The organism is Mucilaginibacter sp. KACC 22773, assembly GCF_028736215.1.
In the GTDB taxonomy this organism is placed as follows: Bacteria; Bacteroidota; Bacteroidia; order Sphingobacteriales; family Sphingobacteriaceae; genus Mucilaginibacter.
This window is the reverse complement of the sequence record NZ_CP117883.1, coordinates 4,959,751-5,015,844: the sequence shown is the minus strand read 5'-3', so window position 1 is coordinate 5,015,844 and position 56,094 is coordinate 4,959,751. Positions and strand designations below refer to the sequence as shown.

At 42.5% G+C, this 56,094-nt stretch carries 61 protein-coding genes (2 of these 61 cut by a window edge); 28 read left to right on the top strand and 33 right to left on the bottom strand.

The window, feature by feature from the left end; translation table 11 throughout:
- On the bottom strand, positions 1 to 257 hold the 5' portion of the coding sequence (locus tag PQ469_RS20565) for a DUF4342 domain-containing protein (RefSeq protein WP_274209357.1). 19 nt of this gene lie to the left of the window's left edge; the window shows 257 of its 276 coding nt (coding positions 1-257); its start codon is at positions 255 to 257; its stop codon lies beyond the left edge, outside the window.
- A 166-nt stretch (positions 258 to 423) separates the two neighbouring features.
- Here PQ469_RS20565 and PQ469_RS20560 point away from each other — a divergent pair, with 166 nt between their 5' ends.
- Together PQ469_RS20560 and PQ469_RS20555 are read left to right on the top strand one after the other, a co-directional pair.
- A complete protein-coding gene (locus PQ469_RS20560; RefSeq protein ID WP_274209356.1) occupies positions 424 to 663 on the top strand; it encodes a hypothetical protein in 240 nt (79 codons plus the stop codon).
- A 33-nt stretch (positions 664 to 696) separates the two neighbouring features.
- Complete coding sequence (locus tag PQ469_RS20555) at positions 697 to 1,026, top strand: hypothetical protein (protein ID WP_274209355.1); 330 nt, start codon at positions 697 to 699, stop codon at positions 1,024 to 1,026.
- A 172-nt stretch (positions 1,027 to 1,198) separates the two neighbouring features.
- On the opposite strand, the gene PQ469_RS20550 is transcribed toward PQ469_RS20555, so the two are convergent.
- Complete coding sequence (locus PQ469_RS20550; RefSeq protein ID WP_274209354.1) at positions 1,199 to 2,509, bottom strand: phosphatidylserine decarboxylase; 1,311 nt, start codon at positions 2,507 to 2,509, stop codon at positions 1,199 to 1,201.
- A 514-nt stretch (positions 2,510 to 3,023) separates the two neighbouring features.
- Between PQ469_RS20550 and PQ469_RS20545 the strand changes: the two genes are divergently transcribed.
- Positions 3,024 to 3,791 (top strand): PLDc N-terminal domain-containing protein, encoded by a 768-nt coding sequence (locus tag PQ469_RS20545; protein ID WP_274209353.1) that lies wholly within the window; start codon positions 3,024 to 3,026, stop codon positions 3,789 to 3,791.
- 307 nt (positions 3,792 to 4,098) lie between these two features.
- On the top strand, positions 4,099 to 5,397 hold the full coding sequence (locus tag PQ469_RS20540; RefSeq protein WP_274209352.1) for an IS110 family RNA-guided transposase: 1,299 nt from the start codon (positions 4,099 to 4,101) through the stop codon (positions 5,395 to 5,397).
- 150 nt (positions 5,398 to 5,547) lie between these two features.
- On the opposite strand, the gene PQ469_RS20535 is transcribed toward PQ469_RS20540, so the two are convergent.
- The 8 genes from PQ469_RS20535 to PQ469_RS20500 all read right to left on the bottom strand — a co-directional run bounded on the left by PQ469_RS20535 (position 5,548) and on the right by PQ469_RS20500 (position 13,789).
- Entirely contained in the window at positions 5,548 to 6,414 is an 867-nt protein-coding gene (locus tag PQ469_RS20535; protein ID WP_274209351.1) for an aldose 1-epimerase family protein, read from the bottom strand.
- A 220-nt stretch (positions 6,415 to 6,634) separates the two neighbouring features.
- On the bottom strand, positions 6,635 to 9,082 hold the full coding sequence (locus PQ469_RS20530; protein ID WP_274209350.1) for a bifunctional YncE family protein/alkaline phosphatase family protein: 2,448 nt from the start codon (positions 9,080 to 9,082) through the stop codon (positions 6,635 to 6,637).
- A gap of 320 nt (positions 9,083 to 9,402) precedes the next feature.
- On the bottom strand, positions 9,403 to 10,368 hold the full coding sequence (locus tag PQ469_RS20525) for an EamA family transporter (protein ID WP_274209349.1): 966 nt from the start codon (positions 10,366 to 10,368) through the stop codon (positions 9,403 to 9,405).
- 7 nt (positions 10,369 to 10,375) lie between these two features.
- Positions 10,376 to 10,855 (bottom strand): Lrp/AsnC family transcriptional regulator, encoded by a 480-nt coding sequence (locus PQ469_RS20520; RefSeq protein ID WP_274209348.1) that lies wholly within the window; start codon positions 10,853 to 10,855, stop codon positions 10,376 to 10,378.
- 310 nt (positions 10,856 to 11,165) lie between these two features.
- The gene (locus PQ469_RS20515) at positions 11,166 to 11,450 is read right to left on the bottom strand and encodes a DUF3892 domain-containing protein (protein ID WP_274209347.1); all 285 of its coding nucleotides are present in this window, start codon (positions 11,448 to 11,450) and stop codon (positions 11,166 to 11,168) included.
- Positions 11,451 to 11,598: 148 nt separating this feature from the next.
- The gene (locus tag PQ469_RS20510; RefSeq protein WP_274209346.1) at positions 11,599 to 11,811 is read right to left on the bottom strand and encodes a hypothetical protein; all 213 of its coding nucleotides are present in this window, start codon (positions 11,809 to 11,811) and stop codon (positions 11,599 to 11,601) included.
- 54 nt (positions 11,812 to 11,865) lie between these two features.
- A complete protein-coding gene (locus PQ469_RS20505; RefSeq protein WP_274209345.1) occupies positions 11,866 to 12,519 on the bottom strand; it encodes a hypothetical protein in 654 nt (217 codons plus the stop codon).
- A 10-nt stretch (positions 12,520 to 12,529) separates the two neighbouring features.
- The gene (locus PQ469_RS20500; protein WP_274209344.1) at positions 12,530 to 13,789 is read right to left on the bottom strand and encodes a metallophosphoesterase; all 1,260 of its coding nucleotides are present in this window, start codon (positions 13,787 to 13,789) and stop codon (positions 12,530 to 12,532) included.
- Positions 13,790 to 14,031: 242 nt separating this feature from the next.
- Between PQ469_RS20500 and PQ469_RS20495 the strand changes: the two genes are divergently transcribed.
- The gene (locus PQ469_RS20495; protein WP_143065553.1) at positions 14,032 to 14,232 is read left to right on the top strand and encodes a hypothetical protein; all 201 of its coding nucleotides are present in this window, start codon (positions 14,032 to 14,034) and stop codon (positions 14,230 to 14,232) included.
- A 194-nt stretch (positions 14,233 to 14,426) separates the two neighbouring features.
- Here PQ469_RS20495 and PQ469_RS20490 read toward each other — a convergent pair whose 3' ends face one another.
- Positions 14,427 to 15,077 carry a Pr6Pr family membrane protein gene (locus tag PQ469_RS20490; protein WP_274209343.1) on the bottom strand — a complete coding sequence of 217 codons (651 nt, stop codon included), beginning with the start codon at positions 15,075 to 15,077 and terminating at the stop codon, positions 14,427 to 14,429.
- Between the two features lie 16 nt (positions 15,078 to 15,093).
- Positions 15,094 to 15,693, bottom strand: a complete 600-nt coding sequence (locus PQ469_RS20485; protein ID WP_274209342.1) for a hypothetical protein — start codon at positions 15,691 to 15,693, stop codon at positions 15,094 to 15,096.
- A gap of 165 nt (positions 15,694 to 15,858) precedes the next feature.
- Between PQ469_RS20485 and PQ469_RS20480 the strand changes: the two genes are divergently transcribed.
- Together PQ469_RS20480 and PQ469_RS20475 are read left to right on the top strand one after the other, a co-directional pair.
- Positions 15,859 to 16,092, top strand: coding sequence for a hypothetical protein (locus tag PQ469_RS20480; RefSeq protein ID WP_143065552.1), 234 nt, complete (start codon positions 15,859 to 15,861; stop codon positions 16,090 to 16,092).
- Between the two features lie 69 nt (positions 16,093 to 16,161).
- Positions 16,162 to 16,659, top strand: a complete 498-nt coding sequence (locus PQ469_RS20475) for a VOC family protein (RefSeq protein WP_274209341.1) — start codon at positions 16,162 to 16,164, stop codon at positions 16,657 to 16,659.
- Between the two features lie 166 nt (positions 16,660 to 16,825).
- Here the strand turns inward: PQ469_RS20475 and PQ469_RS20470 are convergent, their stop codons facing one another.
- The 3 genes from PQ469_RS20470 to PQ469_RS20460 form a co-directional block, all read right to left on the bottom strand.
- A complete protein-coding gene (locus tag PQ469_RS20470) occupies positions 16,826 to 17,041 on the bottom strand; it encodes a hypothetical protein (RefSeq protein ID WP_274209340.1) in 216 nt (71 codons plus the stop codon).
- Positions 17,042 to 17,178: 137 nt separating this feature from the next.
- The gene (locus PQ469_RS20465; RefSeq protein ID WP_274209339.1) at positions 17,179 to 17,580 is read right to left on the bottom strand and encodes a hypothetical protein; all 402 of its coding nucleotides are present in this window, start codon (positions 17,578 to 17,580) and stop codon (positions 17,179 to 17,181) included.
- A 25-nt stretch (positions 17,581 to 17,605) separates the two neighbouring features.
- On the bottom strand, positions 17,606 to 18,178 hold the full coding sequence (locus tag PQ469_RS20460; protein ID WP_274209338.1) for an RNA polymerase sigma factor: 573 nt from the start codon (positions 18,176 to 18,178) through the stop codon (positions 17,606 to 17,608).
- Between the two features lie 553 nt (positions 18,179 to 18,731).
- Here PQ469_RS20460 and PQ469_RS20455 point away from each other — a divergent pair.
- Positions 18,732 to 21,581: a hypothetical protein gene (locus tag PQ469_RS20455; RefSeq protein WP_274209337.1), complete on the top strand. Its 2,850-nt coding sequence runs from the start codon at positions 18,732 to 18,734 to the stop codon at positions 21,579 to 21,581.
- Between the two features lie 374 nt (positions 21,582 to 21,955).
- Here PQ469_RS20455 and PQ469_RS20450 read toward each other — a convergent pair whose 3' ends face one another.
- From PQ469_RS20450 to PQ469_RS20440, 3 genes are all read right to left on the bottom strand, one after another.
- On the bottom strand, positions 21,956 to 22,309 hold the full coding sequence (locus PQ469_RS20450) for a hypothetical protein (RefSeq protein WP_274209336.1): 354 nt from the start codon (positions 22,307 to 22,309) through the stop codon (positions 21,956 to 21,958).
- Between the two features lie 201 nt (positions 22,310 to 22,510).
- Positions 22,511 to 24,004 carry an NHL repeat-containing protein gene (locus PQ469_RS20445; protein WP_274209335.1) on the bottom strand — a complete coding sequence of 498 codons (1,494 nt, stop codon included), beginning with the start codon at positions 24,002 to 24,004 and terminating at the stop codon, positions 22,511 to 22,513.
- Between the two features lie 56 nt (positions 24,005 to 24,060).
- Positions 24,061 to 25,149, bottom strand: a complete 1,089-nt coding sequence (locus tag PQ469_RS20440) for an AAA family ATPase (RefSeq protein WP_274209334.1) — start codon at positions 25,147 to 25,149, stop codon at positions 24,061 to 24,063.
- A 426-nt stretch (positions 25,150 to 25,575) separates the two neighbouring features.
- Between PQ469_RS20440 and PQ469_RS20435 the strand changes: the two genes are divergently transcribed.
- Positions 25,576 to 26,763, top strand: a complete 1,188-nt coding sequence (locus PQ469_RS20435) for a carboxypeptidase-like regulatory domain-containing protein (protein WP_274209333.1) — start codon at positions 25,576 to 25,578, stop codon at positions 26,761 to 26,763.
- Between the two features lie 183 nt (positions 26,764 to 26,946).
- Here the strand turns inward: PQ469_RS20435 and PQ469_RS20430 are convergent, their stop codons facing one another.
- The gene (locus tag PQ469_RS20430) at positions 26,947 to 28,449 is read right to left on the bottom strand and encodes an ATP-binding cassette domain-containing protein (RefSeq protein ID WP_274209332.1); all 1,503 of its coding nucleotides are present in this window, start codon (positions 28,447 to 28,449) and stop codon (positions 26,947 to 26,949) included.
- A 90-nt stretch (positions 28,450 to 28,539) separates the two neighbouring features.
- Positions 28,540 to 28,761 (bottom strand): hypothetical protein, encoded by a 222-nt coding sequence (locus tag PQ469_RS20425; protein WP_274209331.1) that lies wholly within the window; start codon positions 28,759 to 28,761, stop codon positions 28,540 to 28,542.
- Between the two features lie 529 nt (positions 28,762 to 29,290).
- Between PQ469_RS20425 and PQ469_RS20420 the strand changes: the two genes are divergently transcribed.
- Both PQ469_RS20420 and PQ469_RS20415 read left to right on the top strand, forming a co-directional pair.
- Positions 29,291 to 29,452, top strand: coding sequence for a phosphatidate cytidylyltransferase (locus tag PQ469_RS20420; protein WP_143065551.1), 162 nt, complete (start codon positions 29,291 to 29,293; stop codon positions 29,450 to 29,452).
- Positions 29,453 to 29,542: 90 nt separating this feature from the next.
- On the top strand, positions 29,543 to 29,998 hold the full coding sequence (locus PQ469_RS20415) for a PA2169 family four-helix-bundle protein (RefSeq protein ID WP_090653037.1): 456 nt from the start codon (positions 29,543 to 29,545) through the stop codon (positions 29,996 to 29,998).
- Positions 29,999 to 30,187: 189 nt separating this feature from the next.
- On the opposite strand, the gene PQ469_RS20410 is transcribed toward PQ469_RS20415, so the two are convergent.
- From PQ469_RS20410 to PQ469_RS20400, 3 genes are all read right to left on the bottom strand, one after another.
- Complete coding sequence (locus PQ469_RS20410) at positions 30,188 to 30,388, bottom strand: hypothetical protein (RefSeq protein WP_090653078.1); 201 nt, start codon at positions 30,386 to 30,388, stop codon at positions 30,188 to 30,190.
- A 174-nt stretch (positions 30,389 to 30,562) separates the two neighbouring features.
- A complete protein-coding gene (locus PQ469_RS20405) occupies positions 30,563 to 30,781 on the bottom strand; it encodes a hypothetical protein (RefSeq protein WP_090653038.1) in 219 nt (72 codons plus the stop codon).
- Positions 30,782 to 30,965: 184 nt separating this feature from the next.
- Positions 30,966 to 31,157, bottom strand: a complete 192-nt coding sequence (locus tag PQ469_RS20400; protein WP_274209330.1) for a hypothetical protein — start codon at positions 31,155 to 31,157, stop codon at positions 30,966 to 30,968.
- A 417-nt stretch (positions 31,158 to 31,574) separates the two neighbouring features.
- Here PQ469_RS20400 and PQ469_RS20395 point away from each other — a divergent pair, with 417 nt between their 5' ends.
- Both PQ469_RS20395 and PQ469_RS20390 read left to right on the top strand, forming a co-directional pair.
- On the top strand, positions 31,575 to 32,144 hold the full coding sequence (locus PQ469_RS20395) for an RNA polymerase sigma factor (RefSeq protein ID WP_274209329.1): 570 nt from the start codon (positions 31,575 to 31,577) through the stop codon (positions 32,142 to 32,144).
- A 15-nt stretch (positions 32,145 to 32,159) separates the two neighbouring features.
- A complete protein-coding gene (locus PQ469_RS20390; protein WP_274209328.1) occupies positions 32,160 to 33,260 on the top strand; it encodes a S1C family serine protease in 1,101 nt (366 codons plus the stop codon).
- A gap of 355 nt (positions 33,261 to 33,615) precedes the next feature.
- Here the strand turns inward: PQ469_RS20390 and PQ469_RS20385 are convergent, their stop codons facing one another.
- Positions 33,616 to 34,812, bottom strand: a complete 1,197-nt coding sequence (locus PQ469_RS20385) for an NADH-quinone oxidoreductase subunit D (RefSeq protein ID WP_274213836.1) — start codon at positions 34,810 to 34,812, stop codon at positions 33,616 to 33,618.
- A 258-nt stretch (positions 34,813 to 35,070) separates the two neighbouring features.
- Between PQ469_RS20385 and PQ469_RS20380 the strand changes: the two genes are divergently transcribed.
- Both PQ469_RS20380 and PQ469_RS20375 read left to right on the top strand, forming a co-directional pair.
- A complete protein-coding gene (locus tag PQ469_RS20380) occupies positions 35,071 to 35,880 on the top strand; it encodes an SDR family oxidoreductase (protein ID WP_274209327.1) in 810 nt (269 codons plus the stop codon).
- Positions 35,881 to 36,022: 142 nt separating this feature from the next.
- Entirely contained in the window at positions 36,023 to 37,336 is a 1,314-nt protein-coding gene (locus PQ469_RS20375) for an MFS transporter (RefSeq protein ID WP_274209326.1), read from the top strand.
- An 8-nt stretch (positions 37,337 to 37,344) separates the two neighbouring features.
- Here the strand turns inward: PQ469_RS20375 and PQ469_RS20370 are convergent, their stop codons facing one another.
- The 6 genes from PQ469_RS20370 to PQ469_RS20345 form a co-directional block, all read right to left on the bottom strand.
- Positions 37,345 to 37,635: a GyrI-like domain-containing protein gene (locus PQ469_RS20370; RefSeq protein WP_274209325.1), complete on the bottom strand. Its 291-nt coding sequence runs from the start codon at positions 37,633 to 37,635 to the stop codon at positions 37,345 to 37,347.
- Between the two features lie 27 nt (positions 37,636 to 37,662).
- Positions 37,663 to 37,812 carry a hypothetical protein gene (locus PQ469_RS20365; protein WP_274209324.1) on the bottom strand — a complete coding sequence of 50 codons (150 nt, stop codon included), beginning with the start codon at positions 37,810 to 37,812 and terminating at the stop codon, positions 37,663 to 37,665.
- Between the two features lie 169 nt (positions 37,813 to 37,981).
- The gene (locus PQ469_RS20360) at positions 37,982 to 38,404 is read right to left on the bottom strand and encodes an SRPBCC family protein (protein WP_274209323.1); all 423 of its coding nucleotides are present in this window, start codon (positions 38,402 to 38,404) and stop codon (positions 37,982 to 37,984) included.
- Between the two features lie 11 nt (positions 38,405 to 38,415).
- Entirely contained in the window at positions 38,416 to 38,856 is a 441-nt protein-coding gene (locus PQ469_RS20355; protein WP_274209322.1) for an EVE domain-containing protein, read from the bottom strand.
- Positions 38,857 to 38,860: 4 nt separating this feature from the next.
- Positions 38,861 to 39,211 carry a DoxX family protein gene (locus PQ469_RS20350; RefSeq protein WP_274209321.1) on the bottom strand — a complete coding sequence of 117 codons (351 nt, stop codon included), beginning with the start codon at positions 39,209 to 39,211 and terminating at the stop codon, positions 38,861 to 38,863.
- A 56-nt stretch (positions 39,212 to 39,267) separates the two neighbouring features.
- A complete protein-coding gene (locus PQ469_RS20345; RefSeq protein ID WP_274209319.1) occupies positions 39,268 to 40,236 on the bottom strand; it encodes a helix-turn-helix transcriptional regulator in 969 nt (322 codons plus the stop codon).
- A gap of 58 nt (positions 40,237 to 40,294) precedes the next feature.
- On the opposite strand from PQ469_RS20345, the gene PQ469_RS20340 reads away from it, so the two are divergent.
- The 3 genes from PQ469_RS20340 (at position 40,295) to PQ469_RS20330 (ending at position 42,805) form a co-directional block, all read left to right on the top strand.
- Positions 40,295 to 40,735, top strand: coding sequence for a putative signal transducing protein (locus PQ469_RS20340; protein ID WP_274209317.1), 441 nt, complete (start codon positions 40,295 to 40,297; stop codon positions 40,733 to 40,735).
- A gap of 197 nt (positions 40,736 to 40,932) precedes the next feature.
- Positions 40,933 to 41,946, top strand: a complete 1,014-nt coding sequence (locus PQ469_RS20335) for a glycosylasparaginase (RefSeq protein WP_090653049.1) — start codon at positions 40,933 to 40,935, stop codon at positions 41,944 to 41,946.
- A gap of 64 nt (positions 41,947 to 42,010) precedes the next feature.
- On the top strand, positions 42,011 to 42,805 hold the full coding sequence (locus tag PQ469_RS20330; protein ID WP_274209315.1) for a copper homeostasis protein CutC: 795 nt from the start codon (positions 42,011 to 42,013) through the stop codon (positions 42,803 to 42,805).
- Between the two features lie 330 nt (positions 42,806 to 43,135).
- On the opposite strand, the gene PQ469_RS20325 is transcribed toward PQ469_RS20330, so the two are convergent.
- A complete protein-coding gene (locus tag PQ469_RS20325) occupies positions 43,136 to 43,777 on the bottom strand; it encodes a hypothetical protein (protein WP_274209314.1) in 642 nt (213 codons plus the stop codon).
- 196 nt (positions 43,778 to 43,973) lie between these two features.
- Between PQ469_RS20325 and PQ469_RS20320 the strand changes: the two genes are divergently transcribed.
- From PQ469_RS20320 to PQ469_RS20285, 8 genes are all read left to right on the top strand, one after another.
- Entirely contained in the window at positions 43,974 to 45,329 is a 1,356-nt protein-coding gene (locus tag PQ469_RS20320; RefSeq protein ID WP_274213835.1) for a DEAD/DEAH box helicase, read from the top strand.
- Between the two features lie 35 nt (positions 45,330 to 45,364).
- Positions 45,365 to 45,631 (top strand): hypothetical protein, encoded by a 267-nt coding sequence (locus PQ469_RS20315; RefSeq protein WP_090653032.1) that lies wholly within the window; start codon positions 45,365 to 45,367, stop codon positions 45,629 to 45,631.
- 123 nt (positions 45,632 to 45,754) lie between these two features.
- Positions 45,755 to 46,084 carry a gliding motility protein GldC gene (gene gldC, locus PQ469_RS20310; protein ID WP_090653031.1) on the top strand — a complete coding sequence of 110 codons (330 nt, stop codon included), beginning with the start codon at positions 45,755 to 45,757 and terminating at the stop codon, positions 46,082 to 46,084.
- A gap of 163 nt (positions 46,085 to 46,247) precedes the next feature.
- Positions 46,248 to 46,673, top strand: a complete 426-nt coding sequence (locus PQ469_RS20305) for a hypothetical protein (RefSeq protein WP_090653030.1) — start codon at positions 46,248 to 46,250, stop codon at positions 46,671 to 46,673.
- A 97-nt stretch (positions 46,674 to 46,770) separates the two neighbouring features.
- A complete protein-coding gene (locus tag PQ469_RS20300; protein ID WP_274209313.1) occupies positions 46,771 to 50,214 on the top strand; it encodes a response regulator in 3,444 nt (1,147 codons plus the stop codon).
- A gap of 3 nt (positions 50,215 to 50,217) precedes the next feature.
- Entirely contained in the window at positions 50,218 to 51,048 is an 831-nt protein-coding gene (locus tag PQ469_RS20295; RefSeq protein ID WP_090653028.1) for a CheR family methyltransferase, read from the top strand.
- Positions 51,038 to 51,625 (top strand): chemotaxis protein CheB, encoded by a 588-nt coding sequence (locus PQ469_RS20290; protein WP_177183949.1) that lies wholly within the window; start codon positions 51,038 to 51,040, stop codon positions 51,623 to 51,625. The genes PQ469_RS20295 and PQ469_RS20290 overlap by 11 nt, the downstream gene beginning before the upstream one ends.
- 28 nt (positions 51,626 to 51,653) lie before the next feature.
- Positions 51,654 to 53,597 (top strand): hybrid sensor histidine kinase/response regulator, encoded by a 1,944-nt coding sequence (locus tag PQ469_RS20285; protein WP_274209311.1) that lies wholly within the window; start codon positions 51,654 to 51,656, stop codon positions 53,595 to 53,597.
- Here PQ469_RS20285 and PQ469_RS20280 read toward each other — a convergent pair.
- On the bottom strand, positions 53,586 to 54,071 hold the full coding sequence (locus PQ469_RS20280) for a methylated-DNA--[protein]-cysteine S-methyltransferase (RefSeq protein ID WP_090653025.1): 486 nt from the start codon (positions 54,069 to 54,071) through the stop codon (positions 53,586 to 53,588). The two genes, PQ469_RS20285 and PQ469_RS20280, sit on opposite strands and share 12 nt — an antisense overlap.
- A gap of 90 nt (positions 54,072 to 54,161) precedes the next feature.
- Here PQ469_RS20280 and PQ469_RS20275 point away from each other — a divergent pair, with 90 nt between their 5' ends.
- Complete coding sequence (locus tag PQ469_RS20275; protein ID WP_274209310.1) at positions 54,162 to 54,845, top strand: heme exporter protein CcmB; 684 nt, start codon at positions 54,162 to 54,164, stop codon at positions 54,843 to 54,845.
- Positions 54,846 to 55,015: 170 nt separating this feature from the next.
- On the opposite strand, the gene PQ469_RS20270 is transcribed toward PQ469_RS20275, so the two are convergent.
- Complete coding sequence (locus PQ469_RS20270) at positions 55,016 to 55,900, bottom strand: NmrA family NAD(P)-binding protein (RefSeq protein WP_274209309.1); 885 nt, start codon at positions 55,898 to 55,900, stop codon at positions 55,016 to 55,018.
- An 82-nt stretch (positions 55,901 to 55,982) separates the two neighbouring features.
- Here PQ469_RS20270 and PQ469_RS20265 point away from each other — a divergent pair, with 82 nt between their 5' ends.
- Positions 55,983 to 56,094, top strand: the 5' end (the start) of a protein-coding gene (locus tag PQ469_RS20265) for a winged helix-turn-helix transcriptional regulator (RefSeq protein WP_274209308.1). It continues 305 nt past the right edge of the window; 112 of the gene's 417 nt are visible here — the first part of the coding sequence; it begins with the start codon at positions 55,983 to 55,985; its stop codon lies off the right edge, out of view.

Sequence of the window (56,094 nt, the reverse complement as noted above, 5' to 3'; positions counted from 1 at the left end):
TCCGCTTCTGGTTGTTTAGGCTCTTCCCGCTCAACAGTGATGGTACACTCGCCAACTAAAGCGGCTACTGCGCCAACTGCCGCCAATACAGGCGCCAGGAAAATGCCCACAAGGCCTACCGCCAAAGGGAAAGTCATCAGTTCTTTGCCTGAATGATCGGTTATTGTTATTTTTCTGATGTTGCCTTCGGCAATAAGGTCTTTTACTTTTTTAAGCAGGATGTCTCCGTTTATAGAGAATGATTCTTTTGTGGCCATGATAGGTGTTATTAATGGGGTAATTTTTAATAATAATTCAGCAAAACTTGCAGGTTATGGTAATCTGTATTAATGTGCTTTTGACTGTTACTTGTTTGTATTGTTACTAATAAAATTTATTAATGTTTAAGCAGAGGGAAAGCCCAAAATAAACTGGAGATTTCGATTGCAAACAGGGGCATGGCAATCCCGACCCAGCGGGGTAGAAGTTGGCCCGGGCCAGGCTATCCGTTTATACGCCCGCAAGGCCTTAGGCGCGGCCGGCACTTATGCCGCTATTGGCCGGTATTCATTGCTATCCTTATTGCAAAAGAACAGGTTTGGCTACAACCACTTGTACTTGTTCCTTGCTTTATCATTCCTACATGGCCGGTTACATTATGTTTTGCAAAAGTACTTTCATTAAACTACCTTAGGCCATATAAATCCACAAAACCTTATGGAACCGATAAAAACCCCAAGGCCGACAGTAGGTTGGAAAGCGCAATTAGATGACGGCAGCGAATTTTTTACCGAAGAGGCAATTGTAACAGCCGATGTATTGCTGGATAATTATATTGCCGCCTTACAGGGTGCCACCAATGAACGAACTATCTGGAAAGCTATTGAAGCCGTTGTAAAAGGCTTCGATCAGCTGAATATTGATCATGACTACTTTATTGAAACCATGGAGCGCGAAGACCTGGCCGAATTTATCCAAAAGGCAGCCGAAGCAGCCGGATTGTTCTATGATGGTGACGTAACCGAAGAGTGGCGCGAGGAATGGTAGGTGTGATATGAAACATCGTCAAAAATAGTATCCGGCTATAGTCTTGGGTTGTTGTTAGCCCAAGTATTGATCTTAACAACAGTATCGCAGACACGTTATAAAGGCGATCAGGTGAAAATACTGATCGCCTTTTTTAATTATTGATTCCGCCGAAAATCTCCCTGTTAATTTATCATACAATAATAACAGAAGGCTGTCCATATCTGAAGTGAAATGCATTAGCATCCTGATAGCTTGATGGTTCCTGGGCGTTTGCTACATCTGTGATAAACTTAAGGTCGTCAAGAGGTGGTTCAAAAAGCATAATAATATCTGATCCTCCAAAGGCAAAATAGCCAAACTCTTGTCCTTTATCTACTTGTTGCCCCTGCAGGGTATCTGTGTACATATTAACTGACGATACCTGCGCCATCCCGATAGGTATGGTAGCAACCAGGCCAACGTCAGATCCGCTTGTGCTGGTGTCAATTACCAATACGCCCCTGGCTTGGGTAAACTCATATCCATCTTCGGCTGCGTCGGGGGCATCAAACTGGTTATCGGTTATATTAACAGCAAGGTATACATTACCGGGTACTGCTACCAGGTCAAGAACGGTGCCACTCACCGGTGTATGAAAGCGGTGATAGTCAAACGGGCTTAAAAAATAATGAACAAAAGTGCCGTTATAAAAATTGGCGGCATACTGGCTCCCCGCTTCGCCAAGTAAATCGTTGATATTGCCTATGGTATGTGTTTGCTTTAAGGTAACTGTTGTGAAATTCCCATCGCTATCAATCACATTCCCGTCCTGGTCAATCTGGTAATATGCTTTGAAAGTACAATCGGCCGGTGAGCAAATAATGGTATTGTCATAGGGGTTGGCAACCGGGCGCATAGGCGAGCCATCGGGCTGTGTTGAATTAAGTTGCCTGTAAAAAAAGGTGTTGAATGAAACCCAGTTAGGCGAGTCGTTAGCATAGTCGGGCAGGTTATATTCCGGATCGTTCCAGTACGATTGAAGTGCTTCTGGTGTAAGCGAAGCAGGTGTATCTAAAAAGCTGCCCCAGGCTGTAGCATACTCGTCAAGCCAGCCTGCAAACGTAAACTCATTAATGGGGCTCTGGTAGTTCTGCAAGGTAACACCGGATGCACCCTGGTCTACCAGCCAGTAAAATTGGCACAGGCGGTCGTATATCTCCTGGCTATAGCCGTTTTGCCCGGGTGTATTTTCCCAGGGATCATAAATGCCGGTGTTTTCGCTGGGTATTACTTCTGAAAAAAGCGTCAGGTAGGTAATATAATCGCCGGGGATAGTAGGCCACCCAAAGCCCGAGTATAAATCATTGAGTGCATTGTACAAATCAGGATCGAGGTTGGCAATAGCCAAATTATTTGCCGACACTAACGAAATGGTTAGCGCGTTTGCAAAGTCGCTGTCATCATTGATCTGGGTTTGGAGTTCCTGAATTACGTCGTACGAGGTTGTGGTTAATGTGCTCATAATACTGTTTTTGATAGTAGGTTTATGTAAATTGGTGATACTAATGTATGAACTATTTTTAAATAATAATAAACAAAAAAATATTATTTTACTATGCTAATAAACTCTATTTACCAGATTATCAACATGTGTTAAAAAAGATTATTGACATAAATAAATCGTATTGTTTGTGAATTTAATATTAAAAAAGCAGGCAAAGGATTTAACAAATTTGGTTATATCACCTGCTGCTGTCCCATATTCAGCAGGCGGGGCATCAAACTGAAATAGGGTTTTTGTTTCCGCTTTTGAATATCTCAGCAATCCACGGCTACAGCATTGCCGCGAACGTTGTTCAAATTAGTTTCGCATCGGCACTATAATGGCGAGCCGCCTGATAATCAACTGCAATAGGCATTATTTGTAAACATGTGGGCTGAAACCCCAAAAGCATTATTTTAACTTAAAATGATGCCATTAAATGCTGCAATTTTTTATTTTTGAGGATAACTACAACTCTAATACCTTTTGCAATATGAATATGCTTTTTGGCGGCGGCAGCTATTATTATTTGGTACTTATTTTAGAAGCCTTTTGTATTATTCATTGCCTGCGCAGGGGTACTCAACAACAATGGCTTTGGATACTTATTGTTATCCCTGTTTTGGGTTGCCTTATTTATATTTATAAGGAAATTTTAACCAACCGCCATTCCATCCGTATACCTAAAGTGGATGTGGGCGCTGTACTTAACCCCGGTGTAAAACTAAAACGGCTGGAAGATGAGTTGCGCTTTACCGATACCTTTGCAAACAAAGTAAAACTGGCCGATGCCTACCTGGAAGCCGGCTTTACCGATAAAGCAGTTGAAATATACCAGGCCAGCCTAACCGGTGCCTTCGCCGAGAATGAACATGTACTTGCCCAATTAATTATTGCCTACTACGAGCAGGAGCGTTACCAGGAGATTATCCCGATAGCGCAGAAAATTTATAAGCTACCCCAGTTTGCCCGCTCAAAAGCGCATATGAAGTACGCTGAAGCCCTGGAAAACACGGGCCAGGTTGATTTAGCCGAAAAGGAATTTAAGGCGATGAAGGGCCGCTACTCGTACTTTGAGCCCCGCTATCAGTACGGGTTGTTCCTTATAAGGCAAAATCGCCCCGACGATGCCTACCAGGTTTTTGCCGATATCCTGAACGAAGAACGCCAGCTAAGCGCCATGGAACGCAAAACCAATAAAGTTTGGTTTGCCAAAACCAAGGATGAGTTGAAGAAACTGGCAACGCAGAAGGCGGTGTGACAGTAAAACTGTGATCTTGAGTTGTAAGATTTCGCGAAACTTTAAAGGGGAAATGATATTCAAAGATAAAAGACTGTCATCCTGAGTGTTAAAATTTCGCGAAATTCTGAAGGTGAAATGACATACTTTTGTTAACGCTGTGCAGTGTGGCCGGTCGAGTTATAGTGCTTCGTGCCTGTGTCTGAGTATGGTTCCGAAGATAGAGTCTGAAGGTATGGTACGATCCTGTTTACAGTGATTTGTCCGATGGGTAGCCTGTTTTTTCCTTATACTCCTTCGGGCACAGCTTATTTAAAACAAGCTTGATATGGAAAAAATGCGTACACATGCAGCCGGTATAGATATTGGCTCCCGTCATGTTTTCGTTGGCCTGGAAAGCGGCCCTGTCCGTAGCTTTGAAACCTTTACCGGCGATCTGGTAGCACTTAGTAAATATTTACTGGAGAACCGGGTAACTACAGTGGCGATGGAAGCTACAGGTGTTTACTGGTATGTACTTCATGATATCCTGTCAGATGCAGGGTTAGATGTGTGGCTGGTCGACGGCCGCCAAACCAAACAGTTGCCTGGAAGAAAGACAGATGTGAAAGACTGCCAGTGGATCCAGCAGTTACATAGTTATGGTTTACTGAACCGTTGCTACGTTTCTGAGGGGCTGCTCAAGGAGCTACGTAGTTACCAGCGATTACGTGAAGACCACCTCCGGAGTGCCTCGATGCATATTCAGCATATGCAAAAGGCCCTGATCGAAATGAATATCCGTTTACCGGAAGTATTAAGTCAGATACATGGGGCCAGTGGAAAAGCCCTTATAACAGCAATCCTTTCCGGTGAAAGAGACCGTTATAAGCTGCTTGCTCTCTGCCACAAAAAAATCAAAGATAAAAAGAGCGAAGAAGTATTAAAGGCTTTGGAGGGCCATTACACGCCACATGGGCTTTTTGCCCTGGAGCAGGCTTATAAGGCATATCTTTTTTATCAAGGCCAGATCTTGGAGTGTGACCGGAAAATAGATAGCACCTTGCAACAGATTAATAAAGACAAACAACTACCGCCCGGTACAAATACCGGAAATAGAAAACCGATCAGGCACAATAAGCCCCAGGTTAAAGACCTTGGCGGGCATTTGCTGAAAATATTTGGTGGCCGGGATGCCACCAGACTTCCCGGCTTTACAGATTATAACTGGTTACAGTTATATACAGAAATTGGAGCCGATTTAAGCCAGTGGTCGACGGAAAAACGGTTTGCCAATTGGCTTGGGGTATCTCCCGGTCAGAACCGTTCGGGCAAGAAAAACAAAAGTAAAAGCAAAGGAAAACCTACCGCCGGCCAGATATTCAAGGAGATGGCGTGCGGCTTGCTAAACAGCAAATACATTGGATGGGGAGCATTCGCCAGGCGGTTAAGAGGAAGAAAAGGTCCGGCGATAGCCATCAAAGCAACTGCCAGAAAATTGGCTATTCAATATTGGCGTTTAATGGTTAAAGGGAGCGATTTTGTAGAAAAAGGCATAGAGGTATATGATAACATGCTTAAAGAGCAGAAGCAAAGGTATTTACAAAAGCTCGCTATCGAATTTAATGTGGACTTAGTACCTATATAATTCGATATGTCATGGGTAGGTACGAAGGATCTATTCGCGAACTTTTCTATCGGTCATGCATAGCTGACAGATCCTTCGTTCCTCAGGATGACAGGAAAATTGAATATGTCATGGGTACGAACGATGCAATGATGATTTATACTTCCCCCCTTAAAAACTCACAAAAAACGGAGCCTCAAAAACATGGCCTGGGCTTAGTTTCTGGATAGCTTCTTTGTGTTTAATGTCTTTTTGCTCGCCTGCGGTATCGGCGCAGCCTAACCAGGGTTCGATGCACACAAAATCGGCACCGGGTTTGGCCCAGATGCCCAGGTAGCTAAAGTGAGGGAACTCAACCGATAGTGTTTGGCCGTGCTTGTCGCTTTTTATGGTTACCATTCTCGATTTTAACTCTTTAAACACCAGGGCATCGGCATTAAATAAATCGCGGGTTAATTGCAGCCTGTTTTTGGGTGTGGGCACCGGGTGACTTTCGCCATTAAAAAAACCATCGGCAGATAACAGTTCTGTTTCCAGGTGCTCATCGGTTTCAAATTCAATGTAATAGTCCTCGTATTTTTCGCCTTTGTTAAAGGGGACGTTAAAAGCAGGATGAGCCCCTACCGAAAAGTAGATGGTTTTTTTATCCAGGTTAATTACTTTATAGGTTATCCTGAGGGCGTTATCTATCAGTGTATACAGTACCTGGTAATCAAATTTAAAGGGGTATGTCTTTAAGGTGTTATCACAATAAGGCAACGAAAAACTTGCCGAAACATCGCCTGCATCTAATGTTATAAACTCCGATTGCCTGGCAAAGCCATGCCGCCCCATAGGGTACTTGCTGCCATCAACCACCAGTTCGTTGTTAATTAAGCCACCTACTACCGGGAATAAGTTGGGTGCATGCCATGGCCAAACGGCGGCATCGGCCTGCCAAAGGTGTTCAATGCCGGTTGCCTTATCAATTAATGAACTTAACTGCGCACCTTTGGTATCGATGCTTGCCTTCAGGTATTCGTTTTCGATGGTGATCATAACAATTAGAATTTGACAGAACCCGAAGTTAGGGATTTGTTTGAATTTCAGGAATTACTTCAAAGTTAGATTTTCTAATTTCTATTAATTCATATATTCTTCATTAAACAACCGCGGTAGTTTTTAGTCTAAAGCCTAAAGTTCTAAGTCAAAAGAGATTTTAATTAATACTTTGTGGCTCTTGACTTAGAGCTCAAGACTTTGTACTTAAGACTCAACACTAATCATCGTCTTCTTCCTTCTTCGGCTCCAAAATTACAAAGGCGCTCCGTTTTGGCGCGGGCATAACCGCGGTTTCGCCCTTAACAAATTTCCAGATCACTTCGTTCAGATCAATGTCTGGTGCCGCATCCTCTTTGGCCAGGTTAAACAATTCCGACCGGCGGCTGCTTTCATTTACAGCAACGTTGCGTTGCTCCAGGTCAACCTGTGCGGCTTTGGCCACGTACGGTGTGAAATCTGCTTTGCTGGTAAAGCAATCATATAAGGGCATGGCGGCAGCATCGTACTGGCTCATGGGTGGCAGGCCTAATATCAGTTCGATAGTGCGTAATACGCCCGAAGTGGAGTACATACCATGCACCACCGTGTTACGTTTTACATACGGCCCTGCAACAAACACCGGCGAACGGTGTGCATCCACATGGTCGGGCCCGTTTTGGGCGTCATCCTCTAAAATAAATACTACCGACTCTTTCCAGATAGGGCTTTTTGAAAGATATTCAATAAACTGGCCTATTGCCTGGTCATTATCCCCAACAGCCGCTATGGGCGATAGGGCACCTTTACGCTGCCCGCTGGTATGGTCGTTCCCAATCCTTACGCTGTTAAAACGCGGCACAGCGTTAATAGCCAGTAACGAGTCGAAATCGTGTTTCCAGATCTCTACGCGTTTAATATCCTTCACACCCAGGTCAAAGCCCGGCGACTTCGTGCAGTAATGCCCCTCTAACGATTTAAGGCTGGCCTTGCCCGGGTTGCCATCGGTAACAAATTCGCCATAGGTTCGGTAGCTTACACCGGCCCGTTTGCAGTAATCCCATATAAAGCCATCCCTGGGGTAGGCTGTTTTGCGGGTGCCCTCGTAGTCGTAATTACCACCACGGCTACCATAGCTGGTTGGCCATGTTTTCTCCACAAAATCGGTGGCGTAGGCGGCGTTGCTCCAGTTGTGTCCGTCCGCACTTACTTCCGCGTCTACATAAAAGTTATCAAGCAGTACAAACTCGCTGGCAATGGCGTGGTGGTTGGGCGTTACTTTTTTATCAAAAATACACAGCGAAGTATCGCCGTTGCCCTGTGGCATATCGCCCAAAACCTGGTCGTAAGTGCGGTTTTCTTTAATAATGTAAAACACGTGCTTAATAGGCGATTTTTCGCCCATCCGGCGGGGGATAGGGTTCCCCTCTTCGCCCGGTGCTGTTTTGGCTATTTTGTTGTTAAAAGGCGTGTTGGCATAAACCTGTTTGGTATAGACCTTAAGCTCACTTACCGATGGTGTATTTATAAACGACAGTGCGCCTTTAAATAAGCCGCCAATGTATTGCTCCCTGCTATTGATAGCCCCCTTTTGATAGCCGCTGTTATCGGCCTTTTTTACAGGCTGCGGTCCTTGCGGGTTGGCCATTGATGTAAAACCTTTGCCGTTGGCAACCAGTATTTTTTTGCCCAGTATTTTAACGTTGGTAGGGTACCAGCCCACAGGTATAAAACCCATACTGCGGCTGCTGCCGGGTTTGCTTACATCAAACACGGCCAGGCAATTGTTATCGGCATTGGCTATGTACAGCGTTTTTTCATCGGCCGATAAGGCAAGGCCGTTGGTAGTTGAGCCGGTAAGATGGGTAGGGTATAAGGCTGTAGAAATAGTTTCGAGCGCCCTGTGCGTTGCCGTGTTTATTACCGATACCGAATTATCATTGGCGTTGGCTACATAAAGCAGGCTGCCTTTTTTATTCAGCAGCAATTCGTTGGGGTTGCTGCCTGTTTTTATAGTTTTAAGTGTTTGGGTAGCCACATCGTAAATGCCAAGCTGGCCAAATCCCCATAAAGAAATATAAAGCGTTTTTTCATTTGGCGATAAGATGCAGCTATAACCCTCTGATGGCAGCTTGAGCCGTTGTAATGTTTTACCATCATTAGGGTTAACCGTATAAAGTGTGCTATCCTCTTTAGTTACCACATAAAGCCTGGTGTCGCTTTTATTGACCGCTATTCCACTCGGCGATACCTTGTCTTTTGGCCATGATTTTGGCGCCAGTTTAATAGTATCGGGTTTGCCCAGTTTAGTACCGGTTATATTAAAAACATAGATCAGGTTATCGTTACCGCCCGATGCGTAAAGCTTTTTCTCGTCTTTGCTGAACGTAAGCCCGTACCATGATTTGGCTACCACCTTTTCATCCAGCAGCTTCTCGTTTTTTGGGTCGATAAGTTGGATGGATTGGGTGCTTTGGCCGTTGTTGGTAACCGCCAGCAGCTTGCCCGAAGCCGATAGCTGGATGTTGAGCGGTAAATCGCCCAAGGGGAGGGATGTGCCTGCCGGGCTAAGCTTCCAGCCGTTTGGCAATAAAACCTGCCCTGTTTGGGCAATTTTGCCGGGCATTTGGGCAAATGTTGTAACTGACGATGCTAAAATAGCTAAGCCGATGAGTAGCTTTTGTTTCATAGTAAAAAGATTCTACTCAAAATTACATAATCGTTTTGCATAGATTGGCGGGTTAACACAAACTTAATATGTAAGAATGTTGCTATAATCAAACACATTTGCCGCAACGGGTTAGTGACGGGTAAAAAAAGGGTCAACAGAATGATAACTTTATGAATTCTACGGCCACTTGTTCAGGAAAATTCACCTTGCTTTTCGCATAATTCCATCATGCGGAATTTCTTTTTTTCGCCCCATTCTTTCCGTTCCGGCCACTATTGTGTGACATTTTTGTTGCTTAAATAAAAAGCGCGTTTATGCAGCAACTCCGTTGGGGACAATTATGAGATGCTCTCCGCAAGTTCCTGTTTTGCGGCTTTTTCCTTCCGGTATTTGCTCAAATTAATCAGCAGCACACTTGCTAATATTACAACCAGGCCGGCCACCTGTATAAGGGTAACACCTTCGTGGGCAAAAAGTACGCCCAATATTACAGCTATAACCGGGTTTACATAGGCGTAAGTACCAACCTGTGTTGCCGGGCGTACCTGTAACAGCCAAACGTAGGCGCTAAATGCAGCTATTGATCCAAAAACGATAAGGTATAGCAGCGCGTACCAGCTATGTGCCGGTATTGCGCCCCAGTTAAGTGTTTGAACTTCGTGGCGTAAAAAGCTCGATGGTATAAATACGACACCTGCAAACAGCATTTGCCATGCGGTATTTACCGCTGCCGATCCTTGCGTATTGTAATGTTTTGAATAAAGAGAGCCCGATGCCCAGCCCAATGTACCTACTATTAATAAAAGCATTCCGGGCAGTTTTGACGGCCCGGATGCCGGTCCCATCATACTTTCTATCTGCTCGCTAAATAATAATATTACACCTGCAAAGCCAATTACCAGGCCAATAATGGTGCTTTTGTTTTTAAAATTGGTGCCCCAGTTTGGCTTGTCAAGCAATACAAACCATATTGGCGGAGCTGATACCATAATTGCTACCATAGCACTTGGCAGGGCTTGCTCAACCCATATCACTACCCCGTTGCCAATTACCAGCAATAAAAATCCGCTTACTGCCGCATGGATCATATTGCGCTTTACAAAAATCCGCTCGCCTTTAACAGCACACCAGGTAAGCAATAAAGCGCCTGCCATAAAAAAACGGATTGCGCCCAGCAAAAACGGAGGGAAACCATCAACAGCCATTTTTATAAAAAAGTAGGTAGAACCCCAAACCAAGTAAACCGTAGCAAAAGCTATGATAACCAACAGGGGCGAGGCGGATTTTTGTGAAGATGTGGCCATGGTATATTTATTTTTCGGGTATAACTAATTGTTGTTGTTCTTTCACGGTTTCGAGTACTATGGTGGTACGCGTGTTCAAAATGTGTGGTATTTTGCTAAAGTGTGTACGCATAAGGTGCATCAGCGATGCCGAATCATAAGTGCGTACCTTAATCAGGTAGCAATCGTCGCCGGCTATATGGTGTACTTCCTGCACTTCGGGTATTTTGGCCAGCTCCTGCGTGGTTTTATCAGAACCCGGCCCGTCGGCGGCTTTCATGAAAATGAAGGCCAGCAATTTTTGCTGCAACGCGGTTGGGTTTATTTTGGTTACATATTGCTGAATAACATTTTTTTGTTCCAGCTTTTTCACCCGCTCCAATATTCCCGAAGGCGCCATTCCCAACTCCCGGGCCAGGTCGGCGTTTGATATGCGGGCGTTGTCCTGCATTAAGCGTAATATCTGCAGATCGGTTTTGTCTAAAACTATTTCTGTTTCGTTAATCATGCGGTAATATTAGTTATTAACAGAATTAAATTCAATAATAATTTATAAAAATGAATTTAATTCAACAAAAGTATGGTTTAGGAGGTGTGATGGATTCTGGTTAAATAAGCGAGGATGTTTTATGAAACGTAACCCAATATTAAGGCGGCGTTTGTTTTATGCGGGTAATCTCAAGCCTAAGCTCTTAATTCTTGGTTCTTGACTCTTCTTCAGGGGGCAAAAAAAAGCAAACCTCCGTTAAACATATAACGAAGGTTGCTTACAAGGTTGAGGTATAAAAAACGAAGGTTTAGGTTTTTTATAGGTTTTTTTAGGCCGATAGGCTTAACAGCCTGTCGGATTTTGTTTCATCAAAAACAGTACGTACATATTTGAGGCCGCTTTTGGTAGTTGCTGTGAGTAATTTGGATTTGTTGCCTTCGTCATCAAGAATATAAGCCAGGCCGTTATCATTTATCCAATCGAAAAGTACATCCCTGGAAGTAATGCCGCGGTTTTGAGTATGATCATCAATCCACATTAACGAGTTGATAGCCAGGTAAGGGTTATCATGCGCATCGCTGGTTTTGTGAACACCGATTATTTGTAGGGGCATCGTTAGTTAATTTCAGGGGTTAACGATGTTAAATGTCGGGATTTTAAAAACGGCCGTCAATCCGTGAAAACACGGTATTTGACCCCGTTAAAATACGGGGTCGAAAAGTTGCATCCGGCCTTTGTAATGTCAAAATAAATGTTATAAGTTAAATCTTAATAACCGTATCATTCTTGTATTCAGGTTGTTTGTGCTTGCCTGGTTTTGGGATATTTTTAACTATCGTGATAAGCGCGCTTGCAATAAGCCCGGTGGCCTTTAGGCCAAAATGTACAAAGGGCTTCATCACCTCCCAGGTACTGTGCGCTGGTTTCACTTCTGTGTTTCCTTTGCCTATCTCTTTTACGTTGGATGTTGCCATGTTTTTATGTTTTTTATAGATATGGCATAAAAGGTATAAAAACCTTGCCAGAAATCAGGATGACCAATCTATATCGCACAACACAACAAACCAGTTACCTTTTTTCTTTTCCAGGAAAATATCATAGCCCTGGGCTACAACAAGCCCGCCGCGTTTTTCAATGTAGGCAAAAGCTTTGGTCTTATTGTGATTAAAAAACACCGCTGACATCCTGAACATGCCTGCGTTAAAGAAAACCGGCGGCAGTCTTTTTCGTTGATTATAAAGCGTGTATTCGTAGTTATAGGTAAATGACAGGTTTTTAAGTTGGAAAATGCCTGGTTTCTCGTTAATGATCACTTCGGGCGCCCAGCTATCTACCAGCATATTTTTTACTATATCTTTGTCGTTCCTGTGCCTGTCTTTAGCCTGTTTTTTCAGATAATCCTCTGGTATCCTCATCAAGGTATCTGCAATGAAAATGTACAGCCTGGCAGTATCTAATTGATTTTTTAGCTGTTCGATATTATCTGTTTGGGATGCGGGGAATTTGTATTTAATTAAATGTGCTTTTAAAACACTATCTGATGGCATAATGTAATTAAAAGCAAGCGTTGTAATCTCAGCTTCGTCTGATGGAACATACAACTTATTAACCGGTTTAGGCTTGTGATGCCTGCACGAAGTAAAAATCAGTAACACCAAAATCAATTGCAGCAACTTGTTCATGTCGGTGTGGCTAAGCTGTAACCTTTTTCTTCAACTCAATAACAGTAACCTCGGGCCAAATGCCAAGCCTGCCGCTAAAGGCCAGGAAACCAAAACCACGGTTTACATATAAGTAACGGCCTTTTTCGTTGGCCAGGCCCGCCCAGTCGAGATATTTGTATTTAACCGGGCTCCATTTAAAGCCGGGAATCTCTACGCCAAATTGCGCACCATGTGTATGGCCCGATAGGGTGAGATGGATGTTGGCCGGATTATATCGCACATGATCTTCCCAATGGGTAGGATCATGCGATAGCAATACCTTAAAGGCATCCTTGGGTACATCACGGAGCGCTTTATTTAAATCGCCCATTTGTATAAAACCGCGGCCCCAGTTTTGAACCCCAATGAGCGAGATTTTTTGGCCTTCTTTTTCGATAGTAACATTTTCATTGAGAAGCAGGCGGTAACCCAAAGTTTGATGGTGCTGTTTCAGGGTTTCCAGGTTGGCAGCTTTGGCTTCGGGGCTTTTCCATTCAATATAATCGCCGTAATCATGATTGCCAAGGATAGAAAACTGGCCGTAGGGTGCTTTTATCGATCCAAACCGGTCTAAATAAGGCTCAATTTCTGCGGCAGCATTGTTTACCAGGTCGCCTGTAAAAACAAACAGGTCGCTTTTTTGCGCTATGGCCAAATCTATGCCCTTTTGCATGGCCGCTACATCATCAAAACTACCGGAGTGGATATCAGAGAGTTGGGTTATGGTAAACCCGTCAAAGGCGGCAGGCAAATCATCAAAATAAAGGGTTATTTTGTGTAAGCGGTAATCATATTTGCCCTTCAGTATTGCGTAAAAAAGAGAAGTAAATGGAATTGCGGCTACCAAAACTGCAATTTCGCTGATGAATTTTCGGCGGGCCGGAAATACCGGTTTATCGTGAGATTGCGTTGCCAATTTAAATAAGCCTGTCAGAAACCGCCCGATATCGCCCAAAAACATTACAGCTATAAAAAACAGTTTGGTGATAAAAAAAGTGAGGAACAGGCTCAATACCCATTCATGAAAAGGCCGCATGCCGGTGTTGGTTTTAAAAGCCTGCAAGCCGGTTACAAATAAAACTGTAACACCAATTGAAATCAGCAGGTATCCCCATAAAACTATTTTTTGCCAAAGCCGGGAGCGCCAGCCGGCAATTAATGTTTTTAACCCGGAGAATACATACCAGTCAAATAATAAACTAATTGCAGATATAATCAGGAAGACTTTCAGAAGGCCGTTGACATGCATAAATAAATAGAAAAAAAGCAATTTAATAAAATATTAGCGATTCTTAATCGTCATCATACTAACGGGCGCCCGGTTACAAGCTATTTGTTAAACAATGTTAAACCTTTTTAGGGGCAACAATAGATAGGGTTTTTATGGCGTTTTATAAAAGTTAATCAAATGATTAATTTTTGACTTTAAACAAACACTGCATTAGTAACAAAGAATTATTTTTGAAATATCAATTAAAACAAACAACTACCATGGCAATATTAACAATCCAAATCCCCGACACCGAAGTAACCACGCTATCAACCATTGTTGAGCGTATTGCAGGCAGCATTTTAAAAGTGAATGCCGACGAAGACGTTTACACCAATGATTGCTTACAAAAAGAAGAAGATCATTTTATAAAAAGCAAACTGGCCACATCGTTCCCGTTTAACCATTTATGGAACGATTAAACTCGTAACAAACAATTTGATATCCTGTTAATACGCCATATAGGAAGCCGAAAACTTAAGGCTTTCCTGAAAAAGACGCCGGACCTGAAAAATCCGGCGTCTTTTTTACTTTTAATTAGATGTCGCCACATCGCCGGCTATAACTTGGCAAGTTATACGCCGGGTTTTTAGAGGATGCTAATCAGCATAAAGTATTATTGATATATCCTTGCTGCCAGTTTGTTGTTTAACATCAGAAATAAGCACCCAAACAATAAAAAAGCCATCATCACAAAAAAAGAATTGACAGCCACCTGCTGATAACCCAGTTTATCGGCATCAACAAAAGGGTAGGGGTAAAAATGGAAAACTGCGCCGCGGATAAGTACATACATAAGGTATAATAACGGGTACCACAACCAACCGGCGGACTGCCGCCACGATAATTTTGTTTTAGCGGTAAAAAACAGCCAGAAGATAACAAAAGCCACCGGGTTAAATACATGGGTTAATTCGTTAGTTAGCGCAAACAAGCCATCTAAATTTACAATGCTGCGTAATACCGTGTTAAAAATAAGGCCCACTATGGTGATGTAAAGTGCTACAGCGGTAGCCACACTGTTGCTGCTAAAGAATTTTTTAAACGCCGAAGCTTTGTTTAAAACAACAGCAACCAGGCAAAGCCCAACCAGTATATTACTTAGTATTGTAAAAAAACTGATGATTTGCACTATGGCGCCACCAAATGTACGGCCTTGTTGCGTATAGGCAGCTGTAGAAATAATAAATTGCAAAACGACAGAAAACCAAACAATCAGCGCTAACAATATGGCGTATATGAATGCCAGTTTATTTAGTTTTTGCACAATCATGGGTCGGGTTTTATCGCTTATTAACGCTGTCTAACATAACTTGTAACGAATGGTTGTTTTTACGTACACTCTCTATTACACCAACATTTGTTTTTACGAAGGAGATTAACTTATCCGAGGGCTCATCGGTTCTGATCACTTTGTTGGCTTTCATGTTACGGAATAATGCCTGCGATGTGCGTATAATTCCCCAGGGTAACCCCCACCAGCCCATTAAGGCTGTTGACGAGGTAGCACGTTGGTTGGCTTGTTGCAGGCATGAAGGGCAGGCAATCATAAGCTTTTTCTTGTAATGAGTTAATATAATAAAGCTTTTAACACTCCCAATTACTATTGCGTTAAGTGGTTGGGCCGTACTACTGCAAACCGGGCATGGCTGGTTGCGGATAAGCGAGATATAGCTATCAATGGCTAAACTGTCCGGAGTGGTAAGTTGCACATTTACGCCGTTCATAATACCTTCATCCAGCCCGCGGCTTTTTATCTCGGCTTTTAGTAAATCTAACGCCTCGGGTCTTAGGCTTGCGGCTTCGGTTATGGCAAGGCTGGTAAGCTTATCGTCGCTTAGGTTTTTGTAAGTGGTTTTTAACTGTTCAATATCAGGCTGCATGGCAATAAATATAATAAAAGAAATTAATACCAGCCTGGCGAACTTTTGTGGGCAATAGGCTTGCCAGGTGCATATTGAATAGCATATTATGGTAAAATATTTTTTATTGCATTATATTAACAAATAAGCAACCGTAGCAGGTTATTGAACGTAAACAAAGATAATATGAGGAGTTACGTTAATATACCAAAAACGATAAACTGCAGGTTTTGTAAAACATGCGGTGCGCGCCCGGTTATTGAACTGGCGCCAGAAGGCCTTTACGTGGTTAAATGCCCCAACGATGACGGCCATTACCAAACCCGTATGGGTTTAATAGATATTGATGACTGGAACAGGAACAATACGGTTAATGTTGTCCCCGAAACCGAGTTTGATCACCAATATCTGGTTAAGTAATATTTCTGTGATTTGGCCTTAGTGTTATATAAACACATATCTTTAGGTTTTTAAACCAAAAAACTTAAAATGAGCCTTTTACTTAATCCTAATACCCGCAAACCGGGTAGTCTTAAATTAATATGGTTAATTGCTGCCCTTATATTACCGGGCTTTTGCCTGGCCCAATCGGGCACCGATGCTGTGCCGGTGGTTGATCATGTTGCCATTTGCGTAAAAAATCTTAAAAAAAGCACCGCGTTTTATACCGATGTAATGCATCTGCGCAAGGTAGGCAATCCATTTAAAGATACGGTACACCAATGGTACAGCCTGGGCAACGGGGTGAAATTACATGCCATCCAGGGCGATTGCGCCGGTGTACACCCAATAGCCGAACATTTGTGTTTTTCGGTTGGCTCTGTTCATGAATTTGCCAAAGTTTTAGAAAGCCACAATATTAAATACAGCAACTGGAAAGGCGATAGCAAAGAGCCAACCTTAAGGGCCGACGGTGTGCTGCAACTATATTTCCAGGATCCGGATGGTTATTGGATTGAGATTAACAGCCCGGCGCCAAAGAAGTAGTGTAGGTTTTACGTGGTAGGTTGTACGTTTTGTCCGGGTGTATGTATAGGGGAACTACGTATAACGTAAAACGTCACACGTACAACGTTATCAGTAGTGTGGTTTTACGTTTTGTTCGGCTGTATCAAAACTACGTACAACGTCTAACGTCACACGTACAACCTAATCAGTATTCCAGCTCCTGGCAATGTATCCCGGCGCCTATCAATAGCCTTTCGATGTAGCGGGGCGAAAGGTTTTCAGCCTCGATGCGGAGTATATTATCGCAGTCTTCCAGGTCGAAATTCCATTGGGCGATAGCCGGAATTTTGGTAAGCAAAGTGGTTACTTTGTTTACCTGCCTTTTTTGTTTAACGCTTGTTGAAAATACCAGGATGTTCATTTTGGTGAGTGGTGAATGGTGAATGGTGAATGGTTAGCGGTGAAAAGTGGTGAGTGAGTTGAATAGTGAACGGATTATAGCAACCTGGGCATACCTACCCATCTACTCCCCATTCACTACTCACCCCTCACTATTCACTAATCTCCTTTTTCTTCTGTCGATGCAAAATCGTCCCATGGGCGGCGGCCAAATCCACCGTGGCCATGATGCTCCCAGCCACACATACGATCTTTTAGTTTAGCTTTAAATTTTTCCTTTTCTTCGGGGCTCATGTTTTTAAAACGTTCTTCCATACGTTTGCGCATCCACGGCGAGCCTCCGCGGGCCCAGCCCGGTTTACTGCCTTTACCAAAACCAAACAGTATTTTGCATAGTACAAATATGCCCATGGCCTGCCAAAACGTTATTGCGCCTACGTGCAATATTGCCGGCAGCAGGTTGTTCCATAACTGCATCACCACAAAACTGATGAGCGCCAGGATGGCGGCCGCTCCTATAGGGAACAGTATAAACCGCGCTTTATAAAATGATCTTTTCATTATCTTTTAATGTTTTAAATTCTTTTTAATATTCTGTTATTTCAAGGTATAACTGTTTAAGCCTTTTGCGCAGGTGCAGCACGGCGTACCGCTTGCGCGATACCAGCGTGTTTATATTTTGGCCGGTGCGGATAGCTATCTCCTCAAACGGTACATCGTCAAGCTCATGCCAAATAAAAACCTGTTTCTGTTCTTCGGGCAATTCGTCCAGTGCCAAAAATAATTCGTCCCAAAACAGGTTGCGCAGGTATTCGGTTTCGGGTGTACTGGTTTCGGCAAACAGGATCGATTTAAAATTATCGGTATCCTCTTCATCGTCATCAGTAGCAAGCATATCATCCAGCAGGGGCTCCGTCTTTTTTTTATGCTTGTCCGTTATTTTGTTGCGGGCTACACGGTACAGCCACGCGCTTGTTTGCTCAATAGGCTCCGAGTTGATAACCGAACTAAACTGGTACCACACATCCTGCAGAATGTCTTCGGCATCGGCATCGTTGTTTACCCGCCGCCTAATAAAACTCAACAGGCTTTTACCATACGCTTTAATGGTATGTATAATATGACTGTTTTTGTCTTCGGGCATTACGGCTGTTATCAATTTATTATTCCTTTAAAGGTACAGACGATTGATGATTGAAAACATTTTAAATTATTTTGATTTTTTTGGGAGGAGGGTAAGCACCGGGTTGGCGACTCCTTCGTTTCAACCCATGAGGTGCTGGGGTTTACATAAACATTCGGTTGAACGCCGGTTAAGACTCACCCGGTCGAGGCTACGCCCGACCACCCTCTCTCCGGCAAGCCGCAAAGAGGGTTGAAGAAAGAAAGACAGTTTGTTAGCCCCTCTATGCGCGAAGCGGAGAGAGGGGCAGACGGGCGTAGCCTCGTCGGGGTGAGTCGACTCGCCGCCATGCGATAAACTTCATTTCTCATTCAGGGTTTCCCCAAGCTTTACAACCCGGTATTGACAAGCCTTTAATGAACTTCTTACACCTTCAGGCCCCATCGGGTTTTAGCATCGGCAATCTCATTGTTTATACAAATGATTGCCAAGGTAAATCTTAAATTCACGATGGCTAACTTGTTAAAAAAGGTAAAGCTTAAGCAATATCATTGCTTAAATTACAAATTGTACTTACTTTCAACCCCTAATGAACAAACGCCCGTCTGCTTATAAAATATTGCCCAACTTGCTGGCGCCATTGCTGTTTACTATAGCAACTACGGCGGCTGCCCAGGAGTTTGGGGGCAATCCGCCGTCTATCAAATGGAAGCAGGTAAATACACCGGCTGCTAAAGTTATTTTCCCTTATGGGATGGATACGGCAGCAGTTAATGTGGCCAATATTGTGCAGCAAATGAACGGGCTTATAAAACTAACTATAGGTAATAAGCAGCGGCAGATTAGCATTGTGTTGCAAAATCAAACTACGATATCAAACGCTTATGTAGGTTTGGCGCCTTTCAGGAGCGAGTTTTTTTTAACCCCCCAACAAAATAGCTTTGAAATAGGCAGCCTGCCCTGGCAGCAGCAATTGGCCATACATGAGTTTAGGCACGTGCAGCAATACAATAATTTCAACGTAGGTTTATCCCGTTTTCTGCACATCCTTTTTGGCGAGGGCGGGCAAGCCCTGGGGAACGATCTATCGGTACCCAACTGGTTTTTTGAGGGGGATGCCGTGTTTAACGAAACCCACGTAAGCCGGCAGGGCAGGGGGCGCCTGCCATACTTTTTTAATGGTTACCGGGCGTTGTGGGCGGCGGGCAAAAGCTATAGTTACATGAAACTACGCAACGGATCGTACCGCGATTATACGCCCGATCATTACCCGCTTGGCTATATGCTGGTTGCCTATGGCCGGGATAAATATGGCGACGACATCTGGAAAAATATTACGCACGATGCAGCCGGCTTTTATACCGGTTTTTATCCTTTTCAAAACGCTGTAAAAAAATATACAGGCACCAGCTTTAAAGCATTTGCAAACCAGGGGCTTGATTATTTTAAAGGGCAGTTTGCGGCAGATATGCAAAATCAGCCTGTTAAAACTGCTGCCCCCAAGCACTTTGATGCCGATAGAGAGTATCCCGCTTTTTTAAACGACAGTACGCTCATATATATGAAGAGCAGTTACGATCATGTGCCGGCCTTTGTGGTTAAAACCGGAGAAAAGGAACGTAAAATAAGTACACGTTCCTACTCGCTCGATAATTATTTTGATTACCGCAACGGTAAAGTAGTTTATGCTACCTATCGCCCCGATGCCCGCTGGGGATATCGGGATTACAGCGAATTGATGTTATTGGATGTAAACACAGGGCAAGAGCACCGCATAACCCAAAAAGCAAAGTATTTTGCCCCTGCCTTTAGTGCCGATGGTGATAATATTGTAGCCGTACAGGTTAGCCCGTTGGGTAAAAGCGAATTGCATATATTGAATGCTGATGGTAAACTGCTGAAAGTTGTGCCTAACCCGCAAAAGCTGTTTTATACTTATCCTAAATTTTACAAAAGCGACCGGCTGCTTTCGGCGGTAAGGAACGCCGAAGGTAAAATGACTTTGGCGTTGATTGATATAGCCACAGGCAATGCCCAATATTTGCTGCCGTTTACATTTAAACCGATAGGTTTTACAGCGCTAAAAGGCGATACGGCATACTTTTCGGCTGTTGTTGAGCGACAGGACAGGTTGTTTGCCTTAATGGTTGGCGCTAATAAACTTTACGAGTTATTGCCAATGGCTAATGATGTTACCATAGGCAGTTATCAGCCTGCTGTTACCGATCATAAAATGGCCTGGGTTGGTTTTACCGCAACCGGCTATCAAATAACCGGGGCTGATAGCAGAGAGCTGAAATGGATTGATGCGGGTGATTTATATGCCAATAGCAATTTGCCCCTAATAGGTATACATGCGCTTGAAAAAGATAGCTCGGCCAATATGCTGGCCCGCGTTACAGATAAACCTTTGTCGGTTACCAAATATTCAAAATTGCATGGCTTGTTCAACTTTCACAGCCTTATCCCAAACATCAGCGATCCTAATTATTCGGTTGCTATTGTGGGCGAAAACGTGTTGAATACATTTCAGTCGCAGGTTTCTTTCAACTACAACACCAACGAAGGTTATAAGGAGTTTAGCTTTGATGCCATATATGGCGCGTTGTTCCCGTACCTGTCTGCCGGTGCCGATTATACTTTAGATAGGCGGGGCTTTGCTAAAGGCAGCTACGTGTACTGGAACGAAACCCAGCTGCATGGCGGTTTGCAGGTACCGCTCAATTTTTCGCAAGGCAAAAACTTTACAGGCCTTACCATCGGCAGCGATCTGTATTTTAATCGTACCAGTTTCCAGCAGCCCTACGCCGCCCAGTATGCCGATAGGAGCTATACTTACCTCAATAATTACGTAGCGTTTAATAATCAAACCCAAAGAGCCCGCAAAAATATTTACCCGGCCTTTGCGCAAAGCATCAGCGTAAATTATAAGGCTACAGTTGCTGGTGCAAGTGCCACGCAATTGTTGGCTACAGGCTCATTTTACTTCCCCGGCCTGGTTACCAATCATAGCTTTGTAGTTAGCCTGGCGCACCAGCAAAAGGGTAAGGACGATGTAATAAGTTTTTCTAACGATTTTCCTTTCAGTAAAGGCTACGCGGCCCAAAATCTGGAGGATATGAACAAGCTGGGCTTAACCTACCATTTTCCGATAGCCTATCCCGATGGCGGTTTTGGCAATTTGGTTTACTTGCTGCGCCTGCGTGGGGCTTTGTTTTTTGATTACACCCACGCCACCGCCAATGATTTTTATACCGATGGCAGCAGTTTTAAACAAAACTTCCGCTCGGCCGGCGGAACGCTATTTTTTGACACCAGGTTTTTTAACCAAAACAGCATCTCATTCGGTATCAGGTATAGCCGCTTGCTGGATGAAGACTTTTTTGGAGGAACAGGCAGGAATAGGATAGAACTGGTATTGCCGGTTACGTTTTTTTAGTTGGGCGGGCAATGAATTGCTGCATGACAAATGCACGGTTTTGTGCAATTCCCTGCCCCTTGAGGGCGGTCGGGAATGAAGTCAAACGCCAGGAAGGATTTATACGAGCGGAGGGGTGCAAAGCGGCTTCAACGCCTAATTTGGCTGCCTACCTCCTCCTTCAACAAGGAAGGAATCGCACATACCATCCGCTTTTTGCATTTCTTCCGGACATCTTTATTGTTGTTATCAATAGTTTGATGGAATGACTTACGACTTAGTACTCTTGACTTAATATTAGCCCAAAGTATTAAGTTCTAAGTCATAAGCTCTAAGCAAAAAAAGACTTTAGGTTTACGACTTTGGACTTACAACTTAACGCTTTTGGTGATAGGTTACTTTATTATTTTATTTTGTAAAAGTTCAAACAGTTCATGGAACTCCACGTCGCCAAATTGCCTGCGGCTTAAAAAAAATGTCAGTACGGCCGGGTCTTTCAGGGCAATGCACATATTATCCTTAACAACCGTTACAGATTTTAGCAGGTGCCACTGAAAAAGCAGCGTTTTCTCTTTATCCTTATACTCAAAGCCGGCATCATTAAAAGTAAATGTACCATTCAGCATTTCCTTTTCATACCTGTCGGCATGTTGGTTAACGGTTTTTAAAAACCTGGCCCGTCGTTCAAAAAGTCCTATCCAGGCTATCAGCATATAAAAAACAAATCCGCCGCATGCTCCCTTAGCCATTGTTACATCTGTTACGCTCTTGTCCGTCAGAACAGCGGCAGAACACACTAAACCTAATAACGTGTAAATAATATATTTTTGAATAACCTTACTTGCCGATGCTGACCAAAAATTTCGTTGACTTTCCGTGTAGAACAAACGGTTGAAGGGAACATGTATAACTTTTTCCTGCATGATTTAATTTAACCAAGACTTTATTTATTATTTTAAAGATATTTTCACTATTCTATTGTTATAGTAGTCGCTTACTATCAAATTTTCCTGCTGATCCAACGTCATATTGGTAGGTGATAATGATCTTATTTTTAAATAGTTTCCATCCCCCATGTAAAAAGGATGGTCATTTCCAGCCACTGTTGTAACCTTATTTGTTAATAAGTCTATCTTCCTAATCCGATGATTATTTTCGGAGTTTTCAGCAGTGAAAATATCGCCTTTACTATTTACCACCAAAGCCACAATTGTTGTAAACCCAGCGTTTTTGGCATCAACATCGTCGCCGAAATAAACTTTACTGCCGTTTCCTGCGATTGTTGAAATACTTCCTGATTTAAGGGCGATTTTTCTTATGTGACCTTGTTCGTCGGCGAAAATTAAATTATTTTTATTATCTATAGTAAGTGCCGTAACGGATATCGAGGCATTAGTTGCCTGCCCCCCGTCACCAGAAAATCCTAATTGTCCATTGCCGCCAATGGTAGTTATTTTACCATCACTTGAAGATATCTTTCTTATTCTTGTTCCTCCAATGTACGATGTTTGATTAACGATATAAATATTTCCGTCCTTGTCTCCTGTAAACATTATGAAGTTTGCATTCGCTGTGATTGCCGGCCCGCCATCTCCGCCATAACCCTGGGACACACCGCTACAAATTTTATGTAACAAGTTATCAACTGGTGAGTATTTGTACAATACACAATAATTAAATGAACTTTTATACTGTAGTAAGTATAAATTGTTGTTTTTATCAATAGTTAAGCTACGACTGTTCATGCCAAGGTGTACGGTGCGCGCAGGCATTGTATCATCATCAAGTTCAATCCCACTAATTTGTTTATCACCAATTATGGTATAAACCTTTTTATCCGTCGCATTAATTCGCCTGACTGAATGCGTACCATCATCCATAAAATAAATATTATCTGTATTGTCAATGGTCATACCCCCAGGGTGGTATGTAAAATTTTCACGAGCAATTTTGCCTTCTGCACTTGAAAAATCGCCCTCGCTTTGTCCAATTATGGTCGACATTAAGCCTGTTGCAGATAAATACGGTACATTTTTTCGGTAATATCTATATATGTAGCTATTATGACTATTAACAAGCGAATCCTTCGTTAATTTAAGTATCTTTATTTTTATAGGGCCAAACATAAGGGTATCATTTGTAAGCCATCGATAAGTAGCCGTATTATAGCTCCAGTAAGAATTTACGCCAACATCCTCGTAATAAAATCCCTCGGGTCCAAAATATCTTTCAGGGTAATCATCAATAACACTCACTGATCCCCATGTTCCAAAAATCAGGTCGTGTATTATAGTATCGCGTGGTTTTACAATAACTACTGGCGTATCAGGTTTAGTAGTTTTGGCTGTATCTTTTACAACAGGTTTTATGGCTGGTTCACTCTTTTTACATCCCACATAGCATGCTACAAGTAAAACGATAAGGATCAGGTTTTTTGATTTCATAACTTGAGATAAATATAATAGTTAGTTATGAAACCTAAAAGTGATGACCTGAAATATTAACAGGGTGCATTTTCCTGTTCAGGATCGACATTGATTTTTTGAACCACGCGCACCACGGTTGATACGGATAGTTTTAACTCGCGGGCCATTTTACGGAAGGAGATGCCCTGTGCATGCAGGTTGGCTATGCGTTGCTGCAGTTCGTGGTTGTTTACCTTGTCGGGCGGGCAAAGGTGGTCGGCCTCGTGGGCATAATCCACAAACTTGTAACGCAAAAATGTGTAATCGTTTTCGAGTTTAACCAGGCACACGTTGTTTGCGCCGTATAGTTCCTGGCCGGTACGCTGTTTAATTTGCTTAATATAACGCAGGCCGGGTGTGTTTTGGCTTTGGCCTATGGCAAAGGCGCTATCGGCAAAATTCATAAACATTTTACTGCCTTGTAAATCGTTGGCGGTAATGGGCTTGCGTCCGTCGCGCTTTGGCGTATGCGCTATTACAAGCACGCTTAAATTATATTGCGTTTTGATGGCCTTGAGCGATTTCATGAGCGGCATGGCGCTGGCCGCATTGCCGGTACCATGTGTCATGTAGGTAATGTTATCGATGATGAGTACCGTGGCTTTGGTTTTTTGGATAGCCGATTTAATGGCCGATTCGATATACTCCTCGTACTTTTCGTAACAAACCGGGTCGTCGCCTTCGGGATCGTACTCCGCGCGGTAAAAGCCTTCGGCAAACAGGTGGCTGCCCCATTGATGGCTGTGGTAGCGGATCTCGAATTGTTTAGAACTCAATTCAAAATCGATATAAAGTACGATTTGAGGTTCGTTGCATTTATTATAAAACGGCTCAACGGTATCGCATCTGGTTAAGCCTTCTGCAATTTGCACAGCCAGGATGGATTTTCCGAGGTTGGTATCGGCAAACAGCACACATAGTTCGTGCTCGAACCAAAAGGCGCCGAAAAGCATACGGGGTATAGGTTTTCCGTATTCCTGCTCCATCCAGGCCCTGGCGGGTTTGGTTTTTAAAATGCTCAGGCCATGAAAAACTTTATCAAACTTACCGGCCTGTATTTTACGTTTGGTAAAGGCATCCACTTCATTGCGGATGATTTGAATTTGGGGAGGTGGTTTAAACATGATTTTAAGATTATGATCAAATTTAAACATGTGCAAATTGATTAATGGTGACAGATTGTTGTCAGTATCTGATTGTCAGGTATATAAAGATTTATCTGAGGATTTTATCGCTAAGCCGTAAGTCTAAAGTGTTTTTTGACTTGGAACTTAAGACTTTGGGCTAACAACTATTTATAGTTGACATGCGCCTATAGGATTTGCCAGGGTGTACCACCCCGTGTCAGGGTGTACCAGGGTGTTTCAGGGCGTACCAGGGTGTACCACCCCGTACCAGGGTGTGTCAGGGCGTTTCAGGGTGTCTCATCCCGTAGCGGTACACACAGTGCATCGATACAAAACAAAAAGTAAAAGAATTCATCCTGTGTTCATAAAAAATGTGTTTTTTTGGTAGCTTGAACTAAAATTGTTTATTTTTTTTCCATATTGATGCGGCTGTACCGGTTATCCCTGATTTTATTTTTACTGTTCCCGTTTGTTATTTTGGCGCAAACAGCAACCATTACGGGCCGGGTAGTGCATGGCGAAAGTAAATCGCCATTGGCCAATGCAAGCGTGTTTTTAAATAACGCTACTTATGGCACCTCAACTGCCGAGGATGGCACGTTTACCCTTTCGGGTATTAAGCCCGGCCAGTACGATCTTATTGTTACAGTAGTGGGATATGAGGATTACTCGCAAACGGTGCAGGTAGGCCATGTGCCCTTAAAGCTCGATATATCCCTCACCCAAAAAGTATTGATGTTGCGCGAAGTTGTGATAAGCAGCAATGCCGACTGGAAAAAAAATTACGAACAATTCAGGAGGGAATTTATTGGCACCACCGAAAACTCTAAATTGTGCAAAGTGCTTAACCCGCGCGTGCTTAACCTTAATTATCACCGCAGTAAACAACGGCTGGAAGCTGATGCTGATGAGTTTTTGGTGATGGAGAACAAGGCTTTAGGGTACCGCACCAAATATTTACTTAAAAACTTTGTAAGTGATGGTATTGAGCATACCATACAATACTCGGGCAGGGCATTGTTTGAAAACCTGCCGGGATCGGCCGAACAAAAAAGAATATGGAAACACAAACGTGAGGAAGCTTACTACGGCTCGCCCCAGCATTTTTTCAGGTCGTTATATAAAGACAAATTAAAGGAAGAGGGTTTTGAAGCTCACGACTTTACCCGAGCCCTTAACCGCGAACGGCCACCAGAAGAACTGATACAGCAAAAAATAAAAAGGTATAAAGAAACCAACCGCGACTCGGTTATGCACTGGTACAAACTAAGCAACCTAACCAAATGGAGCGACGAAAATGTGGTGAAGATTCCGTACCAGCCGATGGAAATTTTGCGCAGTACACCTGAAGCCGGCATTTACGCCATTACCTTTCCGCACTTTTTGTACGTGGTATATACCAAAAAGCACGAACTTACCGAATTTAAGGATGTATACCGCCCGCTGGATATGGAAAACTTTGAAACCAGCATTATTACCCTTTACGGTACTTACGCCTTGTTTGATAACAACGGCACCGTAATATCAAATCCCGCCCCTCTTTACGAGGGTACCTGGTCAAAAGCCAAGCTATGCGATTTACTGCCGGTTGATTATGAGCCGGGGGACTAATTAGTCATTGCGCTTCGTTGTCATTGGTCATTGTCGCTGCGCTTGTCATTGGTCATTTCGCTGCGCTTGTCATTGGTCATTGTCGCTGCGCTCGTCATTGGTCATTGTCGCTTCGCTTGTCATTGATGTATTTATTGAAAAAAATTAAAACAATCGTTCCCAATCAAACCTGCCCTTAAATGACTAATAAACAACTTTCCCTTTATCGAGTGTTAAAACTTTGTCAACACTCTCGGGGATTTCATGCTGGTAGTGGGTTACATAAATCAGGGTTACATTGCTTAACCTGCAAAGGGTATCTACCAGGTTTTTAAAGTGAAGTTGCTGATGGTCATCCATTCCCTGGCAGGGTTCATCAAAAATAAGCAGTGCAGGATTTTTAATCAGCGCCCGGGCAAGTAAGCATAAACGCTGGGCACTTGCGGGTATGTTTTTTAAAAGTATCCGGGCATATTGGTCAATTTCAAGCGTTTTCATCCATTGCAAGGCAATAGCTGCCATTTGCTGGTTGCTTGGCCTAAATAAGCCCAATGTATCATAGTATCCCGATTCAACTACCTGTAGGCAACTGTTATCCGTCGGGAAATATTGATGCAGCTCGGGCGATACAAAACCTATTTTTCTTTTGATATCCCAGATACTTTCACCTGTTCCGCGTTTTTTATCAAATAAAACAATGTGGTTGGCGTAAGCCTGCGGGTTATCGCCATTTATTAAACTGAGCAATGTTGATTTGCCCGCACCATTGGGGCCAAGCAAAGCCCAGCGATCGCCTGTTTTAATTTCCCAGTTTACATCATCCAGCACTACTTTGTCGCCGTATTGAATGTGAACGCTTTCCATTTTTACTATATGGTTATAGGTTACGCGTGGTTTACCAGTGTTTAATAAACTGCTAAGCGCTGTCATGTCAATACTATCGCCGGCATTGGTAATAAACTGCTCCGGTTTAAAATCAGCCCTGGCAAGTTCATGAATAATCGCACCCGCGTTTAGCACGGCCACGTTGGTAATGGCTTCGGGAATTTCATGTGGTGCGGTAGCAATAATTAAATTAATGCCCGATGCGGTTATCTGCCTGATAATATCATTAAACCCCTGCCTTGTTTTTAAATCAAGGCCGGTTAGCGGATTATCGAGCAATAATAAAACAGGATTTTTAAGTAGGGCAGCCGCAAGCATCAGGCGTTTTGTTTCGCCGTTTGATAATTTTATCAATTGTTTATCCTGCAGGGGATCAAGATTTAATAACAGCATTACCCTGGGTAAAGTCCAATATCCACTTGTAGCTTCGCCGACGATGTTATTTAAATAATGATTAACAGTTAAAGCATCCTCTGAATCGGACGAGTTATAGCGCTGTTGATAATAAAAGTCGGAAGTGTTTGATAAATTTCGGAAATGGTGCCTGGGCTCAACAATGGCAATTAATTTTGTTTTAACGCCGGTACCGCCGGTAACAGATATATTACCATCAGGCCTGTTTTCAAAATGATAAGTAACTGAGCCGCCGGTAATATTAAATCGGCCGGCTATGGTTTGCAGTAGCGCGCTTTTGCCAGAACCACTTGGGCCAACGAGTGCCCAGTTTTCGCCTTTATTGATGGCAAATGTAAGATTTTCAAACAGGGTGTTGTTCAAAAATCTTACAGTAGCGCTGTTTATAGAAAAAATAGTATTAACCATGAGCTGCTTTAGTAGCGGCAAAATTAAACATCTGCCCGAAAAAAGCGCTTAAGTATGGTGTTGTTTTATATATAAATATTAAGGGAAGGCTTAAGCAGTTTTCTTAAAATTTTGGTTTGGCGTAATGTTGGCGTTACTCTTATTTAGTCTGTTCCAACCTTCAATATTAACCATCTCATCTTTCACAAAATTGTTGCATTTTTTATTTGGGCAGGCAACAATCCAATGTTTTTTTGATTGTTCAATTTGAGGCCGGGTTCCACATTTTATGCAATTTTCGCATTTAATGTTTTGTTGTATTTCAAAAGTCATAGCAATATGTAGTTATAAATAGATAATTCAAAATTATGAAAATATTTCGGCATCAGTTAAAATTTACCCAAAACCTGCACTATAAGTATGTTAATACCTATGTTTTGATAAACTAAATAGATTGGCACTTTTTCTTCTCTTTATTGTAAGACGCAATAACCGTTCCGTTTTGAAATTGTTTTAATATTTAATCATTGTTTTATATTTAATTTTTTAGGTTAAAAAACCATCGTAAATACCACCTCATTTAGCCTTTACAACGCACGGTTGATTAAAAAAAGGATTTTTAATCAACCGTGTGTAGGTTCTGCTATACACTTTTTATCAAACTTATGTACACTTGCCATTTTGCCCGCAGGCTTTCTTTATCGCCAGGAAAATTGAAGGTTTTTTCTATTAGCAACTGTGAGGCATCGGCTGTTTATGCCAGACTTCGAAAAAAGGCGTGATTCTTGTTACCAGATAGGCTGGATGCAGAAAAAAATGCCTGCAATATTCCTTGGTTTATATACACTTATAAAAAATTGTCATGAAAAAAATTCATTTATTGATGATCGGGTTAGTCCTTTCTACACTAAGCGGCTGCTCTGTTATCACCGGGATATTTAAGGCGGGCGCCGTAGTTGGCGTGATATCAGTTATTGTTGTTGTTTTGGTTATCGTGTGGCTTATTTCACTATTTAGGAAGTGAACAATTATTTCTTAGTAGTATATTTTTTATCTATTTGATTAAACAATTTGATTTCAGATAGGTTGTACTTGTATAAAAACATAATTCATCATGGAAAATTCACAAGCAACAACAGAAGTTTTAAATGACCTGGTTCAGATTAATAACGACAGGATAAAAGGGTATGAGCGTGCCCTTAAAGATTTAAAAGATGGCGAAAGCGATTTGAGGATGCTTTTTTTAAGTTTGATTGACGCAAGCAACCGTTATAAAAATGAATTGGGTAAAGAAGTTGAGGTGTTGGGCAAAGATATTGACACAGGCACTTCAACCAGTGGTAAAATACACCGGGCCTGGCTGGATGTAAAAGCCGCCTTTACTGCTCATGATACGCACGATATTTTAGAAGAGTGCGAATTTGGCGAAGACGCTATTGTAAAAGCCTACCGGCAAGCGCTGGACGAAGAATATATTCCCGCATTTTTACGCGATATTATAACCAGGCAACAAGCCGAAATATTGGATGCGCACGACGAAATAAAAGCATTACGCGATAGTGTTCACTAAGAAATTAGTATCAAGTATCCAGACCGGGTTGTGATGCCTTGGTTTGATAGGCGGCACTTCTTAGGTGAATATTTTACTGCCTGGCAAATAGTCTTGGTTATACTTGCTACTGATAAACAACTTGATACTTCATAAAAAAACGCACCTGAAAACCAGGTGCGTTTTTTTAGAAATCTAAAAAAAGTTAGATTACATTTTTTTAGTAGTGTCTTTCTTGGTAGTGTCAGTTTTAGCTGTATCAGTTTTAGCTGAATCTGCTTTAGCTGTATCCATTTTTGCAGTGTCCATTTTAGCTGAATCTGCAGCTGAAGATGAACCAGAACCTTTACAAGCAGCAAATGAAGTAGCGATAGCTAAGGCAACTAAGCCTAATTTGAATGAATTTTTCATGTTCAATTTTTTTAATGAGTGATTTAATAGTTTTTCTGTTAATACCTTAAACAAAAAAAGGTAACCCATAATTTTAAAATAAAATTACAGATCACCTTTTTTATTGTAAATAAACTAATAAATCTATAAAAAGGCATGAAAATTTATACTTCAGCCAGTTTAAAGGCTTAGTAATTATTTTTTAGCTGTATCTTTTTTTACAGAGTCAACTTTAGCTTCGCCAGCTTTAGCAGTTGAATCAGTTGCTGCAGTTGAATCTTTTTTCACTGAATCAACTTTCGCTGAATCTGCTTTAGCTGAATCTGCAGCTGAAGATGAACCAGAACCTTTACAAGCAGCAAATGAAGTAGCGATAGCTAAGGCAACTAAGCCTAATTTGAATGAATTTTTCATGTTTTGAGTTTTATAAGTTTTGATAATTTTTTGATCGTTCGGTTATTAATACAATTAATGATAAAAGGTAACCCATGATTTTTTAAAAAAATATTGGTTACCTTTTTATCAAAAAAAACTATTAAACCATAAAAAGAATTGCAGGGAATACCCGGTATCTTTTTTATAGCACTATAGCAGTTAATTATTTTTTAACTGAATCTTTTTTTACAGTATCAACTTTAGTTGAATCAGTTTTAACTGTAGAGTCAATTTTAACAGTAGAATCAACTTTAACGGTAGTATCATTATCGCCTTTTTTAGCATCACCATTACAAGCTGAGAAAGAAGCAGCAATAACTAAAGCTACAAAGCTGGTTTTCAATAAATTTTTCATCGTTGTGTGTTTTAAAATGTTAGTGTTTTTTAACGTTTACTGTTGTTAATACACTTAAATGAAAAAGGTAACCCAATAAATTAATTAAAAAGTAAAATATTATATTGCTATTTATCTTAAGGTAGTAGCGGTAAGTTTGGTTGTAAGTTTTTTTTTGCAGATTTGCCCGCTATAATATAATTTGCTTCAGGGGTTACTTATTTGCAATTACAGTATTAATATTTGAAGAGAATCAACAAGAATAAGAGTCCGGAATCAAGAAAGGAAAAAGCCCGGTTTGAATATCCGGGCAGATAATTAAATAGTATCATTTTGTATTGAATTTAACTACTTTTAGTCAGTTTTGATTCTTGACTCCTAACTCTTGATTCTTTTTTTACACCGTTGGGTTACATTTTGGCATAAACAGTATTAAGAGTGAATAAAGACTTAAAAGCTTCGGCACCAACAGACAGCGAAATAGTTCTTGGGATACTTAACAATTCGGAAATAGTACTGAAAAGGCTATACACAACCTATTTCCCGATGATATTACAGTTAATTATCAACAATAACGGAAACGAGGATGATGCCAAGGATATATACCAGGAAGCTATCATTGTTCTTTATAATAAGATAAAATCGGGCGAGTTTGAGTTAAGCAGCAAGCTTAAAACATACATTTATTCGGTTTGCCGCAGGCTTTGGCTTAAAAGGTTAAGCCAGATGAACAGGTATGGAGGCGATATCAGGGATTTTGAAGAGTACCTGCCTGTTGATGATGAGGTTGAAAAACATAATGACCGGGATATACAGTTTAATAAAATGGAGGCAGCCCTTCAGTTGTTAGGCGAACCCTGTAAAACCATTATGGAAGATTTTTATATACATAACAGATCGATGCAGGAGATCTGTGAACGTTTTGGGTATACCAATGCCGATAATGCCAAAACGCAAAAGTATAAATGCCTGCAAAGGCTGAAGAAATTATTTTTTCAGCAGAAGTAAAAGGAGTGTAAAGAGATGAGCGAGAACCTTATTCTGGAATTGATTGACAGGTACCTTAACGGCGATATGACCGCCGCCGAGCGTGCCGAATTTGAGACATTGCGTAAAAACGACGCTAATGTTGACAGCAAGGTAATAGAACACAAACTATTTGTAGGGCTAATTAAACAATACGGCGAACGTATTGAGCTGGAAAAACGACTGGATGCTATCCACAGCGAAATAGATGTGCATACACTGAAAGAAGAGTTGATGATACATCCTAACTGGATAGTTAGCATGTGGAGGCATCACCATTCAAAAATATCGGTGGCTGCATCAATAGCTATTTTCGCAATATTAAGCACTTTGTTTTTTACAGGGAAACTTAATAATCGTGATTTAAGCTATGAACAATTAAAGGGGCAGATTAAGAGAGTTGAGGATAAAGCCAATGACTTACAAAATCAAACAAATACTATTATAAAAGAAACCCATGTCAAGCCGAGAAATACAAATCCGGGTAAATACAGGGGTACTGGTTTCGCTTTATCATCCAATGGCTATATAGCAACAGATTTTCATGTTGTAGAGGGTGCCGATTCGGTAGATGTTCAGAATGCAGCAGGCGAATCATTTCATGCTAAGGTGATCTATACTGAGCCACAATATGATATAGCAATATTGCAAATTAATGATCCTGCATTTAAAGATCTTGGTAATGTGCCTTACAATTTCAAAAAATCACTTAGCGATTTAGGCGAAGATGTTTATACCTTCGGATACCCAAGTGGTGAAGAAAATTTCGGTCCCGGATCGTTAACTGCGAGGAATGGTCATTCCGGAGATTCTACAGAATACCAGGTTTCTATCCCGGTTAACCCGGGTAATAGCGGCGGCCCGTTATTGGATAGCAAGGGGAATGTTATTGGTATCATCAGTGGCAGACAGCCCGATGTGGCCGGTGCAGGATTTGCAAAAAAATCGACCTTTTTACTAAAGGCGATACAGAATATACCAGCTGACTCATTGAGTAAAGATTTAACCTTAAGCACAAAGAATACCCTTGCCGGCCTAAGCCGCCCGCAACAAGTCAGAAAACTAAAAAATTATGTATTCATGGTTAAAGTTTATTAACAACGCCCAATTCCAATAAAAATTAATAGTTAAAAGGAGATACCGTAAGGTGTCTCTTTTTTTATTAGGGGCTTTTTTCTGAACCGGGATTCGTCGGATTTATCAGATTTTTTTGGATTTTGATTTGCAGACGGAGGAATAATTGATAGTTTAAGAAAAAAAATCCGAAAAGATCTGATAAATCTGCTTAATCCGAGTTCAGACAAATGCGTTAGGGATTGGCGCGGATACCGGCCGGGCGAAGGGAAAGAGGGCAGGTTGCGGCTAAGACCCGTGCAGTATGAGCAAAAAGCCCGGCCGCAGGCAACGCTCATTTTAGTATCAAGTAGTGAGTATCAGGTAGCAAGACGGTTGTCTATCTATCTACCTCACCCAGCACAAAATCAATAGATCCTACTATAGCAATCAAATCGGCAATCAGTACGCCTTTTGAAATTTCGGGCAATACGGAAAGGTTATTAAAGCTTGGCCCACGGGCTTTTACACGGGTGGGAATTTCGGATTTGCCGTCGGCAACAAAGTAGAAACCCAGTTCGCCTTTGGCGCCTTCGCAGCGTACGTAGTAATCCTGGGGTTTGGGGATAGTTTTTCGGGGCATTTTTGCACGCGGGTCAAAATCGGGTGTGCGTTTCAGTTCTTTTTGCAGGCGATCAAGGCATTGCTCTACAATTTTTACAGATTGTTCAATTTCGTCGACACGTACTTTGTAACGGTCCCAGCAGTCACCCACTTTGCCCATCAGGCCGGTACCTATCGGGATTTCGAAATTAAGCTCGGGGTAGGCCGAATAATTATCAATACGCCGTAAATCCCATTTAAGGCCTGATGCCCGCAGCATAGGGCCGCTGCAGCCGTAATTAATGGCCACATCTAAAGGTAGCACGCCAACACCTGCCGTGCGCGATATAAATACCTGGTTATCGGTCAGCAGCTGGTTAAGCTCAATCATTTTGGGTTTAAAATACTCCACAAAATCGCGGCAGCGCTCCTCAAAGCCAACCGGCAAATCATAAAACAGGCCACCTACCCAAATGTAATTATACAACATGCGCGATCCGGATGCCCACTCCAGCATGCCCATAATATGCTCCCTATCCCTAAAGCACCATAAAAAAGGGGTAAAAGCACCTATATCAATACCGTAGGTGCCAATAGCTATCAGGTGCGATGCAATGCGATTAAGTTCACATACCAGCACACGGATGTATTCAATGCGTTTTGGGATATCTTTATCAATACCCATCATGCGTTCAACACCCATCACAAATGCGTGGCTGTTGTTCATCGATGCCAGGTAATCAAGCCTGTCGGTAAAAGGAATGGTTTGCTGGTAAGTTAATGATTCGGCATGTTTTTCAAAACAGCGGTGCAGGTAACCAATATGAGGTATTACTTCCTTTACAATTTCGCCGTCGGTTATCAGTTCCAAGCGCAAAACGCCGTGAGTAGATGGATGCTGCGGGCCCATATTAAGCACCATATCCTCTACACTGGCATCTGCAATTTTTTTATTGTAGTTAAGAAGCGCTTCTTCGTATTTTGAATTAGTGATAACCAATGTTGCGTGCTGTTTTGTTGATGCCAAAAATCAGTATTTTTTTCGTTTATCGGGCAAAATTCACGTAAAATTAAATATAGGGCATAAATTTTAATGAGCTTTTAATTTGCACCGCTGCCGGCATTCTTTAAAATACTTTAGGCTTTTTTGCTATCCGGCATCGCCCGGTAATTATAATTTTATAGTTTTATGGCAAATTATTTCCCTGCATAAATAATTCAAAACTCAAAGTATTTAATCACCAATCAAAAAATGAAAAAAGTAATTCTTGTAACAGGGGCATCATCCGGTTTAGGTTTGGCTACCGCAACAGCACTTGCTGCCCAGGGCCATACTGTTTATGGTACCACGCGCGATATCAAACGCATCAGTGATGTATCATTTATGCCTTTACAAATGGATGTTACCGATGATGCATCTGTAAACGCGGCTATTGCAACTATTATTAAAGCCGAAGGCAAGATTGATGTTTTGGTTAATAACGCAGGTAACGGTATTACCGGCCCGCTTTATGCCATGCCGGTTGATGCTGCAAAAAAACAGTTTGAAGTTAACTTTTTTGGCGTTGTACGGGTAAGCAGCGCCGTTTTGCCGGGTATGATTGAAAAGGGTACAGGGCTTGTTATCAACATTGGCTCGCTGGCCGGTTTATTTGGCCTGCCTTACCAGGGCTTATACAGCGCATCAAAATTCGCGATAGAAGGATACTCCGAAAGCCTGCGTATGGAATTGCAAAATACAGGCGTTAAGGTATCGGTTGTAAATCCTGGTGACTTTAAAACTGACTTTACCGGCAACCGCGAAAAATTACCTTTCACCATTAAAAATGATAAACTTAAAGCCGAGTTTGACGCAGCCGTTGCCGCCATGGAAAAAGATGAAAGCATTGGTGCTGCACCTTCAAAACTGGCAGCTCAAATTGTAAAAATAGTAGGCAAATCAAAACCCGCACACAGCTATTTGGTGGGTGCCATAGGCCAAACCATAGTGCCTACTCTTAAGGCTATTTTACCAGGCTCCGTTTTTGTAAAATTAATGAACGACCATTACGGGATTAAGTAGGTTGACGAGTGGTTGATTTAATTTGAGAATTTGAAGATTTGAGAATTTGAAAATGCTTCTTTTTTAATTCTGCCAATTCTTTAATTCTGAAAATTCTAATTCAGAATATTAACCACTCACCATCGACCCCCTCACCAAAACAATGCAAGAAAAAAACAACAAAAAAACCATCTGGGGATGGGCTATGTTCGATTGGGCCAACCAGTCGTATAACATGGTAATAACATCTACCATATTTCCGGCTTATTATGTAGGTATTACGCAATACAATAACCCTACGGGTATGGTTACTTTTTTTGGGCACCGGTATGTAAATACAGTGCTGTCAAATTATATCCTCGGGCTATCATACCTAATCATCGTAGCGCTATTGCCAATTTTAACTTCCATCGCCGATTACAAGGGCCACAAAAAACTGTACATGCAACTGTTTACTTGGCTGGGGGTACTTGCCTGTTTTGGTTTGTATTTTTTTGAGATGAAGACCTTTGAGTTTGGGATGATATGTTTCGGGCTGGCCTCTGTGGGGTATTGCGGCGGCTTTGTATTTTATAACTCCTACCTGCCGCAAATAGCCACCATCGATAAACAGGATGCGGTAAGCGCCAAGGGTTTTATTTATGGTTTTGCCGGTAGTATTGTGGTACAGGTGCTTTGTTTGGTATTTGTGCAATGGCACGCCTGGTTTGGGATGACGGAAGATAAATCGGCCCAGCTTTCTTTTCTGATAGTTGCCTTATGGTGGATAGGCTTCTCGCTTATTCCATTTTACCTTTTACCCAAGGGGACGCCAAATGCAGGATCGCATGAGTATAATGTGTTTACCGGTGGCTTTAAGGAGTTGGCTAAAGTTTTCAAAAAAGTTAAACAGCTGCCCCTATTAAAACGTTTTTTACCGGCGTTCTTCTTTTACTCGGTAGGGGTGCAAACTATTTTGCTTGTGGCGGCCAACTTTGCCGCCAAAGAGCTTAAAATGCCCGATGATGCATTAATAGGCATAATACTGGTTATCCAGGTGGTGGCTATAATTGGAGCTGCTATAACGGCTAAAGCATCAGAAAAATATGGCAACGTTAAAGCCCTATCGGTTATAGTAGGGATGTGGTGTGTAATATGCGCATGCGTTTACTTTATTGCCAATGCAAACCAGTTTTACGTTGCCGCTGTTTTTGTTGGCTTGGTTATGGGGGCCGTACAGTCGTTATCGCGTTCAACCTATTCTAAATACATCCCGCCGAACATCCCCGATACAGCATCGTATTTCAGCTTTTATGATGTCACCGAAAAATTATCAATTGTAGTAGGTCTGTTTACTTTCGGCTTTGTAGAGGGATGGACAGGCGAAATGCGCGATTCGGCCCTGGTGCTTGATTGTTTCTTTTCAATCGGGTTTGTTTTACTGATTACGCTGTTGATTTTTGAACGGAAAATGAAGGCGGTCGAAGCGTTGGCGTAATTCTGAATTCAGATAACTCCAACATAAATCTCTACTTCAGCGTCGTCTGGGTTTTGCGCCTTAACGCCCCAAACGTCAAAATCGGCGATGTATTTTCTGTCGAGATCGCTGCTCCACACCTGTTGCCAGGTTTCTGCTACGCAATCGGGCAGGCGGCCCTTGGCAACGTATTTTATATAATCAGCCGCAGGCACTATCAGGCTTATCAGCCCTCCGGGGATATTGTCCAACGAGCTTACTTTACAACCCAGCACAGCGGTATAAAAGCCGGTATAATCGCTTTCATAGTCGGTATACACGCAGTATATCTCGTCTGTTATCCTGTCTTAAATCTGCAACAGCACATTGTCGTCCATAAATCGGCCCCAAAGCTCACCAATATCCTTTGCCGATTGACCGTTTTGATTTGTTGTGCGTACCGAAATACCTTCCAGAAAGAAGCCTTTAAGGTACACTTTTGCTGTTATTGATGTCATTACTATTTTTTATACTGGTTTGTTTTTAACTTAGTAATATTTTATAAGCATTACTTAATATCATCATACACCATTGCAAACCGTCATTGCGAGGTACGAAGCGATCCCCTACATGCTAAGTCCCGCATAGTTTGGAGATTGCTTCGTACCTCGCAATGACGCGCGGGGTTTACTCAATCATCTTTTTCAATCCTTCAAACATCCCCTGCCAGTTTTGTTCAGAGTGCTCTTTGGCTTCCTGGTTTTTAATATTATCCTGAATAATAGTTAAAGTGGTTTCGCCGTTTTCCTCATCCAGGCTGTAAGTGATATTGGCATAGTTTTCAGGCTTATCTTCGGTACCGGCCATGCTGCTCCAATAGCTGTACGTAACAAATTTCCCCTGATCAATTTCCAGGATAGTCCCTTTGTCTTCATATTTGTGTCCATCCCATTCGCCGCTGAATTTAATGGGCTCCCCTACCCTCCAGTTGGATTCTAAATTAGTTCCAAAAAAATATTCTTTTACCATTGCCGGGTCGGTAAGGCCTTGCCAAACTTTAGCGGCAGGGGCTTTAAATTTAATTTCGGTTTTTAACGTTAGCTTTTCCATAATCAGGTGTTTTATTTATTGTTTATTGGTGTTGGTTCGTTTATCAGCATCTGATTTTTTATCAGCTCAAAATCGTGTCCGGGCAGTTCAATAAAACCAAACCTAAAGGGATAGCCCCATGATTTTTTATTAGGCATAAAACTCAATTTATCTACCAGGGGTACTATCGGCGTTTCTTTACATTGATAGTAAGTAACATCACGACGAAAAGGTTTGAAATCTTCGCTCATTTTATATTGATAAATCTCATCGGCAGCAACCTGGCCTATCGCTGTAAAGGCCTGTAGTTTTTCGTCGCCTTCCATACTCTTCTTAGGCGAATAGATGATTACCCAATCGCCGGTTGCCATGCGGGTTAACGGCCCTTGTTTGCCATGATTGGCTTGCATAAAACCGCCGGCCACGCCGCGGGTAATATGATCTTTTGATACTACGGTTATCCAGTATTTCATAACGTTAAGCTATTGATAGGTTTAACAAAAATATGACCAATAAATGCAGCCCTACGTAAACGGGCGTCATTACCTCCTTTTTAGGATCTCGAAATTTGATATGTGTGTAAATGGCACCGGCCAGAATTATCGGGAACAGCGCCATACCGTATACGCGGGTTGGGCCGTAAAGCATCATGCTGCTGCCCAGCACTTCAACAAAGCCCAGCAAGCGCATTAGCCAAAGCGGGTAGCCCCAGCCTTTAAACTGCCGTACTTTTTCTTTTTGACCAATTAATTTCTGGAAGCCAAAAATGTAGCCCGGTACCACATATGTTAACAGCAATACCCATAAAAGGATTGTTTTAATTTCCATGTGTTGCAGATTTTGATTACGACACAAATAAAACACGGGCTGATGACAGCAGTATGTCAGTAGGAATCCTGTTCCTGCAAGTTTTTTTGGCTTATGGCGGTGATGATGGCGGCTACCCTATCTTTCAAGGCATCGGGCTTAATAATCTCGGCATGGTCTCCAAACATCATGTACCAGCGGGCAAAGCTCTCTATAAAGGCGGTTAAAAAAGTCATTTCTATTTTATTGCCCACATTTTTTTCTGAGATAAAGCCGCTGTAATATTTTTGGTGTTCCAGGTAATTATAAATTTCTTTATCAACCCTGATCACCACCAATTCCAATTCTTTTTCTTTGGCGGTTTGCGCTATATATGCTTTTAAAGTAGGATGTTTACTGTTGTTGTAACTGACATCGGTTACCGCCAGCTTGCGAATACGGTCGATCCTGAAATCGCGGTAATCATTGCGCAGGCGGCAGTAGGCAATAAGGTGCCAAAAACTGCCCAGGTAAACAACACCAACAGGCTCCACGTCCCGCCTGGTATTTTCCTGGCTATGACCGGCAAAGTAATCAATACACACCACCTTTTTGTGGATGATGCTGTTCAATATGGTTTGAATATGATCGTTATTGCTTACCGTCCGCCCATGGCTATAGCTTTTCATCACCTCAATACTGCCATCAAGGTTTTCAAGTGCATCTTTTTCGGATGTTTTTAAAATGGCCCGCACCTTATACATGGCCGATTGGTATTGTGCATTGGTTGTAGCATCGGTAAACTTTTCTACAAACTTTTCAGCGGTTAAAAAAGCAGTCGCCTCTTCGCGGGTAAACATTACGGGCGGTAAACGGTAGCCATCCATAATGGAGTAACCCACACCGGCTTCGCCAATCAGGGGTATACCCGCTTCTTCCAGCGTTTTAATATCGCGGTAAACTGTGCGCAGGCTAATGTTGAATCGCTCGGCAATATCGCCGGCCTTAACTACCCGGCGCGATTGTAATTGAATCAAAATGGCAGATATACGGTCGATGCGGTTCATACACCAAATTAAACAAAAAAGGGGTTACATTTGTATTATTATTTCAATTATAACCTTTATGGCTATTGAACAGGACGACAAAATTATAACATTTGAAAACTATTACGATGTTATGCTGGCGCACATTGTACGCACCAAGCTGGAAGATAATGGAATCCCCTGCTTTATAGCCGACGAAAATACCCTTACTGCAAACCCGCTGTATAACCAGGCGGTAGGCGGCATCAAACTTAAAATATTTGAACGCGACCTGGAAAAATGCCGCGCCATATTAGCCGCCGAAGGCGATATGCACGACCTTGACCATGTTGAACTGGATGAAGAAACGAACAGCGCGGTAATATGCCCTTTTTGTGGCTCAACCAACGTACGCCACGGCGAGGCTACTGTTGAAAAAGTACATTGGCTCACCGCCATTGTATCATTTTTGCTGCTGGTTTTCCCGTTTTATGCCCGCAAGGCCTGGCATTGCTTTAATTGCCACCAGGATTTTGAGTAAAGAGCCTCACCCTGCCCTTTCCAAAGGAGAGGGTTCTTGATTTGCAGGTTCGAGATGTATAAAACATCCTGATTTTAAATATGCCCCATTATTCTTTTAAAAGCCCTCTCCTTTGGAGAGGGTTGGGTGAGGCTTCCTTTGGAGAGGATTTAGGCTAAAGCTCTTTACTTTTTGCTTGTTTTAGCTATATTAGCGATATGTACAATCGCCGCAAGTTCATCAAAATATCAGCTGCAGGTGCCTCTTTAGCAGCACTTTCAAAGTCAGCTATAGCAAAAACCATTTCATTAAAACCCGAAGGTAATTTCCCCATCGTGATATCCACCTGGGATTTTGGCATTTTAGCCAACAAGGAGGCCTGGAAAACACTTGAAAAAGGCGGCCGCGCATTGGATGCGATTGAAGCGGGTGCACGTGTACCCGAAGAACTGGACATAACCAACGGTACAGTTGGCCGTACCGGTACACCTGACCGTGATGGCCACGTTACCCTTGATTCGTGCATAATGGACGAGTTGGGCAACTGCGGATCGGTTGCGGCGATGGAAAATATAGCACACCCGATATCTGTTGCGCGTATGGTAATGGAAAGAACGCCCCACGTGATGCTGGTTGGCGAAGGTGCTACCCAATTTGCCGTTGAGCAGGGTATGAAAAAGGAAAAACTATTGACACCTAAGGCCGAAAAGGCCTGGAAAGAGTGGCTAAAAACAGCCAAATACAGCCCGGTAATGAATATAGAAAACGGCAGCAACCGCCCTGGCGGCAAATATAACCACGATACCATTGGCATGCTGGCTATTGATGCCAAAGGCAATATATCGGGCGGTTGTACCACCAGCGGCATGGCTTTTAAAATGCATGGCCGCGTGGGCGATAGCCCCATCATTGGCGCCGGACTATATGTTGATAATGAAGTTGGCGGCGCCACATCAACCGGTGTTGGCGAAGAAGTGATCCGCAACGTAGGCAGCTTTTTGGTTGTTGAACTGATGCGCCAGGGCTTATCGCCAGAGGATGCCTGTAAGGAAGCCGTGCACCGCATTATCAAAAAGAAACCCGAAACCGCCAAACAAATCCAGGTTGGCTTTTTGGCCATCAACAAAAAAGGCGAATATGGCGCCTATGCTATCCAAAGCGGCTTCTCGTTCGCGGTGTGTGATGCCAAACAACAGGATTTATTGATACCAGGTAAAAGCTATTATAAGTAATAAGCCTATAGTTCATAGATCATGGTTCATGGTAGCTATACCTTGCTACAGCGAGCCATGAACTATGATCCATGAACCATTAGCTTTCATCCACAAAGTAAAAATGACCAATAAAGTTTCTCTCGAAGTTTGCGCTAATTCGGTTAGTTCGGCTGTTGCTGCACAAGATGGTGGCGCTATCCGGGTTGAGCTTTGCGAAAACCTGAAGGAAGGGGGCACAACCCCATCGCACGGGCAAATACTAATGGCCCGCAAGCTGTTGCATATTAAACTTTTTGTATTGATAAGGCCCCGCGCCGGCGATTTTTTGTATACCGACCTGGAATACGATATTATGATGGCCGATATCCGTTATTGCATTGATGCCGGTTGCGACGGTGTAGTTATTGGCATACTACATGCTGATGGCACGGTAGATAAGGATAGGTGCATTAAAATGGTGCGTCTTGCCAAACAATGGGGATTGGGTGTCACCTTTCACCGCGCTTTTGACATGTGTAAAGACCACTATAAGGCACTGGAGGATATTATTGAAATAGGTTGCGACAGGATTCTTACCTCCGGCGGCAAAAGCACAGCGATGGAAGGTGCTACTGTTTTAAACCACCTGGTAGAAAAGGCGGCTGGCCGCATCAGCATTATGCCCGGCGCCGGCGTAAACGAAGCCAACGTTGCCGACCTGGTTCGTTTTACCAATGTAACTGAGGTGCATTCATCGGCACGGATCCCCGTTCATAGCAAAATGGAATACCATAACGACCATATCCTGCTGAGTGATGTGCCTGGTGATGAGGAGACTACTGATGTTACCAGTATTGACAGGGTGAAGAAGTTGATAGAATTGGCGAATGGGAGGTAAGAAGAACACGTAGAATAACAACGGCAATAATATCCGCGGATTTGCAATAGCCGATGCTAACGATGCATCTTATTTTTTTGGCCGCCTAATGGTTAAACCTGACTTGAATTTAAGGTGATGAGGCTAAATCGCATTTAAAATTAGTATTACGCAAAGAGGCCAGGACGCAAAAAAAATAATAGTGGCATGGCGTCTTTGCGCAAAAAACAAGTGATTTACAGACCTAAAAGCCTGTTTAAAACGCTAATTTATATATTATATAACGTTTCTTGAACCCTTGAAGTGCTATTGCAGGTTAAATTTATTCGTAATAATCTACTAATCAATGCCCTACTGTTTCCCCCAATAATAATTTACACCAAACCCAATATTGGTATTCAGGCCTATGTTAAATGAATTGGCTTTGGTTTGATAATCATGGGTATACAATATATTACCAAAGCCAAGGTTTACAGCCAGCTTTTTAGTGGCAAAAAATACGATGTTGGGGTTGCCGCCAACACTTATTGAGCCCGATTTAAAGTTGTTGATATCATTTGCTTCGGTAACGCCAAACTGCGGGAATATGCCAATCCTGTCATTCAGCATACAATAGTACCTGAAGTGGATGCCTAATGACAGGGCATCAGTATGATACTTACGATCATAGGTATAACTGGTGGTGCCACTGCCCGCCAGCGCGGTATAAACAGATGTTTCGGTACCACCTGTGCGTGAATAGCCCGGTTGGATGCCAATGGTCCAGTTTTTTGACAGGAACATTCCAAAATCGGGGTTAATTTGCAGGTTAGATATACCATGATTGGTATAAACTGTAGTACCTGCTGCGTACGAATAGGTGTTGGTATAGCCATACCCATCGTAATTGTAATTAAGGCTACCGCCAATATAATACCGGCCGGTGCCAATTTGAGCTTTTGCCGCAACAGATGCCGCCACAATAAATAAAAATGTAAATAAGTGTTTTTTCATTGCTGAATTTTATAGGTGTAAAAAACGAAAGCAACGGGATATAACCACCAGGCAATAAAACAGATAAGGTAAAGTACTGCATATGGTTAACATCTCATGCATCCTTTATTACGGCTTTAAACGTAAAAGTGATACTAAAGGTTGGCGCAATATAACAAACAATAGCCCTAATCAACAAAAAGCCTATCTTTGCGCCATGGGTGTATCTTTTGAAGAATTTAATTTTAACCGGCAAATTTTAAACGCCATTGCCGATGCCGGTTATACCGAAGCTACGCCTATACAGCAAAAAGCCATCCCGCCTATCATGAACGGCCAGGATGTAATGGGCATAGCGCAAACAGGTACCGGTAAAACGGCGGCTTATGTGTTGCCCATAATCATGAAGCTTAAATATGCCCAGGGCCAGGTCCCCCGCGCGCTCATTATTTCGCCCACGCGCGAACTGGCCATGCAGATTGAGGAAAACGTTAAAACCTTTGCCTCCAACACCGACCTTAGGGTTGTAGTACTATACGGTGGCCTGGGCCCAAAAACACAAATAGAAAACCTTAATAAAGGGGTAGATATCATTGTAGCCACCCCGGGCCGCTTTATGGATTTATACCTGGCGGGCCATATAGTTACCAAAACCCTGCAGGTACTGGTGCTTGATGAGGCAGATAAAATGATGGATATGGGCTTTATGCCCCAGATTAACCGCTTGCTTGAAGTTGTACCGGTAAAAAGGCAAAACCTGCTTTTTTCGGCCACCATGAGCGATAAAATTCATGAGCTATCTAATAACTTCCTTGAGTATCCAACCATTATTGAGGTTACCCCGCAGGCAACGCCCGCGCAAACGGTAAACCAGCTGCTGTACCATGTACCCAATGTTAAAACCAAAATTCACCTGCTAAAGAAATTATTGGAAGCCGAGGGAGAAATTACCAAGCTGATGATATTTTGTAAAACCCGTGTTGTGGCCGATGACGTTTACAAATTCCTGCTGCGCAAATTTGGCGAAGGAGGGGTTAAGGTGCTACATGCCAATAAAGGGCAAAATACCCGTATTAACTCCATCAACTCGTTTAAAAACGACGAGGTTAAAATACTGGTAGCAACAGATGTGGCATCGCGAGGTATTGACGTGAGCGATGTAAGCCACGTAATTAATTTTGATGTACCTGTTGTTATAGAGGATTATGTACACCGGATAGGCCGAACAGGCCGCGCCCTGCAATCGGGCGAGGCCATTACTTTTTGCGGCCCTGCAGAGGAATACTATCTTAAAAAGATAGAAAAATTGATTAAGCAAACCATCCCGGTTTCGGCCATTCCGGATGATGTTTTTATTGAGGAGACAGGCTACGATGAGCGCCAGGAAATTGCGAAGGAAATTGATATGCAAAAGCGTAAAGACGATCCCGATTTTAAAGGCGCTTTCCACGAAAAGAAAACCCTCAATCAGCATAAAAAGTTCGACGAGGCCAAAAACAAGGTAAAATATGGCAAAGCCTACAAGGCAGCCGGCGGAAAAACCAGGTCATCATCGTCCCGAAAAAAACGTTAACCGATTTTAAAAACTTCAAACAGACAGTCAATTACATGAAATTGCGCATTACCCCGTTAAATTTTGCCACCACATTTTTTTTGGTGGTGGCTGTTTATATCTGGATAAATGGGGCAGCCATTGCCGGCCGGCCGTTAGAAAACTGGAGCGGCACCATAGGCTGGATCTTCCTGTTATTTGCGGCGGTTGTGTTTTTTATGGACCTGATGTTCCGCAACTTTTTTGCCGAGCTTAAAAAGCTATGGATTATTGAGCTGTGCGTAATAGCCCTTATCGCCGTAATCTTTTTCCTGGTTAAATAAACACTCCCTTTATTTCCATAATTTACATGGTGGATAAGTAGAATGTTCAATCAAAAATTACAAACCCATTATAATCCAGTCGTTTTAAAATAACCTACTTTTGCGACCTCAATAGAACAGAAAATGAAAACTGCCGAAATAAAGCTGACCGTTACGCTCGACGATAATAACGTGCCCGAAAACATTATGTGGGAATCAACCGATTCGCAATCAAAAGAGGCATTGCCCGTAAAATCGTTCATGCTGGCCCTGTGGGACCAAAGCTACAAAAATACCCTGCGCATTGACCTGTGGACCAAGGATATGCCGGTTGACGAAATGAAACGCTTTTTTTACGAAACCCTGCAAACCATGGGCGACAGCTTTTTACGCGCCACCGGCGAAAAAAACATTGTTGAAGACCTGCGCGATTACTGCGCCCACTTTGCCGATAAAATGGAAATTAAACAATAATTTAGTAGTAAGTATCAAGTAGTAAGTATCAAGATTTTTTGACTTAAGGACTTTGGGACAAAAGATTTTTTGACGAAGTGATTGCAGCTATCTTACTACTTGATACTTACTACTTGATACTAAATAAACTACTTGATACTAAATAACTACTTGATACTTAACCATGCGCCTTAGTTCAATTTTTTCATTTGTGGGCTTCGTATTGCTTTTTGCCGGTACTTATTGCCCGTTGTTACGTCCGTTTCATTTATTTAACTGGAACGTTTATCAGCTTAACCAGCCGTACGGTATTGTGCTTGTGCTGGTGGCAGTTATCGGTGTTATTTCATCATTTTTAAACCAGTATAAAATTACCCGTGCCTGTGCATGGGCATCGGTTATTTTAGTGGGGGTGTTGCTTATTGCAGCCGTGATAAAGGTTGAAACCACCTTTAGTTTTATTCCTTTCCATAAGTTTGATACACTTTTAACCAGGCAAATTAAATTTAAATGGGGTTGGTTTGTGTTATTCGCAGGCCCGGTGTTGGCGCTCATTGGTGCGTTAAGCGGCAAGCCTAAAAGCTTTGTTAAACCGCCCGAAACTGTTTAACAAAACCAAATTATTCCTGATATGTTTATTGCTGCGTACTTTTACGTAAACATGTTTTTTTTAAACATATTTGTATTCAGATAAACAAGATCTATTGATGGTTAAATTCTCCTTTCGCCAGCAGGTAACAACCGGCTTTGCTATATCTATTGTTCTGGTTTTTGTGGTAGGTGTTTTAGCGTACAAAAGCATTCGCCAGTTAGAAGAAGATAATTCCTGGGTAGACCATACCCAGCACGTTATCAAATCGTCAACCAACCTGTTGCAGCACATGATCGATGCCGAAACCGGGGTACGTGGTTTTGCAGCTACCGGCGATAAAGTTCTTCTTGATCCTTATAACGAAGCATTACCGCTTATCGATGCCGATTTGGCAGGGTTAAAAACGCTCACAAAAGATAACGGCGAACAGGTAAAACGTTTGGATACGCTTACCGCTTTTGTTAATTCGCAACGTAACTACCTGAAAGAAAATATCGAAACCCGCAACGGAAGGGGGCTCGAATTTATGGTTGCCAGCCATATGTTTGTAAAGGGCAAGCAAAATATGGATATGATACGCGCATTGGTTGGCCGTATTACTGAAAACGAGAATAACTTACTCAGTACCCGCAAAAACAACACCGAAAAAGCTTCAAACCAGGCCATCATCGTTATTGTTGCAGGTTCATCAATATTCCTGTTCATTATACTGTTTTTGTTCCGCTATATTCAGGGCGCTTTTGAGCAGCAAAAGAAAATTGAAGCCGAAATTAAAATAGCCAATACCGAATTGGGCCTTGTATTGGCCGAAAACGAAGCCAAAAACTGGTTACTTACAGGCACAGGTACGCTTAACGAGAAAATGCAGGGCCAGCAAAGCGAAAGAGAATTATCACAAAATATACTGGCCGAGGTTTGTACTTATACAAAGGCCGCCGCGGGCACATTTTATTTATATGACGACAAGGAGCATCTGCTTGACTTGTATGCATCATACGCATTCCATAATCCCGATCTGTTAAAGAAAAAAGTACAGCTATCTGAGGGCTGGCTTGGCCAGGTTGCCGCTGATGAAAAGGCAGCTGTTGTAAGGGGAAAACTGAACGATAGGCTGGAGCTTTCTTCGTCGGTAGTTAAAGAATTGCTTACCGAAACTTTCATCGTTCCTTTCTTTTTTGATAAAAAGCTAAAAGGTGTAATGGAAGTGGCCTTTGCCGGCGAATTGGCAGAAAAAGATCGTGGCTACATTTTAGCCATTACCAATGATATAGGCATGGCTGTGAACACCGCCCAGGCCCGCACCATTATGCACGATCTGTTTGAAGAAACCCAGCAACAGGCCGAAGAGCTGCAGGCTCAACAGGAAGAAATGCGCGTTACCAACGAAGAACTGGTAAACAAAACAGAAATGTTGCAGGCATCAGAAGAAGAGTTGCGTGTACAACAGGAAGAATTGCGCACCATTAACGCCGAACTTGAAGAGAAAGCAAGCCTGCTGGAAGAAAAGAACCAGGCGATTGAAGAAGCCCGTGCGGCCATTAACCTAAAAGTTGACGAATTGGAAACTACCGGCAAATATAAATCGGAGTTTTTGGCCAATATGAGTCACGAGCTCCGTACGCCGCTTAACAGTATCCTGGTGCTGGCGCGTATCCTGAAGGATAATAAGCCGGCAAACCTGTCCGAAGATCAGATTAAATACGCCAGTGTAATATTCAATGCAGGTAACGATTTACTTACACTGATAAACGACATCCTCGACTTATCCAAAATAGAATCGGGCAAGCTGGATATGCAAAATGAAGATATCAGCGTATCCGAAATTGTGAACGATATGGAAATGCTGTTTGCCGAAGTAGCAAGCAGCAAAAAGATAAACTATACCACCAGCATTAAAGATGTACCTGCAACCGTATTTACCGATAAAGTAAGGGTTGAACAGGTGATAAAAAACCTCCTCTCAAACGCGTTTAAGTTTACGCCCGAGAATGGCTCAATTTCGATCAATGTAAAGCCGGGTGCAAAAGAAAACACGATCAGTTTTGCAATCAAAGATTCGGGCATAGGCATCCCCGCCGAAAAACAGCGGATTATATTTGAAGCTTTTCAGCAGGCCGATGGCTCTACCAGTCGTAAATACGGTGGCACCGGTTTGGGCTTGTCCATCAGCCGCGAACTGGCAATATTGCTGGGCGGCAGCATAAGCATGACCAGCGAACCCGGAATAGGCAGTGAATTTGTTTTGACAATTCCGTTTGAGGGCAAAGTACTGCCGGTTATAAACGAGGAAGTATTACCAACCGCCCAAACCTTTAAGGCCGAAAGCAACTTTCTGAAACCGGCTAAAGTTATTACAAGAGAAGACAACAGCGACCCACTGGTAGTTATAGTGGAGGACGATAAAAACTTTGCCAATATACTGCAGGATTACGCACGCGATCATGGGTACAAATCGATCATGGTTTATGAGGGTATGCGTGCCGTTGAAATTATTAAAGAGGCAAAGCCCGATGCCGTAATATTGGATATTATGCTGCCAGGTAAGGATGGCTGGCAGATATTGAAAGAATTGAAGGCCGATGAAGCCATTATGCATGTCCCCGTGCACCTGATGTCGGCAGGCGAAGCTGCGGCCAACCGTGTGCGTAAGGAAGGCGCTATCAGCTTCCTTAAAAAACCTATCAGTACCGAAACATTGGATAAGCTGTTTGCCGATATTATGCTGCACAGCGGCACCCGGTTTAAACAAATACTGCTGGTTGAAGACCACCGGGCGCAAAGCCAGGCCTTAAAAGATATGATGCAAGGCCAGGGTATTACTGTAGACCAGGCTTTTGACGGTGCCTCGGCATTCCGGATGCTGCATGAAAATGAATACCAATGCGTAATCCTCGACCTTAACCTTCCCGATATTTCGGGGTTAGACCTGCTGGATAAAATAAAAGAGGTTGACCGCTTTGCTGCTTTGCCGGTAATTGTAAATACAGCAATGGAACTGGATAAAGCATCGGTAAACAGGCTGATGCTTTACGCCAACGCCATGGTGGTTAAAACCAATAAGTCGGCAGATAGGCTGATTGATGAGGTAAACCTGTTCCTGAACAAAATCAGTGAATCGGCAGGCACCCGGCAGGCATCGGCGCCAATATCAAAACCTAAATTGCCAACAAAAGGGAAGGATGCCATAAAGGGGAAAAAAGTACTTATTGTTGACGATGATATGCGCAACATTTTTGCCCTGAGCAGTGCCCTGCAAGGCTATGAACTGGTTGTAGAAATTGCCAACGACGGCGAGGAAGCCATTGCCAAACTGGAAGAGGTGCCAAACATTGATATAGTGCTGATGGATATCATGATGCCTAAGATGGATGGTTATGAGGCCACAAGATATATCCGCAAGCAAAACAAATGGGCCAAGTTACCTGTAATAGCTTTAACCGCAAAAGCCATGAAAGACGACCGCGAAAAGTGTATAGCCGCCGGTGCCAATGATTATATTACTAAGCCGGTTGATATGGACAGGCTGATTTCATTGATGCAATTGTGGCTGGAAAGCTAATTTATGACCGATACTAACCTGCCAATAACGGCATCGCAGATAACCGAACTTATTGACCTGGTAAAAAAGGTACATGGTTTTGATTTTTCGGGTTACACAAAAGCCTCATTAAAGCGCAGGATTAGCAGGATTATGCAGCTTAAAAAGCTTAGCTTTTATGACCTTAAGCATATCCTGGTAAACAACCCTGAGTTTTTCCAGGAGTTTTTGGAAGAAATAACCGTAAACGTAACCGAGATGTTTCGCGACCCTTCGTTTTACAAAGGTTTAAACAGCCAGGTTATACCGTACCTTTCTACCTATCAGCATTCGAAGATATGGGTGGCCGGCTGCTCAACCGGCGAGGAGGTGTATTCAATAGCTATCCTGCTGCGTGAGGCAGGTTTGAGCAATAAATCGTTCATTTACGGTACCGATATTAATACCGAAGTACTTAGGGAGGCCCGCCGTGGCATATACAGCCTGCGTAACATAAAAAGTTATGCCGAAAATTATCAATTTACAGGTTTAAAAGGTTCCATTTCAGATCATTTTACTATCTTGTACGATGCAGCTTCTATACACAATGAATTGAAGCAAAATACGTTGTTTTCTGTACATAACCTGGTTTCAGATGGTATATTCAACGAGTTTCAGCTTATAAGTTGCCGTAATGTGTTTATTTATTTTGAAACTGAACTGCAGGAACACATCCTGGAGCTATTTTATAAAAGTTTGTGCCCTTTGGGTTATTTATGCCTGGGGAGTAAGGAAACAATCCGGTCAGATACTTTTAAAAAGAAGTTTAAGGTGATTAATTCAAAAGAAAATATTTACCAAAAAATTGGCTCCTGATAAAAACCTGGTTGAACGATGGAAAACCGCCGAAATACTGCTGCTCGGTGGTTCTGCAGGTTCGTTTAAACTCTTGTTCCAGATAGTTAAATTGCTGGATCCCAACCTAAACAAAACTGTAATTATAGTAATTCACCGCAAGAAAAATTTTTTCAGCGAGATTGAAAAACTCTTTGCAGAAAACAGCCGTATGTTAATGCGCGAAATTGGCGACAAGGATATTCTGAATAAGAATACCATTTACATAGCGCCTGCGAATTATCATATCTTAATTGAAAAAGAGGGAACATTTGCACTTGACGTGTCAGAACCGGTATGGTTTTCAAAGCCATCAATTGATGTTACCTTTGAAAGCGCTGCCGAAGTTTACAAAGAGCGGTGCATGGCAATACTGCTATCGGGTGCAAACCAGGATGGTGCAGAGGGATTGCTTAAATTAAGGAATAGCGGCGCTACAACCATTGCCCAGCATCCCGAAGATGCAGAGATGGACGAAATGCCGGCAGCGGCAATTAGCATTGGAGCCGCGGAATATATTTTACATACTGACGAAATTTTTAAATTATTAAGCACATAGTATTTCACCATACACTAATCAATATTACATGACCCCTGTGAATATTCTTATTGTTGATGACAGAGAAGAGAACATAATAGCGCTTGAGGCCTTATTAAAACGCGATGACATCCGTATATTTTCTACAACATCCCCTAACGAGGCGCTTAAAATAGCCTGGGAAACCCAAATTGCCATAGCATTGGTGGATGTGCAAATGCCCGAAATGGATGGATTTGAGCTGGTTGAAATGCTCAAATCGAACCCAAGGACCAAAGATATCATGGTAATTTTTGTTACCGCAATATCAAAGGAAACCAAATACGCTGTTAAAGGCCTCGGCACCGGCGCAGTTGATTACCTGTATAAGCCGCTCGACCCATATATAACATCGGCCAAGGTTGATTCGTTTGTTCACCTGGCCCGTGCGCAGGCCGAAATAAAACTCAAAAACCAGGAGTTGCAAAACTACTCGATAGTTGTAAAAAACTCTGCAGATATCATTTGCTCTGTTAATGCGCAAACCCTGAGGATTGAAAATATTAACCCTGCTGTAGAAAATATTTTGGGTTTTAAACCCGGCGAATTGCAAGGTACAAGCGTTGTTAACCTTGCTATTGCCGAGCATCAGCCCGCATTCCGGAAAAAACTGGGCGAAATTATTAAAGATAACCTGGCTTTCGCGGTGTTTGAAGGCCGGTTTGAACGTTTTGATAAACGGGTAATATGGGGCGAATGCCGGGCATCGTACCATCATAAAATGATATTTATCAATATCAGCGATATCTCGCCCCAAAAAAGCTACCAGGAACAACTTATCAAATCAAAAGAGGAGGCAGAATACACTAAAAAAGTTAAGGAAACTTTTTTGGCCAACATGAGCCATGAACTGCGGACCCCGGTTAACGGCATTATTGGTATTACCAGTATGCTGCTCAAAACCAATATAGACGAACAACAAAAGGGTATGCTTGAGCTGTTGGATACTTCGTCAAAATCACTATTGGGGGTTATTAACGATGTGCTGGATATTTCTAAAATAGAGGCGGGCAAGTTTAACATTATCCGTACGGCAGGCAACGTACACGATATTATCAAATCGGTATTCGACCTGCTGAAATTTAGGGCCGACGAAAGAAACATAGAGTTTTTATTAGAAATAGATCCTGACTTGCCCCCATACCTGATGGTTGATTCGTTGCGTTTAAACCAGATACTGATGAACTTGCTTAGCAATGCCATAAAGTTTACCGAAAGGGGTTATGTAAAGTTAAAAGTATCGGTTATACAAAGGAACGCCGATAAGGTACGGGTAAAATATAGTGTTGAAGACACGGGTATAGGAATTCCGGAAGATAAGGTTAACCGGGTGTTTGAATCGTTTGAGCAAGCCGATGAGGATACCGTTAGCAAATACGGTGGCACAGGCCTTGGGCTTACCATTGTGAAAAGATTGGTTGAGCTTAAAGGCGGCGAACTTACAGTAAGCAGCAAAGTAGGCGAGGGCAGCAACTTCAGTTTCTATAACTGGTACACAATTTCGGCCAAACCGGTTGAAAAGGCGGGTGCGAAACCAGAAAAAACACTCGCCCCCTTTTTTAATGTAAGCGTATTGGTAGCCGAAGATAATATGGTAAACCAGTTTATGCTATCCAAAATACTGAAAGACTGGCAGGTACAGGTGGATATGGTTGATAACGGCCGTAAAGCGCTTGATAAGTTAAGAACCAACCACTACGACATTATACTGATGGATACCCACATGCCCGATATGAATGGTTACGAAACGGCAAAAAACATCAGGGTTGATTTTGTGGAACCCAAACGGAGCATACCTATCATATCACTTTCGGCAGCCTCATTTGGCTATGAGCAGCAAGAGGCCTTAACAGCCGGTATGAATGATGTGTTGTCGAAACCATTTCAGCCGCATCAACTGCACGAAAAAATGAGCAGGCTTTTAAGTGCAGGTACGTATAAACTAAAAGTTTAACCTGGTTTGCCCCACGCCCATAACATTGGCTTCATGTTGTAACAGCCATTGTTTGCGCCAAAGGCCGCCGGCGTAACCGGTTAAGCTGCCGTCTGAGCCTATCACCCGGTGGCAGGGTACTACAACCCAAAGGTGATTTTTTCCGTTGGCCGCCGCAATGGCCCTGATGGCCAAAGGGTTGTTCATTTGGTTTGATTGCTGCGCATAGGTTGTTGTGGTGCCGTACTCAATATTTAAAAGGCATTCCCAAACCTGCTGTTGAAAATCGGTACCCGGTTGCTTAATAGGGAAATCGAAGGTTTTTCTTGTCCCATCAAAATATTCCTGTAACTGGTCAATAGCCATTTGCAGGAGCGGCGTGCAGGCCGGCTCTATCTCATATTCCTCGTCCCGGATAGAGATCCCCGAAATAAAATCGCCATCCTGGGTAATGCGGACGATTCCGATAGGTGTACGATAATAAGCTATGGGCATTTTGGTTATTAATTGTAATCAAAATTAAAGTAATCCCGGCTATCAAACAAATGCTTGAAATCCCTTATCACAAATTATTACCTTTGCCGCATGAAGCTTGTTCAGGAAACCATTCATTTGTTAAAAAAAGAAATTTTGCTGGAGTGGCGGTCGAAATATGCTTTTAATGGGGTTTTGCTGTACGTGGTATCCACTGTGTTTGTTTGCTATATTTCGTTTAACCAAAGTTCGGGTCTCAGCGGTACCACCGCCTATCCACTGGTATGGAATGTACTGTTCTGGATCATTATGCTGTTTGCATCGGTAAATGCCATTGCCAAAAGCTTTATGCAGGAAAGTAAAAGCAGGCTGCTTTATTATTACTCCATAGCCAGCCCGCAGGCTATTATACTTTCAAAAACCATATACAATATTTTACTGATGACACTCATCAGTTTTTTGGCCCTGCTGGTATACCAGGTTTTTTTTACCAATAAACTTGGCGACCTATGGTTTTATTTGCTGGCGGTTTTAATGGGCAGCATCAGCTTTTCAACAGTATTTACCATGATATCGGCCATAGCATCAAAAGCCGGCAACAACGGCACGCTCATGGCTATTTTAAGCTTCCCGGTAATTATACCAGTGATACTTATCCTTATCCGCCTGAGTAAAAGGGCAATGGATGGCATAGAGCGGAGCCTGAGTTACGGCGATATCGGGGTTTTGTTCGCCATTAACGCTATCGTAATTACAACCGCGTTATTGCTTTTTCCTTATTTGTGGCGCGATTAGGTGAACAACAGCCAAAAAACCTTAAGGCACTTTGATATTAGTGATAACTGATTGGTCAATAGATGTTTATCTTGGGGAAAACTTCTTTTAGGAAATCGAGATTTCACTTTAGATAGTTCTGCAACAAGCCGCCCTCATTTTTGTTGGGGCGGCCTTTTATTTGATTTCAATTAGCTGTTATAAACTTCGGCAAATTCACTGGCAAAATCTTCAAGTTTTACCTTGCCCCATTGGGCGGGTTTATGAAGGTCATAATCTTCCCAGATTATTCCGCTGCGTACAGCTGTGCCCATTTCTACAAAATTTTTGGCCATTTCGGGCGGCAAACCGTGTTGCAGCATGCCCTGAAGCGCCTGTTCGTCGCTAAAACCTGTCCATTGCAATTCGGGCTTACCAATGGCTTTGCCTAAAGCGGTTGCTACCCGGGCCGTTGTGCTTTCGTCGCTCACAATGTAGCGTACACTTTTGCCGGTAAAATCGGCCTGTAATTCTTCGGCAATAGCATCGGCAATATCCCGTGGATGTACTAATATCAGCCTTGCATCTGCCGGGTAGTTTGAACCTAAAATTCCCTGATGCTTAATGGCCGGGATATCATTAAGCAAATTCACATAAAAGAATGGTGCACGAATAAATTTGATAGCTACTCCCTGTAATCCGCTCAATATGCCTTCAACATCGTGAATGCCTTTTATAGGTCCGGTGGCATCGTTTAAATGCGCCCCGACGCTGCTTAAAGCAACAACCTTTTTAATACCCGATTTTTGAATGGCCCCGGCATAACTTTTGCCTGTATCTACCATGTATTGCCTTAAGTTAGCGGCTCCAAAGTTTGGTGGTATCATGGCGTAAACGGCGTCAGCCCCGGTAAAAGTATCTGCAAGGAATGCGGTATCGGCCAATGAGCCAATAGCCGCTGTAGCGCCTAATGCCTGGATAGCCGCGGCTTTATTTTTATCGCTGCTGATAACGGTTACCTGGTGGCCTGCCTCAATTAATTGTTTTGTCAAAGGCTTGCTGATATTGCCTAATGAACCTGTTACTATGATTTTCATGATTATAATTTGTTTTTGTTGGGAGCAAAATTATATTTGTACTTACTTTTATACAAGTACTTACCCTAAAGTATGTATCCATATGACGCAAATTAAAGAAGCATCAACCATACAGGAAAATAAACAAACCGCATTTAAAGAGTGCCCGGTAACCTATGTAATGGAACGCATTGGCGGGTACTGGAAACCTATTA

What these genes read in the sequence shown, in the direction of transcription:
- PQ469_RS20435 (WP_274209333.1), top strand. Translation starts at nt 25,576, where the DNA reads ATGCGGCTGTACCGGTTATCCCTGATTTTATTTTTACTGTTCCCGTTT.
- PQ469_RS20365 (WP_274209324.1), bottom strand. Translation starts at nt 37,812, where the DNA reads ATGACATCAATAACAGCAAAAGTGTACCTTAAAGGCTTCTTTCTGGAA.
- PQ469_RS20530 (WP_274209350.1), bottom strand. Translation starts at nt 9,082, where the DNA reads ATGAAACAAAAGCTACTCATCGGCTTAGCTATTTTAGCATCGTCAGTT.
- PQ469_RS20440 (WP_274209334.1), bottom strand. Translation starts at nt 25,149, where the DNA reads ATGTTTAAACCACCTCCCCAAATTCAAATCATCCGCAATGAAGTGGAT.
- PQ469_RS20315 (WP_090653032.1), top strand. Translation starts at nt 45,365, where the DNA reads ATGAAATTGCGCATTACCCCGTTAAATTTTGCCACCACATTTTTTTTG.
- PQ469_RS20515 (WP_274209347.1), bottom strand. Translation starts at nt 11,450, where the DNA reads ATGCCCCTACAAATAATCGGTGTTCACAAAACCAGCGATGCGCATGAT.
- PQ469_RS20330 (WP_274209315.1), top strand. Translation starts at nt 42,011, where the DNA reads ATGATCCATGAACCATTAGCTTTCATCCACAAAGTAAAAATGACCAAT.
- PQ469_RS20275 (WP_274209310.1), top strand. Translation starts at nt 54,162, where the DNA reads ATGAAGCTTGTTCAGGAAACCATTCATTTGTTAAAAAAAGAAATTTTG.
- PQ469_RS20270 (WP_274209309.1), bottom strand. Translation starts at nt 55,900, where the DNA reads ATGAAAATCATAGTAACAGGTTCATTAGGCAATATCAGCAAGCCTTTG.
- PQ469_RS20320 (WP_274213835.1), top strand. Translation starts at nt 43,974, where the DNA reads ATGGGTGTATCTTTTGAAGAATTTAATTTTAACCGGCAAATTTTAAAC.
- PQ469_RS20450 (WP_274209336.1), bottom strand. Translation starts at nt 22,309, where the DNA reads ATGGCTAAGGGAGCATGCGGCGGATTTGTTTTTTATATGCTGATAGCC.
- PQ469_RS20390 (WP_274209328.1), top strand. Translation starts at nt 32,160, where the DNA reads ATGAGCGAGAACCTTATTCTGGAATTGATTGACAGGTACCTTAACGGC.
- PQ469_RS20535 (WP_274209351.1), bottom strand. Translation starts at nt 6,414, where the DNA reads ATGATCACCATCGAAAACGAATACCTGAAGGCAAGCATCGATACCAAA.
- PQ469_RS20470 (WP_274209340.1), bottom strand. Translation starts at nt 17,041, where the DNA reads ATGAACATCCTGGTATTTTCAACAAGCGTTAAACAAAAAAGGCAGGTA.
- PQ469_RS20520 (WP_274209348.1), bottom strand. Translation starts at nt 10,855, where the DNA reads ATGATTAACGAAACAGAAATAGTTTTAGACAAAACCGATCTGCAGATA.
- PQ469_RS20430 (WP_274209332.1), bottom strand. Translation starts at nt 28,449, where the DNA reads ATGGTTAATACTATTTTTTCTATAAACAGCGCTACTGTAAGATTTTTG.
- PQ469_RS20380 (WP_274209327.1), top strand. Translation starts at nt 35,071, where the DNA reads ATGAAAAAAGTAATTCTTGTAACAGGGGCATCATCCGGTTTAGGTTTG.
- PQ469_RS20300 (WP_274209313.1), top strand. Translation starts at nt 46,771, where the DNA reads ATGGTTAAATTCTCCTTTCGCCAGCAGGTAACAACCGGCTTTGCTATA.
- PQ469_RS20485 (WP_274209342.1), bottom strand. Translation starts at nt 15,693, where the DNA reads ATGCAGCCTGATATTGAACAGTTAAAAACCACTTACAAAAACCTAAGC.
- PQ469_RS20480 (WP_143065552.1), top strand. Translation starts at nt 15,859, where the DNA reads ATGAGGAGTTACGTTAATATACCAAAAACGATAAACTGCAGGTTTTGT.
- PQ469_RS20555 (WP_274209355.1), top strand. Translation starts at nt 697, where the DNA reads ATGGAACCGATAAAAACCCCAAGGCCGACAGTAGGTTGGAAAGCGCAA.
- PQ469_RS20345 (WP_274209319.1), bottom strand. Translation starts at nt 40,236, where the DNA reads ATGAACCGCATCGACCGTATATCTGCCATTTTGATTCAATTACAATCG.
- PQ469_RS20540 (WP_274209352.1), top strand. Translation starts at nt 4,099, where the DNA reads ATGGAAAAAATGCGTACACATGCAGCCGGTATAGATATTGGCTCCCGT.
- PQ469_RS20475 (WP_274209341.1), top strand. Translation starts at nt 16,162, where the DNA reads ATGAGCCTTTTACTTAATCCTAATACCCGCAAACCGGGTAGTCTTAAA.
- PQ469_RS20375 (WP_274209326.1), top strand. Translation starts at nt 36,023, where the DNA reads ATGCAAGAAAAAAACAACAAAAAAACCATCTGGGGATGGGCTATGTTC.
- PQ469_RS20545 (WP_274209353.1), top strand. Translation starts at nt 3,024, where the DNA reads ATGAATATGCTTTTTGGCGGCGGCAGCTATTATTATTTGGTACTTATT.
- PQ469_RS20355 (WP_274209322.1), bottom strand. Translation starts at nt 38,856, where the DNA reads ATGAAATACTGGATAACCGTAGTATCAAAAGATCATATTACCCGCGGC.
- PQ469_RS20510 (WP_274209346.1), bottom strand. Translation starts at nt 11,811, where the DNA reads ATGGCAACATCCAACGTAAAAGAGATAGGCAAAGGAAACACAGAAGTG.
- PQ469_RS20505 (WP_274209345.1), bottom strand. Translation starts at nt 12,519, where the DNA reads ATGAACAAGTTGCTGCAATTGATTTTGGTGTTACTGATTTTTACTTCG.
- PQ469_RS20420 (WP_143065551.1), top strand. Translation starts at nt 29,291, where the DNA reads ATGAAAAAAATTCATTTATTGATGATCGGGTTAGTCCTTTCTACACTA.
- PQ469_RS20410 (WP_090653078.1), bottom strand. Translation starts at nt 30,388, where the DNA reads ATGAAAAATTCATTCAAATTAGGCTTAGTTGCCTTAGCTATCGCTACT.
- PQ469_RS20280 (WP_090653025.1), bottom strand. Translation starts at nt 54,071, where the DNA reads ATGCCCATAGCTTATTATCGTACACCTATCGGAATCGTCCGCATTACC.
- gldC (WP_090653031.1), top strand. Translation starts at nt 45,755, where the DNA reads ATGAAAACTGCCGAAATAAAGCTGACCGTTACGCTCGACGATAATAAC.
- PQ469_RS20285 (WP_274209311.1), top strand. Translation starts at nt 51,654, where the DNA reads ATGACCCCTGTGAATATTCTTATTGTTGATGACAGAGAAGAGAACATA.
- PQ469_RS20350 (WP_274209321.1), bottom strand. Translation starts at nt 39,211, where the DNA reads ATGGAAATTAAAACAATCCTTTTATGGGTATTGCTGTTAACATATGTG.
- PQ469_RS20425 (WP_274209331.1), bottom strand. Translation starts at nt 28,761, where the DNA reads ATGACTTTTGAAATACAACAAAACATTAAATGCGAAAATTGCATAAAA.
- PQ469_RS20500 (WP_274209344.1), bottom strand. Translation starts at nt 13,789, where the DNA reads ATGCATGTCAACGGCCTTCTGAAAGTCTTCCTGATTATATCTGCAATT.
- PQ469_RS20325 (WP_274209314.1), bottom strand. Translation starts at nt 43,777, where the DNA reads ATGAAAAAACACTTATTTACATTTTTATTTATTGTGGCGGCATCTGTT.
- PQ469_RS20495 (WP_143065553.1), top strand. Translation starts at nt 14,032, where the DNA reads ATGGCAATATTAACAATCCAAATCCCCGACACCGAAGTAACCACGCTA.
- PQ469_RS20405 (WP_090653038.1), bottom strand. Translation starts at nt 30,781, where the DNA reads ATGAAAAATTCATTCAAATTAGGCTTAGTTGCCTTAGCTATCGCTACT.
- PQ469_RS20360 (WP_274209323.1), bottom strand. Translation starts at nt 38,404, where the DNA reads ATGGAAAAGCTAACGTTAAAAACCGAAATTAAATTTAAAGCCCCTGCC.
- PQ469_RS20400 (WP_274209330.1), bottom strand. Translation starts at nt 31,157, where the DNA reads ATGAAAAATTTATTGAAAACCAGCTTTGTAGCTTTAGTTATTGCTGCT.
- PQ469_RS20340 (WP_274209317.1), top strand. Translation starts at nt 40,295, where the DNA reads ATGGCTATTGAACAGGACGACAAAATTATAACATTTGAAAACTATTAC.
- PQ469_RS20295 (WP_090653028.1), top strand. Translation starts at nt 50,218, where the DNA reads ATGACCGATACTAACCTGCCAATAACGGCATCGCAGATAACCGAACTT.
- PQ469_RS20455 (WP_274209337.1), top strand. Translation starts at nt 18,732, where the DNA reads ATGAACAAACGCCCGTCTGCTTATAAAATATTGCCCAACTTGCTGGCG.
- PQ469_RS20305 (WP_090653030.1), top strand. Translation starts at nt 46,248, where the DNA reads ATGCGCCTTAGTTCAATTTTTTCATTTGTGGGCTTCGTATTGCTTTTT.
- PQ469_RS20550 (WP_274209354.1), bottom strand. Translation starts at nt 2,509, where the DNA reads ATGAGCACATTAACCACAACCTCGTACGACGTAATTCAGGAACTCCAA.
- PQ469_RS20525 (WP_274209349.1), bottom strand. Translation starts at nt 10,368, where the DNA reads ATGGCCACATCTTCACAAAAATCCGCCTCGCCCCTGTTGGTTATCATA.
- PQ469_RS20335 (WP_090653049.1), top strand. Translation starts at nt 40,933, where the DNA reads ATGTACAATCGCCGCAAGTTCATCAAAATATCAGCTGCAGGTGCCTCT.
- PQ469_RS20445 (WP_274209335.1), bottom strand. Translation starts at nt 24,004, where the DNA reads ATGAAATCAAAAAACCTGATCCTTATCGTTTTACTTGTAGCATGCTAT.
- PQ469_RS20415 (WP_090653037.1), top strand. Translation starts at nt 29,543, where the DNA reads ATGGAAAATTCACAAGCAACAACAGAAGTTTTAAATGACCTGGTTCAG.
- PQ469_RS20465 (WP_274209339.1), bottom strand. Translation starts at nt 17,580, where the DNA reads ATGAAAAGATCATTTTATAAAGCGCGGTTTATACTGTTCCCTATAGGA.